At 68.9% G+C, this 54302-nt stretch carries 57 protein-coding genes (2 of these 57 cut by a window edge); 27 read left to right on the forward strand and 30 right to left on the reverse strand.

Annotation, left to right across the window (positions count from 1 at the left end; translation table 11 throughout):
* Window positions 1-1746 carry the 3' portion of a PilC/PilY family type IV pilus protein gene (locus PO605_RS08915; protein ID WP_156136112.1) on the forward strand. It extends 1590 nt beyond the left edge of the window, so only the last 1746 of its 3336 coding nucleotides appear in the window; the start codon falls outside the window, past its left edge; it ends in the stop codon at window positions 1744-1746.
* A 2-nt stretch (window positions 1747-1748) separates the two neighbouring features.
* Entirely contained in the window at window positions 1749-2198 is a 450-nt protein-coding gene (locus tag PO605_RS08920) for a type IV pilin protein (RefSeq protein WP_047473680.1), read from the forward strand.
* Between the two features lie 30 nt (window positions 2199-2228).
* On the opposite strand, the gene PO605_RS08925 is transcribed toward PO605_RS08920, so the two are convergent.
* Together PO605_RS08925 and PO605_RS08930 are read right to left on the reverse strand one after the other, a co-directional pair.
* The gene (locus tag PO605_RS08925) at window positions 2229-2768 is read right to left on the reverse strand and encodes a DUF2721 domain-containing protein (RefSeq protein WP_052195848.1); all 540 of its coding nucleotides are present in this window, start codon (window positions 2766-2768) and stop codon (window positions 2229-2231) included.
* Between the two features lie 108 nt (window positions 2769-2876).
* Window positions 2877-3866, reverse strand: a complete 990-nt coding sequence (locus PO605_RS08930) for a LysR family transcriptional regulator (protein WP_016453034.1) — start codon at window positions 3864-3866, stop codon at window positions 2877-2879.
* Between the two features lie 189 nt (window positions 3867-4055).
* Between PO605_RS08930 and PO605_RS08935 the strand changes: the two genes are divergently transcribed.
* The 3 genes from PO605_RS08935 (at window position 4056) to PO605_RS08945 (ending at window position 6861) form a co-directional block, all read left to right on the forward strand.
* Window positions 4056-5084, forward strand: a complete 1029-nt coding sequence (locus PO605_RS08935; protein WP_047472520.1) for a tripartite tricarboxylate transporter substrate binding protein BugE — start codon at window positions 4056-4058, stop codon at window positions 5082-5084.
* A complete protein-coding gene (locus tag PO605_RS08940) occupies window positions 5081-6508 on the forward strand; it encodes a M20 family metallopeptidase (protein ID WP_047472521.1) in 1428 nt (475 codons plus the stop codon). Before PO605_RS08935 ends, PO605_RS08940 begins: the two co-directional genes overlap by 4 nt.
* A 218-nt stretch (window positions 6509-6726) precedes the next feature.
* Window positions 6727-6861, forward strand: a complete 135-nt coding sequence (locus tag PO605_RS08945; RefSeq protein ID WP_016445252.1) for a DUF3149 domain-containing protein — start codon at window positions 6727-6729, stop codon at window positions 6859-6861.
* A gap of 52 nt (window positions 6862-6913) precedes the next feature.
* Here PO605_RS08945 and PO605_RS08950 read toward each other — a convergent pair whose 3' ends face one another.
* The 4 genes from PO605_RS08950 to PO605_RS08965 form a co-directional block, all read right to left on the reverse strand.
* Window positions 6914-7171 (reverse strand): SlyX family protein, encoded by a 258-nt coding sequence (locus PO605_RS08950; RefSeq protein ID WP_016445251.1) that lies wholly within the window; start codon window positions 7169-7171, stop codon window positions 6914-6916.
* Window positions 7168-8364 (reverse strand): aminotransferase-like domain-containing protein, encoded by a 1197-nt coding sequence (locus PO605_RS08955; protein WP_016445250.1) that lies wholly within the window; start codon window positions 8362-8364, stop codon window positions 7168-7170. Before PO605_RS08955 ends, PO605_RS08950 begins: the two co-directional genes overlap by 4 nt.
* A gap of 179 nt (window positions 8365-8543) precedes the next feature.
* Window positions 8544-9530, reverse strand: a complete 987-nt coding sequence (locus tag PO605_RS08960; RefSeq protein WP_272206301.1) for a Bug family tripartite tricarboxylate transporter substrate binding protein — start codon at window positions 9528-9530, stop codon at window positions 8544-8546.
* 73 nt (window positions 9531-9603) lie between these two features.
* Window positions 9604-11091, reverse strand: coding sequence for an amidase (locus PO605_RS08965; RefSeq protein ID WP_272206302.1), 1488 nt, complete (start codon window positions 11089-11091; stop codon window positions 9604-9606).
* Window positions 11092-11207: 116 nt separating this feature from the next.
* Between PO605_RS08965 and PO605_RS08970 the strand changes: the two genes are divergently transcribed.
* Window positions 11208-12116, forward strand: a complete 909-nt coding sequence (locus tag PO605_RS08970; protein ID WP_016445247.1) for a LysR family transcriptional regulator — start codon at window positions 11208-11210, stop codon at window positions 12114-12116.
* A 62-nt stretch (window positions 12117-12178) separates the two neighbouring features.
* On the opposite strand, the gene PO605_RS08975 is transcribed toward PO605_RS08970, so the two are convergent.
* On the reverse strand, window positions 12179-13249 hold the full coding sequence (locus PO605_RS08975; protein WP_016445246.1) for a PDDEXK nuclease domain-containing protein: 1071 nt from the start codon (window positions 13247-13249) through the stop codon (window positions 12179-12181).
* A gap of 210 nt (window positions 13250-13459) precedes the next feature.
* Between PO605_RS08975 and nth the strand changes: the two genes are divergently transcribed.
* Window positions 13460-14113 carry an endonuclease III gene (gene nth, locus PO605_RS08980; RefSeq protein WP_016445245.1) on the forward strand — a complete coding sequence of 218 codons (654 nt, stop codon included), beginning with the start codon at window positions 13460-13462 and terminating at the stop codon, window positions 14111-14113.
* A 3-nt stretch (window positions 14114-14116) separates the two neighbouring features.
* Here nth and PO605_RS08985 read toward each other — a convergent pair whose 3' ends face one another.
* On the reverse strand, window positions 14117-15124 hold the full coding sequence (locus PO605_RS08985) for a Bug family tripartite tricarboxylate transporter substrate binding protein (RefSeq protein WP_272206304.1): 1008 nt from the start codon (window positions 15122-15124) through the stop codon (window positions 14117-14119).
* Between the two features lie 47 nt (window positions 15125-15171).
* Window positions 15172-15660, reverse strand: a complete 489-nt coding sequence (locus PO605_RS08990; protein WP_272206305.1) for a DUF3237 domain-containing protein — start codon at window positions 15658-15660, stop codon at window positions 15172-15174.
* A 199-nt stretch (window positions 15661-15859) separates the two neighbouring features.
* Between PO605_RS08990 and PO605_RS08995 the strand changes: the two genes are divergently transcribed.
* Entirely contained in the window at window positions 15860-16630 is a 771-nt protein-coding gene (locus PO605_RS08995) for a helix-turn-helix transcriptional regulator (protein WP_272206358.1), read from the forward strand.
* A gap of 12 nt (window positions 16631-16642) precedes the next feature.
* Here PO605_RS08995 and PO605_RS09000 read toward each other — a convergent pair whose 3' ends face one another.
* The gene (locus PO605_RS09000; RefSeq protein ID WP_272206306.1) at window positions 16643-17650 is read right to left on the reverse strand and encodes a tripartite tricarboxylate transporter substrate binding protein; all 1008 of its coding nucleotides are present in this window, start codon (window positions 17648-17650) and stop codon (window positions 16643-16645) included.
* A gap of 143 nt (window positions 17651-17793) precedes the next feature.
* On the opposite strand from PO605_RS09000, the gene PO605_RS09005 reads away from it, so the two are divergent.
* On the forward strand, window positions 17794-18699 hold the full coding sequence (locus PO605_RS09005; protein ID WP_197065189.1) for a LysR family transcriptional regulator: 906 nt from the start codon (window positions 17794-17796) through the stop codon (window positions 18697-18699).
* Here the strand turns inward: PO605_RS09005 and PO605_RS09010 are convergent.
* Window positions 18675-19421, reverse strand: coding sequence for a GNAT family N-acetyltransferase (locus PO605_RS09010; RefSeq protein ID WP_272206307.1), 747 nt, complete (start codon window positions 19419-19421; stop codon window positions 18675-18677). The genes PO605_RS09005 and PO605_RS09010 overlap by 25 nt on opposite strands.
* 105 nt (window positions 19422-19526) lie before the next feature.
* On the opposite strand from PO605_RS09010, the gene pdxR reads away from it, so the two are divergent.
* Complete coding sequence (gene pdxR, locus PO605_RS09015; protein WP_272206308.1) at window positions 19527-20990, forward strand: MocR-like pyridoxine biosynthesis transcription factor PdxR; 1464 nt, start codon at window positions 19527-19529, stop codon at window positions 20988-20990.
* Window positions 20991-21010: 20 nt separating this feature from the next.
* Here the strand turns inward: pdxR and cobT are convergent, their stop codons facing one another.
* Window positions 21011-22264, reverse strand: a complete 1254-nt coding sequence (cobT, locus tag PO605_RS09020) for a nicotinate-nucleotide--dimethylbenzimidazole phosphoribosyltransferase (RefSeq protein WP_272206310.1) — start codon at window positions 22262-22264, stop codon at window positions 21011-21013.
* A 119-nt stretch (window positions 22265-22383) separates the two neighbouring features.
* Between cobT and PO605_RS09025 the strand changes: the two genes are divergently transcribed.
* From PO605_RS09025 to otnI, 7 genes are all read left to right on the forward strand, one after another.
* Window positions 22384-23151, forward strand: a complete 768-nt coding sequence (locus PO605_RS09025; RefSeq protein ID WP_126311813.1) for a FadR/GntR family transcriptional regulator — start codon at window positions 22384-22386, stop codon at window positions 23149-23151.
* 146 nt (window positions 23152-23297) lie between these two features.
* Window positions 23298-23936, forward strand: a complete 639-nt coding sequence (gene otnC / locus PO605_RS09030) for a 3-oxo-tetronate 4-phosphate decarboxylase (RefSeq protein WP_046988822.1) — start codon at window positions 23298-23300, stop codon at window positions 23934-23936.
* A gap of 114 nt (window positions 23937-24050) precedes the next feature.
* The gene (locus PO605_RS09035; protein WP_272206313.1) at window positions 24051-25382 is read left to right on the forward strand and encodes an MFS transporter; all 1332 of its coding nucleotides are present in this window, start codon (window positions 24051-24053) and stop codon (window positions 25380-25382) included.
* Window positions 25383-25425: 43 nt separating this feature from the next.
* A complete protein-coding gene (gene denD, locus PO605_RS09040; RefSeq protein ID WP_272206315.1) occupies window positions 25426-26409 on the forward strand; it encodes a D-erythronate dehydrogenase in 984 nt (327 codons plus the stop codon).
* Window positions 26406-27326, forward strand: coding sequence for an L-threonate dehydrogenase (gene ltnD, locus PO605_RS09045; protein WP_272206316.1), 921 nt, complete (start codon window positions 26406-26408; stop codon window positions 27324-27326). The genes denD and ltnD overlap by 4 nt, the downstream gene beginning before the upstream one ends.
* Window positions 27323-28606 (forward strand): 3-oxo-tetronate kinase, encoded by a 1284-nt coding sequence (gene otnK, locus PO605_RS09050; protein WP_272206317.1) that lies wholly within the window; start codon window positions 27323-27325, stop codon window positions 28604-28606. The genes ltnD and otnK overlap by 4 nt, the downstream gene beginning before the upstream one ends.
* Before the next feature lie 35 nt (window positions 28607-28641).
* On the forward strand, window positions 28642-29439 hold the full coding sequence (gene otnI / locus PO605_RS09055; RefSeq protein WP_272206318.1) for a 2-oxo-tetronate isomerase: 798 nt from the start codon (window positions 28642-28644) through the stop codon (window positions 29437-29439).
* On the opposite strand, the gene PO605_RS09060 is transcribed toward otnI, so the two are convergent.
* Window positions 29399-30310 (reverse strand): LysR family transcriptional regulator, encoded by a 912-nt coding sequence (locus PO605_RS09060; RefSeq protein WP_272206319.1) that lies wholly within the window; start codon window positions 30308-30310, stop codon window positions 29399-29401. The genes otnI and PO605_RS09060 overlap by 41 nt on opposite strands.
* 143 nt (window positions 30311-30453) lie before the next feature.
* Here PO605_RS09060 and PO605_RS09065 point away from each other — a divergent pair, with 143 nt between their 5' ends.
* From PO605_RS09065 to PO605_RS09095, 7 genes are all read left to right on the forward strand, one after another.
* Window positions 30454-31008, forward strand: coding sequence for a PCC domain-containing protein (locus PO605_RS09065; RefSeq protein WP_016453055.1), 555 nt, complete (start codon window positions 30454-30456; stop codon window positions 31006-31008).
* Entirely contained in the window at window positions 31001-31429 is a 429-nt protein-coding gene (locus PO605_RS09070; RefSeq protein ID WP_017406556.1) for a PPC domain-containing DNA-binding protein, read from the forward strand. The genes PO605_RS09065 and PO605_RS09070 overlap by 8 nt, the downstream gene beginning before the upstream one ends.
* On the forward strand, window positions 31426-32271 hold the full coding sequence (locus PO605_RS09075; protein WP_016453057.1) for an SDR family NAD(P)-dependent oxidoreductase: 846 nt from the start codon (window positions 31426-31428) through the stop codon (window positions 32269-32271). The genes PO605_RS09070 and PO605_RS09075 overlap by 4 nt, the downstream gene beginning before the upstream one ends.
* Window positions 32272-32299: 28 nt before the next feature.
* A complete protein-coding gene (locus PO605_RS09080) occupies window positions 32300-33466 on the forward strand; it encodes an acetyl-CoA acetyltransferase (protein ID WP_016453058.1) in 1167 nt (388 codons plus the stop codon).
* Window positions 33463-35139: an acyl-CoA synthetase gene (locus PO605_RS09085; RefSeq protein ID WP_272206322.1), complete on the forward strand. Its 1677-nt coding sequence runs from the start codon at window positions 33463-33465 to the stop codon at window positions 35137-35139. The genes PO605_RS09080 and PO605_RS09085 overlap by 4 nt, the downstream gene beginning before the upstream one ends.
* 61 nt (window positions 35140-35200) lie before the next feature.
* On the forward strand, window positions 35201-36217 hold the full coding sequence (locus PO605_RS09090) for a TRAP transporter substrate-binding protein (protein WP_047217644.1): 1017 nt from the start codon (window positions 35201-35203) through the stop codon (window positions 36215-36217).
* Window positions 36214-38091 carry a TRAP transporter large permease gene (locus PO605_RS09095; RefSeq protein ID WP_047474087.1) on the forward strand — a complete coding sequence of 626 codons (1878 nt, stop codon included), beginning with the start codon at window positions 36214-36216 and terminating at the stop codon, window positions 38089-38091. The genes PO605_RS09090 and PO605_RS09095 overlap by 4 nt, the downstream gene beginning before the upstream one ends.
* A gap of 18 nt (window positions 38092-38109) precedes the next feature.
* On the opposite strand, the gene PO605_RS09100 is transcribed toward PO605_RS09095, so the two are convergent.
* From PO605_RS09100 to PO605_RS09180, 17 genes are all read right to left on the reverse strand, one after another.
* Complete coding sequence (locus PO605_RS09100) at window positions 38110-38481, reverse strand: hypothetical protein (RefSeq protein WP_016445227.1); 372 nt, start codon at window positions 38479-38481, stop codon at window positions 38110-38112.
* 285 nt (window positions 38482-38766) lie between these two features.
* On the reverse strand, window positions 38767-39198 hold the full coding sequence (locus PO605_RS09105; RefSeq protein WP_016445226.1) for a hypothetical protein: 432 nt from the start codon (window positions 39196-39198) through the stop codon (window positions 38767-38769).
* A 142-nt stretch (window positions 39199-39340) separates the two neighbouring features.
* On the reverse strand, window positions 39341-40846 hold the full coding sequence (locus tag PO605_RS09110; protein ID WP_272206326.1) for a cobyric acid synthase: 1506 nt from the start codon (window positions 40844-40846) through the stop codon (window positions 39341-39343).
* Complete coding sequence (locus PO605_RS09115; protein ID WP_272206328.1) at window positions 40833-41876, reverse strand: aminotransferase class I/II-fold pyridoxal phosphate-dependent enzyme; 1044 nt, start codon at window positions 41874-41876, stop codon at window positions 40833-40835. The genes PO605_RS09110 and PO605_RS09115 overlap by 14 nt, the downstream gene beginning before the upstream one ends.
* Complete coding sequence (gene cbiB / locus PO605_RS09120; RefSeq protein WP_272206329.1) at window positions 41873-42967, reverse strand: adenosylcobinamide-phosphate synthase CbiB; 1095 nt, start codon at window positions 42965-42967, stop codon at window positions 41873-41875. Before cbiB ends, PO605_RS09115 begins: the two co-directional genes overlap by 4 nt.
* Window positions 42964-43671: a 5,6-dimethylbenzimidazole synthase gene (gene bluB, locus PO605_RS09125; protein ID WP_047472489.1), complete on the reverse strand. Its 708-nt coding sequence runs from the start codon at window positions 43669-43671 to the stop codon at window positions 42964-42966. Before bluB ends, cbiB begins: the two co-directional genes overlap by 4 nt.
* 39 nt (window positions 43672-43710) lie before the next feature.
* On the reverse strand, window positions 43711-44280 hold the full coding sequence (gene cobO / locus PO605_RS09130; protein ID WP_047472488.1) for a cob(I)yrinic acid a,c-diamide adenosyltransferase: 570 nt from the start codon (window positions 44278-44280) through the stop codon (window positions 43711-43713).
* Between the two features lie 63 nt (window positions 44281-44343).
* Entirely contained in the window at window positions 44344-45000 is a 657-nt protein-coding gene (locus tag PO605_RS09135; protein ID WP_047327134.1) for an aspartate/glutamate racemase family protein, read from the reverse strand.
* Between the two features lie 29 nt (window positions 45001-45029).
* Entirely contained in the window at window positions 45030-45467 is a 438-nt protein-coding gene (locus PO605_RS09140; RefSeq protein WP_016453067.1) for a TA system VapC family ribonuclease toxin, read from the reverse strand.
* On the reverse strand, window positions 45464-45709 hold the full coding sequence (locus tag PO605_RS09145; protein ID WP_016453068.1) for a DUF6364 family protein: 246 nt from the start codon (window positions 45707-45709) through the stop codon (window positions 45464-45466). The genes PO605_RS09140 and PO605_RS09145 overlap by 4 nt, the downstream gene beginning before the upstream one ends.
* Before the next feature lie 226 nt (window positions 45710-45935).
* Complete coding sequence (locus PO605_RS09150) at window positions 45936-46727, reverse strand: phytanoyl-CoA dioxygenase family protein (RefSeq protein WP_016445218.1); 792 nt, start codon at window positions 46725-46727, stop codon at window positions 45936-45938.
* 84 nt (window positions 46728-46811) lie between these two features.
* Entirely contained in the window at window positions 46812-47612 is an 801-nt protein-coding gene (locus PO605_RS09155) for an aminoglycoside phosphotransferase family protein (protein WP_272206330.1), read from the reverse strand.
* A gap of 16 nt (window positions 47613-47628) precedes the next feature.
* Window positions 47629-48426: an ABC transporter ATP-binding protein gene (locus PO605_RS09160; protein ID WP_272206331.1), complete on the reverse strand. Its 798-nt coding sequence runs from the start codon at window positions 48424-48426 to the stop codon at window positions 47629-47631.
* A complete protein-coding gene (locus PO605_RS09165) occupies window positions 48423-49406 on the reverse strand; it encodes a FecCD family ABC transporter permease (RefSeq protein WP_047217633.1) in 984 nt (327 codons plus the stop codon). Before PO605_RS09165 ends, PO605_RS09160 begins: the two co-directional genes overlap by 4 nt.
* A gap of 41 nt (window positions 49407-49447) precedes the next feature.
* A complete protein-coding gene (locus PO605_RS09170; RefSeq protein WP_052195808.1) occupies window positions 49448-50326 on the reverse strand; it encodes an ABC transporter substrate-binding protein in 879 nt (292 codons plus the stop codon).
* Window positions 50323-50916 carry a bifunctional adenosylcobinamide kinase/adenosylcobinamide-phosphate guanylyltransferase gene (locus tag PO605_RS09175; protein WP_047472482.1) on the reverse strand — a complete coding sequence of 198 codons (594 nt, stop codon included), beginning with the start codon at window positions 50914-50916 and terminating at the stop codon, window positions 50323-50325. The genes PO605_RS09170 and PO605_RS09175 overlap by 4 nt, the downstream gene beginning before the upstream one ends.
* The gene (locus PO605_RS09180) at window positions 50916-52313 is read right to left on the reverse strand and encodes a cobyrinate a,c-diamide synthase (RefSeq protein ID WP_047472481.1); all 1398 of its coding nucleotides are present in this window, start codon (window positions 52311-52313) and stop codon (window positions 50916-50918) included. The genes PO605_RS09175 and PO605_RS09180 overlap by 1 nt, the downstream gene beginning before the upstream one ends.
* Window positions 52314-52568: 255 nt before the next feature.
* Between PO605_RS09180 and PO605_RS09185 the strand changes: the two genes are divergently transcribed.
* From PO605_RS09185 to PO605_RS09195, 3 genes are all read left to right on the forward strand, one after another.
* The gene (locus PO605_RS09185) at window positions 52569-52778 is read left to right on the forward strand and encodes a hypothetical protein (RefSeq protein WP_012204637.1); all 210 of its coding nucleotides are present in this window, start codon (window positions 52569-52571) and stop codon (window positions 52776-52778) included.
* A 32-nt stretch (window positions 52779-52810) separates the two neighbouring features.
* Window positions 52811-53212, forward strand: a complete 402-nt coding sequence (locus PO605_RS09190; protein WP_016445211.1) for a cell division protein ZapA — start codon at window positions 52811-52813, stop codon at window positions 53210-53212.
* A 390-nt stretch (window positions 53213-53602) separates the two neighbouring features.
* On the forward strand, window positions 53603-54302 hold the 5' portion of the coding sequence (locus PO605_RS09195) for a sulfite exporter TauE/SafE family protein (protein ID WP_047471170.1). The gene runs 119 nt beyond the window's last position; 700 of the gene's 819 nt are visible here — the first part of the coding sequence; it begins with the start codon at window positions 53603-53605; its stop codon lies beyond the right edge, outside the window.

Genomic DNA, 54302 nt, shown 5'->3' on the forward strand with positions numbered 1-54302 from the left:
CGCAAAGGCGTGGCCTTTGCCTGGGATGCGCTGAACCCTGAGCAGCAGGGCCAGATCGGATCGCGCGACGTGCTGGCCTACCTGCGGGGCAGCCAGGCGCAGGAAGCGCCCCGTGGACCCCTGCGCAGGCGCACCAGCCTGCTGGGCGACATCGTCAACTCGGCCCCGGTGTATGTGGGCGCGCCCGAGATGCCCTACTCCGAGGCCTCCTACCGCGAGTTCCGCAAGGCACGGGCCAACCGCCGCAAAATGGTCTACGTGGGAGCCAACGACGGCATGCTGCATGCCTTCGACGCGGACACGGGCCAGGAGCGCTTCGCCTATGTCCCCTCGACCGTGATCCCCCAACTGCGCCAGCTGTCCGAGCCGGGCTACCGCCACCGCTTCTACGTGGACGGCTCGCCCATGGTGGCCGATGCCTTCATCGGCGGCCGGTGGCGGACCATCCTCGTGGGGGGACTGGGCGCAGGCGGCCAGGGCGTGTACGCGCTGGACATCACCGACCCCGATGCGATCACCGAAGCCACCGCTGCGAACACCGTGCTGTGGGAGTTCGGCGACCGCGACCGGCGCGCACCGGGCAGCAACCTGGCCGCCGGTTTCGATGGAGACATGGGCTACAGCTTCGCACAGCCTTCCATCGCCAGGACCCGGGCAGGCTGGATGGCCCTGTTCGGCAACGGCTACAACAATGTGGAGGCGGACGGCGCGGCCAGCACCAGCGGCAATGCCGTGCTGTACGCCCTCAACCTGGAGACCGGCGCGCTGCACAGTAAATGGGACACTCGCCGAGGCGTGCAAGACAGCCAGCGCAGGTGGCCCAATGGCCTGAGCACGCCGGCCGCCGTGGACCTGGACGACGACGGGCTGGTGGACCGCGTCTATGCGGGAGACCTGCAGGGCAACATGTGGCGCTTCGACCTCATGGCCGCGAGCGGGGACGGGGGCGGGATCGTGCCGTCGGTCAACGGCACTCCTGCACCGATGACCACCCCCTGGGGCGGCAGCTTCCACGGGCAGCCCATCACCACGCGGCCTGAGGCCAAGATCAGCCACGGCACGCTGCAATCCCACGTGCAGCTGCTGTACGGCACGGGCAAGAGCTTCGAGGTCGGCGACCATGACGCTGCGGCCCCGGCCTCCGCATCCCAGTACTTCTTCAGCCTGCTGGACGAAGGCACCGGGGGCTCCTCCGCAAGCCACAGCGTGCTGAAGGTCACCAGTGTCGACGCCGGCGCTGCCAACGGCGATGGCCGCACCACGCAGATGTCCCTGCGGCTGATCTCCGACGGCCGCCCCGGCAACAGGAACTGGCTCATGCCGCTGGCCGACGCGGGCGAGCGCTTGATCACCCATCCCATGCTGCGCCGCGACCGCATCATCTTCACCACGGCCGTGCCCAGCACGCAGATGTGTACGGCAGGCGGCCATAGCTGGCTGATGGAACTCTCGCTGGACGGCCAGGGCGCGGAGAAGTATGCCGACGGCCTGTTCGACATCAACGGCGACGGTACGGTGGACGGCAGCGACCGCTACGGCGACAACGACCGCGCCACCGGGGGCACGCGGCTGGACGGCATCAGCTCGCAGCCCGCCATCCTGAGCAACGGCAAGCAGGAAACCAAGGTCATGAACAGCACCGCTGGCCTGCAGTCGCTGGCCGAAAGCAAGGGATCACTGAGCAACAGGCGCATCTCCTGGCGCGAGGACACACCGGCCGACATCCATCCGCTGGGCCTGGACTGAGCATGAGAAGGCAGAACAACCCGTTCCCGACACCCGACCGCCGCCGCCGGGTGGCACGCGGCTTCACCCTGATCGAGCTGATGGTGGTGGTGGCCGTGATCGGCATCCTGTCGGCCATCGCCTATCCCAGCTATGCCGAATACCTGCGCAAGTCCCGCCGCACCGATGGCAGGCGCGCCTTGCTGGAGGCCGCAGGCGCCATGGAGAAGTACTTTTCCGCCAACCTGACCTACGAGGGTGCGACGCTGGGGGGCACCGGCGTCTATGCCAGCCGATCTCCCGACGGTTTCTACGAACTGTCGCTGAGTCCTGACCCCGCCGCATCGAGCTACACCCTCATTGCCTCACCGCTGCGAAGCCAGCTCAGCGACAAATGCCATACCTTCACCTACGACCACCTGGGCGTGGGTGGGGTCCGCAATGGCACCCTGCCTGCACGCGATTGCTGGTAGCAGCTGCGCAGCGTGGCCCGGCAGCCGCGCTCAGGGTTCGCTGCCCCGCCCAGGGCTGGGGGCCGGCGCCCCGGGTCCGGCAGGTTCCGGCCGCTGTATGGTGCGCACGGCCGCGCGCACGCGGGTCAGGGTGTGGAAGTCCAGCAGGCTGGTGGCCATGATGGTTTCCCAGAGAAAGCAGGCCAGGGCCGAGAGAAACATCAGCACGCCGAACAGAAAGCCCAGCACCGCATAGCCATGGCCGTTGATGCCGTAGGCCTCGCCCAGGAACAGCAGGGCAATGGTCAGGCCGATGCAAAAGCCGCAGACGGTCAGCAGCCCTATGCAGACATTGGCCAGCCGGCCGCGCTTGCGCAGAAAGTGCAGCTCGGTCAGGCTGCGCGCGATGAATTCCTCCTCCTGCGGCGTGCGCAGCAGTTCCTCCAGCTTGCGCGCGCGGTCGATGATGCGGGCCAGCCGCCCGGCAACGGCGCCTATCATGCCGGCCACGGCCGTCAGGAAGAACACCGGCGCCAGCGCCAGCTGGATGCTGTGGGTGACGGTATCGGCGTCTAGCGACCAATTGATCATGCGGTCCTCTGCGTGCTTTCTGTTGTCTGGTGCGGCCATGCTGCCGTGTTTTCGCGCGGACAGTATTGTGGCCGCAACCGGGGCCGCAAGAAGCCATGCCGCCCGCTTTCAGCGCGCCGGGGGTGCCGGCAGAACCTGCGCGCACAGCGAAAGCATCTGGTCCAGCAGGGCGGGCGCCCGGTCGCGGCGGCGGACCACGCCCAGCGGCGCCAGCCGGCCCGTCAGCTGCACGTCGAGCCGGCACACGCGCGCATGGGTCTGCAGGCCCGGCGCAATGCTCAGCGGCACCAGGGCCACGGCGCCGGGCTGGCTCAACAGGCCCTCCAGTATCGGCAGGGAAACGGTGGAGACGGGAAACCAGGGCGCATCGGGCAGCGCCTGGAGCACCTCGGCCTCGAAAATCCCGCGCACGGCGATGTTGGCCGTGGGCAGCACCCAGCGCGCGCCGGTCAAGGCCTGCAGCGGCACGCCACGGCGCCCGGCCAGTGCATGCGAGCGTGCGGCCACCACCACGGCCGTGTCGGCCAGCAGCGGCTCGAAGACGAAGGGGCCGGGCAGCAGCGCCGGCTCGCGGCAGAACACCGCGTCCAGCCCGCCGCCCAGCAGCTGGGACAGCAGCCGGGTACTGGCGTCTTCGTGCACATCGACATGCACCTCGGGGTGTTCGGCATAGAACCGCGCCAGCAGGGGCGAAAGAATGGCCAGGGCTGCCGCCGGAATGGCGCCCAGGCGCAGCGCGGCCGCGGCGCCCCGGCGAATGGCGGCCAGCGATTCCGCCACCTCCTCCAGCGCGGCCAGCACGCCGCGCACCGTGTCCACCAGGGTCTGGCCGGCCAGCGTGGGGCGTATGCCGCGCGCATGGCGCTCGAACAGGCGGATGTCCAGCACGCGCTCCATCTCGGCCAGCGCCTGGGTGGCGGCCGACTGGCTCATGTGCAGCGTGGCGGCGGCCTGCACCACCGAGCCGCATTGCTGCAGCGCCACCAGCAGCTGCAGCTGGCGCAGGCGCACATGCTTGGTCAGGCGCGAGAACAGCAGCCGGCCCTGGGGCGTGGCCGCATCGTCCAGGCCTTCGCGGTCGTCAAAATCGTGGCTCATGGGAATCTCGGTGTTTTCCCCAGGCAGGCCCTGGCACGCCACAGGCGGCGAAGGGCAAGCTATCGGAACGGCTTATAGCTTGGCACAAATACCGTGGCCTACGCGGGCGGCAGGATTTCTATAGTCGCCTGCATCGGGAGCCGGCACGGCCCAGGCTGCGGCTCCCTCCCCGTCGATGGAGTCCATGCCATGCAAGCCAAGCCCCTCTTACAGCCTCTCTCTCACCTGCCGCGCCGCACCCTGCTTTCCCTGGGCGCGGGCCTTTGCGCCGCGCTGTGCGGCCTCACCCTGGCCCGCACGGCCCATGCGGCCGACGCCTATCCGAGCAAGCCCGTCAAGCTCATCGTGCCCTTTGCGGCCGGCGGCTCCACCGACATCGTTGCGCGCGTGATCGCCGAAGGCCTGCGCAGCACGCTGGGCCAGCCCGTGGTGGTGGACAACAAGGCCGGCGCGGGCGGCCTGATCGGTACCGAAAGCATTGCCCAGGCCGCGCCAGACGGATACACCATCGGCATGGCCACGGTGAGCACGGCCACCATCAACCCCTCGCTGTACATGCGCGCCGCCAGGCTGGAAGGCAGGCTCCTGCCCGTGGCCAACCTGGTGACCATGCCATCGGTCTACATGGTCCATCCCAAGATGGGCGTCAAGGATTTCGCGGGGTTCCTGGCCAGGCTGCGCGCCCAGCCCGGCGCCTACAGTGCGGGCGTGCCGGGCCTGGGCACGCTGGGCCATCTGATGGTGGCGTCCTTCAACGAGACCATGAAGACCCAGATCCAGATCGTGCCCTATCGCGGCAACGGCCCGGCGCTCAACGACGCCCTGGCGGGCATGGTGCAGGTGATGACCGATCAGCTGCCTTCGGCCATGCCCCAGATCAAGGGTGGCAAGCTCATCCCCGTGGCACTGTCGGGCGACAGCCGCTCGCCCGATCTGCCCGATGTACCCACCTTCAAGGAGCTGGGCTATGCGCAGCTCAACGAGCTGGGCATCAGCTGGTTCGGCCTGGTCGTGCCGGCCGGCACGCCGCCCGCCATCGTCCGGCAGTTGCAGGAAGCGTCCACGAAGGCCGTGCGCCTGCCCGAGGTGCAAAAGCACCTGAAGCTGCTGGGCGCATCGGTCACCGAGATGGACCAGGGCCGCTTCCCTGCCCAGATCGCCAGCGAACTGCAGCGCAACAAGGCGCTGCTGGACAAGGCAGGAGTGAAGCCGGAATGAGCGCGGTCGATCATCTCCAGGATTTCTTCCAGCAGCAGTCCGCGCGCATGGCGGCCCTGGCCGACAGCATCTGGTCGCTGGCCGAGCTGCGCTATGCCGAGACGGCTTCGGCCCAGCTGCACATCGATGCGCTGGAGCAGGCCGGGTTTCGCATCACACGCGCCCTGGCCGGCATTCCCACCGCCTTTCTGGCCGAATGGGGCGACGAGGGCCCGGTGCTGGCGTTCCTGGGCGAGTACGACGCACTGTCGGGCCTGAACCAGCAAAGCGGCGCCCTGGTCTGCACGCCCTCCACCGACAGCCCGGGCCTGGCCGGCCACGGCTGCGGCCACCACCTGCTGGGCACCTCGGCACATTTCGCGGCCATCGCGCTGCAGGAGCACCTGCGCCGCAGCGGCGCCAAGGCGCGCGTGCGCTACTACGGCTGCCCGGCCGAGGAAGGCGGATCGGGCAAGACCTTCATGGCGCGCGCCGGGGTCTTCGACGATGTGGACACGGCGCTGACCTGGCACCCGGCCAGCTTCTCCGGCGTGTTCAGCCAGAGCACGCTGGCCAATATCCAGGCGAAGTTCGTCTTCCACGGCAAGGCCTCGCATGCCGCGCACTCCCCCCACCTGGGCCGCAGCGCGCTCGACGCCGTGGAGCTGATGAACGTGGGCGTGAACTACCTGCGCGAGCACATGCCCACCGATGCGCGCGTGCACTACGCCATCACCGACTCGGGCGGCCTGTCGCCCAACGTGGTGCAGGCGCGCGCCGAGGTGCTGTACCTGGTGAGGGCCGCACGCAACCACGAGGCGACCGCACTCTACGAGCGCGTGCAGAACGTGGCGCGCGGCGCCGCGCTGATGACGGATTGCCGGCTGGAGATCGTCTTCGACAAGGCCTGCTCCAACCTGCTGCAGAACCGCACGCTGAACCAGGTCATGTACGAACAGATGCAGGCCCTGGGCCCGCTGCGCGTGGACCCCGGACTGCACAGCCTGGCCGGCGACTTCCAGGCCACGCTGGACAGCAATGACGTGGACCAGGTCAGCCGCCCGCTGGCCAGCGTGCTGCGCGGCAAGGTGCCGGCCGTGTTCGAAGGCCTGGCGCCCTACGATCCTGCCGTGGAGGACACCCTGTTCGGCTCCACCGACGTGGCCGATGTGAGCTGGATCACGCCCACCGTCCAGGCCTGGGTGGCCTGCTACGCCTTCGGCACGCCGCTGCACTCCTGGCAGATGGTCTCGCAAGGCCAGTCCGGCCTGGCCCACGCCGGCATGGTGCGCGCCGCCCAGGTGATGGCGGCCACCGCCATCGCCCTGCTGCAGCGGCCCGAGCGCATGGCCGAGGCCAAGGCGGAGCTGCTCGAGCGCCGCGGCGGCCGACCCTATGCGTGCCCGATTCCTGCGGAGGTGCCCCTGCCGTTCATGCGGGGGTGATGGGCTTGGCTCGCCCTGGATGATCGACTCCTACCCCATGCCCAGTTCCCGGGCTTGCCCGGGCTTGCAGGGACTTGCAGGGGCTTGCTCCTTTGCGCTGCCGCAAACCCGCCCCGCCGCCGCGTTGACCCATCACAAGCCCTCCACGCCATGCCACGGCGATAGTCGGATCGGGACCCCACCGATACCTACAAACCACAGGAGGACTTGTGAAGCTGATGATCGATCTCTTTTCCACCGACTACGGGCTGATGAGCCTGGGCGTCATCGTCTTCATCCTGATCATGGCGGGCTTTTTCCTGCGCCTGTTCCTGGGCAAGATGAAGCACGTGGCCAACAAGCCGCTTGAATGAAAAGATGCCCAGGCAGGGCCTGGCCTGGGCATTCGCATGCAGCCCTGCGCACTCAATAGTGCGGGGGCAGCTCGTCGCGCAGATGGGTCGCACCGCCGGCAGGCCCGCCCTCCGGCACCCGTCGGCGCAGGTCGCGCAGCTCGTCCAGGAGCCGGTCGATCTGCTGCTGCTGGCGGTAGATGGTCAGGTTCAGCTGCTCCAGCAGGTCGTCGGTGTAGCTGGCCTTGATCTCCAGCTCCATCACGCGCGCCTGCAGGGCCTGGGCCTCGTCGCGTTCGCCGCTGCGCTCGTTGTCCCCAGCCACGCTCACGCCTTGAGCGCCTGGGCCAGGCGGGCGATGCCTTCGCGGATCTTGTCCTCGTCGGCCGTGGCGAACGAGAGGCGGAAGCTGGTGGCATCGGGGTTTTGCGCGAAGAACGGCGCGCCCGGCACAAAGGCCACGCCCTGGGCGATGGCCCGCTTGGCCAGCTCGCCGGCATCGGCCAGCGCGCCGCCCTTGCCGGTCAGGCGCACCCACAGGAACAGGCCGCCCTGGGGCTGCAGGAATTCCACGGCATCGCCGAGGTGCTCGCGCAGCGCATCGCCCATGGCCTTGGCGCGGCGCGCATAGACCTCGCGCACATGGGCCAGCGTGGCGGGCATGGCGCCGGACTTCAGGTACTGCGCGGCCGTGGCCTGGGCAAAGGTGCTGGTGTGGGCGTCGCTGAACTGCTTGCACATCACGGCGCGGGCCAGCAGCTCGGGCGGGGCCACCAGCCAGCCGATGCGCAGGCCGGGGCTGAGCACCTTGCTCAGCGAGCCGCAATGGGCCAGCCAGTCGCGGCTGCCGGGCACCTGGCTGGACAGGGCCAGCAGGCTGGGAGGTGGCGCCTCGCCAAAATACAGGTCGCCGTAGGGATCGTCTTCCACCACCAGGGTCTGGTACTTGACGGCCAGCTCCAGCACCTTCTTGCGGCGCTCCAGGCTCAGCATGGCGCCGCTGGGATTGCCGAAGGTGGGAATCAGGTAGACCAGCTTGGGGCGGTGCTCGGCAATGAGCTTTTCCAGCGCATCGACCTGGGCGCCTTCGGCATCGATGGGCGCGCTGATGACTTGCGCGCCGTACAGGCGAAAGCACTGGATGGTGGCCAGGAAGGTCGGGCCTTCCACGATGACCTTGTCGCCGGGGTTGATCATGGTCTTGCCCAGCAGGTCCAGCGCCTGCTGGCTGCCCGTGGTGACCACCAGTTGCTCGGGGGCCAGCTCACGCACGCCCTTGCCGGCCATGAAGGCGGCGATCTGCTCGCGCAGCGGCTGGTAGCCCTCGGTGGCGCCGTACTGCAGCGCGGCGCCCGGCTCCTGCTGCAGCGCTGCCTGGGAGGCGGCGCTGATGCCGGCCACGTCGAACATGGCGCTGTCCGGGAAACCACCCGCGAAGCTGATGATGCCGGGCTTGCCCAGCAGCTTGAACAGCTCGCGGATGGCGGAGGTTTCTACGTTGTTCAGACGGTCGGCGAATTGCATGGGCAGGATTCTCGTTGTCGATGCGATGAAAAGGCGAAGCCTGCATTGTCGCCAATCCTGCCGCAGCTTTCCTGCACGATGAGAAGTCCCCTGAGTCGCTTCGCGCCTTACCGTTGCACGGCGCCCCCCAAGGGGGACGACGCCATCTCTGCCCCCTCTCTCCCGGAAGGCAGCTGCGTTCAATCCACCTTGATGTCGGCCCTGGCGGCCACGGCGCGCATCTGCGGCAGTTCGCGCTCGATGCGCTCCTGCAGCGCGCTGCCCGGACCCCATGCGGGCGACAGGCCGATGTCCACCAGCTTCTTCTTCATGGCCGGCTCGGCCATGGTGTCAGCCAGCGCCTTTTCCAGCTTCTTCTGGATGGGAGCGGGCAGGCCGGCCGGTGCGAGGAAGGCAAACCAGGTGTCCATGGCAAAGCCGGGGTAGCCGCTTTCGGCCACGGTGGGCACCTGGGGCAGCAGGGGCAGGCGCTGCGGGCCCAGGGCCGCGATGGGGCGGATCTTGCCGGCCTTGATCAGCGGCGTAGTAGCCACCACCGTGTCCACGGCCACCTGCACCTGGCCGCCCATCAGCGCGGTCAGGCTGGGCGAGCTGCCGTTGAAGGGCACGTGCACCATGCGCATGCCCGTGGCGGTCTTGAGCATTTCGCCACCGAAGTGCACCGACGACCCCGTGCCGAAGGAGCCGTAGGACAGCTTGTCCGGATCGGCCTTGGCCAGGGCCACGAGTTCAGGCAGGGTGCGTGCAGGCGTTTCGTTGTGCGCCACCAGCACCAGCCCCATGTCGGCCACCAGGCCCAGCGGCGTGAAGCTGCGCAGCGGATCGTAGGGCAGCGGGTTGCGGATCATGGGGTTCAGCGTCAGCGTGGTGCTGGCGCCCAGCAGCAGCGTGTAGCCGTCGGGCGGCGCCTTGGCCACCAGCGCGCCCGCCACCACGGTGCCCGCGCCGGGACGGTTTTCCACCACCACGGGCTGGCCCAGACGCTCTCCCAGCGATGTGGCCAGCAGGCGGCCCAGGATGTCGGTGGCGCCGCCGGGCGCAAAGGGCACGACCAGCTTGATCGGGCGATCCGGGTAGGACTGGGCCTGGGCATGCGCCAAGGGCAAGGCAAGCACAGCGGCGCCGGCCATCAGGCACGACAGAAAACGGGAACGGGACAAGGCCATGGCACGGATCTCCTGGGGAACGAGGGAACGGGAACCTGGGAACAGCTCAATGCGGCAATTCAGTCGTCAGTCTTCAGTCGAGCAGCGGGCTGCGCACGCGCGACAAGCCGCTGGTCTGGTCATAGGCATGGCCGATCTGCAGCACGGCCAGGTCGGCCTGCGCCGGGCCGATGATCTGCAGCCCGGCAGGCAAGCCCTGCGGCCCGAAGCCCGCAGGCGCGGCCAGGGCCGGAAGGCCGGCCATGGTGGCAGGCACCACGGTCTGCATCCAGCGGTGGTAGGTGTCCATCTCGCGGCCGTCCACGGCGTGAGGCCAGTCCAGCGCTGCGTCGAAGGGAAAGACCTGGGCGGAGGGCAGTACCAGAAAGTCGTAGCTGTCGAACAGGCGGCGCAATGTTTCATACCAGGCCGAGCGCACGCGCGCCGCGTCATAGACGGCCATGGCCGGCAGCGCCAGGCCGCGCTCGATTTCCCAGACGGCCTCGGGCTTGAGCAGGGCGCGTTTGGCCGGATCGTTGTACAAGGCGGCGTTGGCGCCGGCCACGCTGAAGCTGCGCAGGTCGATCCAGGCGCGCCACAGGCGCTCGAAATCGAACTGCGGCACGGCCTCCTCCACCGTGCAGCCTGCGGCCGTGAAATGCTGCAGCGCCGCCCGGCAGGTCTGCAGCAGGCCAGGCTCGGTGGGCAGGTGCCCGCCCAGGTCCCCCAGCCAGCCGATGCGCAGGCCCTTGCAGTCGCGCTGCAGCTGCGCGGTCCAGTCCTGGGGCGGCTCGCTGCGGCGGGTCAGCGGCAGGCGCGCATCAAAGCCTGCCTGCACGGACAGCAGCAGAGCCAGGTCGGGGATGTCGCGCGCCATGGGACCGGCCACGCTGAACTGCTGGAAGAACACCTCTTCCGAGGGGCCATGCGGCACGCAGCCCACCGAGGTGCGCAGTCCGTAGACATGGTTGAAGGCGGCCGGCGTGCGCAGCGAGCCCATCATGTCCGAGCCATCGGCCACGGGCAGCATGCGCAGCGCCACGGCCACGCCCGCCCCGCCGCTGCTGCCGCCTGCCGATCGCGAAGGATCGAAGGCATTGCGCGTGGTCCCGTAGACCGGGTTGTAGGTATGCCCGCCCAGGCCGAACTCGGGCGAATTGCTGCGTGCCACGAAGAGCGCACCGCCTGCGCGCATGCGCTCGAACACCACGCAATCGGCCTGCGACAGCTGGTTCGCGAAGATCGGCGATCCCTTGGTCGTGACCATGCCTGCGGCCGGCATGATGTCCTTGGGCGCCTGCGGAAAGCCGTGCAGCGGCCCCAGGCTCTGGCCGCGCGCCAGCAGCGTATCCAGCTCGCGGGAGCGGCCGCGCAGCCAGTCCCGGTCCAGCGGAGCCACCAGCGCATTGACCACGGGGTTGAGCCGGTCGATCTGCGCGCAGTAGGCATCCAGCACTTCCAGGCAGGACAGCTCGCGGCCGTGGATGGCCTTGGACAGCGCGACGGCCGACATCTCCACCACGGCACCGCCCCCGGTGGCCAGACCCGGCTGCAGCGCAGCGGCGCTTGTGCTTGACTCCATGGATTTCCTCGTTTTTGTGACAGAACGAAGTCAGCATAAGCAGGCGCAAATATTTCGACAATCGCCATTTTCTCGGCTTATCGTTGCGTTTTCCGCAAACCATAAATGGGAGCCACATGCTTTCCAACCGCCTTCAGGACACGGCCCTGCGCTACTTTCTCGAAGTGGTGCGCAGCGGCTCGGTCAGCGATGCCGCCGCTCGGCTCAACGTCTCGCCCTCGGCCGTGAGCCGCCAGGTCGCCGGTCTGGAAGAGATGCTGGGCGTGCCGCTGTTCGAGCGCCGCCCGCGCGGCATGGCGCCCAGCCCGGCAGGCGAGCTGCTGGCCGCCCACGCGCGCCGCGGTGCGCTGGAGGCCGACCGCGTGGTCTCGGATATCGAGGCCCTGCAGGGCCTGCGCCGGGGCGTGGTGCGCGTGTGCAGCTCGGGCGGCTTTGCCATCGAATTCCTGCCGCGCGCCATGGCGCTTTTCCGCGAACAGTACCCGGGCATGCAGTTCCACCTGCGTGTGGAGGCGCCTGCCGCCGTGACCCAGGCCGTGCTGGGCGGCGAGGCCGATGTCGGCCTGACCTACAGCCGCGCGGCGGCACGTGACATCGAGGTCTGGCACCGCCAGGTCTCGCCCGTGGTCGCCATCATGCGGCCCGACCACGCACTGGCCCGGCATGCCAGCATCACCCTGGCCCAGATGCATCCCCATGCCATTGCCCTGCCCGAGGACGCCAACACCGCGCGCCAGCTGTTCGACATTGCCTGCAGCCACCGGCGCCTGGTGTTCGAGCCTGCCCTGGTCAGCGGCCAGTTCGAGACCCTGGTGCACTTCGTGCTGCATGGCGGCGGCCTGTCATTGGGTGGTGAGGTCACCATGCGCGAGCGTGTGCGCCGTGGCGAACTGCATGCGGTGCCCATACGCGAACGCGGCATGAATGCACGCGCCATCGAACTGCAGACCCTGGCAGGCCGCACGCTGTCCAAGGGAGTGCGGGCCTTCGTGGAGCATCTGCGGGAGCTGCTGCCTCCCGGGTAAGAAGACGAAGTAGAAGAAGCAGAGAAAGACGGAAGGGATGGACTGCAGGCCGGCGTCCGTGCTCAGCCCTGCCCGACTTCCAGGTGGCACTGTGCCCAGTGCCACTGCGCCCGGCGCGTGGCCTCCCGCAGCCGCTGGGCCAGCACATGGCGAGCAGGCAGGCCGGGCAGATACTCGGCCATCTGGACGCCGCCGCGGCCCAGCTCCAGCAGCTCGATCTGCTCCGAGCTGTTGCCCGAGCACAGCATGATGCCCAGCGGCGCATCCTCGCCCGGCTCATGCTCATGCCGATCCAGCCAGCGCAGGTAGTGCTCCATCCGATCCTTGTCCTCGGCCGCGAATTCGCCCACCTTCAGCTCCACCGCCACCAGCCGCCGCAGCCTGCGGTGGTAGAACAGCAGGTCAAGCTGGAAATCCTGGTCATCCATCTGCATGTGCCTTTGCCGCGCCACCAGGCTGAAGCCCATGCCCGACTTCAGGAAAAAGGCTTCCATCTCGCGGATGACGGCCGCCTGCAGGTCGCCCTCCTGCCAGGCATCGTGCAGCCCCAGGAAGTCGAGGATGTAGGGGTCTCGCATGAACAGCGCTGGCGACATGCGCTCGGTGGCTCGCTGCGTGGGCTCCTGCGCGACCAGCGTGTCCGCATCGAAGGACAGCACGGTGCGCTCGTACAGCCGGGAATCGATGCGGCTGCGCAGCGTGCGGGCGCTCCAGCGCTCAATGCTCGCCATGCTGGCGTAGTACTCGCGCTGCAGGGCGTCCTTGAGCGGAATCAGCGCGATGAAATGCGCCCAGCTCAACTGCCGCGTGGGCGAGATGACCAGGGGCTCATCAGGAAAGGTGGTGGAGAACTGCACCATGCGCCACAGGTTCTTTTCCGAGAAACTGCCGCCATAGCCCTGGACCAGATGCCCGGCCAGGGAGGGCAGGACCTTGTCGCTGCAGCCGGCCTGCCGCACCTCGGATTCGCAGTCATGGATGTGCTGGCCGATATGCCAGTACAGCAGGGTCATTTCGCTGTTGATGGTGGAAGCCACCCGAAGCCGCGCGGCCTCGATCAGGTCGCGGACATCACCCAGCAGGGTCTGCGCCGCCGCGATCGCGGGAGAAACGGATATCTTGCGAGTGGCCATGCGGTCGCCCCCTCCTGGTGGCGTGTTGTCTGTATGTGTGGTGTCGGCGGAATCGATCCGGCCCACTATTGCCATGCGGCCCCAGCACGTCAACGCCACAACGGCATAACCAGACGATCTGGCCCTCGCAGACATCAAAAACCAGAACAGTCCTAGAAATCACACTTGCACGACAATGCTCGCCACATCGATGGACACGCGCTTCCCACAATGAAAACCACCAGCATCGAACCCTTCTTCGCCACACTCAAGGCCGCCAACCCCTCGCCCCAGACCGAGCTGGAATACACCAACGTGTTCGAGCTGCTGTCTGCCGTGCTGCTCTCGGCCCAGGCCACGGACGTGGGCGTGAACAAGGCCACGCGCAAGCTGTTTCCCGTGGCCAATACGCCCCAGGCCATCCTGGACCTGGGACTTGAAGGGCTGGAGGGCTACATCAAGACCATCGGCCTGTACCGCAGCAAGGCCAAACACCTGATGCAGACCTGCCAGATCCTGGTCGAGCGCCACGGCGGCCAGGTGCCGCGCACGCGCGAGGAACTGGAAGCCCTGCCCGGCGTGGGCCGCAAGACGGCCAACGTGGTGCTGAACGTCGCCTTTGGCCAGCCCACCATGGCCGTGGACACGCACATCTTCCGCGTGGGCAACCGCACGGGCCTGGCGCCAGGCAAGACGCCGCTGGCCGTGGAGATGCAACTCATGAAGCGCGTGCCCCCGGCCTATGCCGTGGACTCGCACCACTGGCTCATCCTGCTGGGCCGCTACGTCTGCCAGGCCCGCAAGCCACGCTGCTGGGAGTGCGTGGTGGCGCCGTACTGCGACTACTCGCCCAAGACGCCTGCACCGGCTGCGGGCAAGCGCTGAGCCTCAATCGGCCTTGAACCCCGTGGCCGCCACGGCCTTGCCCCAGGTGACCGTGTCGGCGCGCATGATGCGGGCGAGCTCGTCGCCCGTGGTGCCCGTCACGCGGAAACCGGCTTCTTCCAGCCGGCTGCGGCTGCCCTCCTGCTGCAGGGCGCGCACGATGTCGGCCTGCAGCCTGGCCACGATCTCGGGCGGTGTCTTGGCGGGCGCGACCACGCCGAACCAGGAATTGAACTCCAGAGACGGATAGCCCTGCTCCCCGATGGTCGGCAGATCGGGCATGGACGGGGTGCGCGTGGCGCCCGTGCTGCCCAGGGCCGTGAGCTTGCCGGCCTTGACCTGGGGCGCGGCCAGGGCCGCCGTGGCAAAGACGGCCTGCACGTCGCCGCTGAACAGGCCGCCCAGGGCATCGTTGGTGTTCTTGTAGTGCACGGGCTCGGGCTTGAGCTGCACGGCATTGCCGAACATGAAGGCACCGAAGTGGCCGGGCGTGCCGGCGCCGAAGGTGGCGATGAACAGTTCCTTGCGCTGGCGCGCCCAGGCCACGAAATCGGGCACATTGCGGGCCGGCACCTTCTGCGGATTGACCAGCAGCACGAAGTCGGAGGTGACGACCTGACTGACGGGCACAAAGTCCTTTTGCGGGTCGTAGGGCAGGCGCTGGTAGGTGTTGGGCGCAATGCTGAGCTGGCCGGTCTCGCCCAGCATCAGCGTGTAGCCGTCAGGCACGGCGCGTGCCGCCTCGCTGGCGGCGATGAGGCCGCCAGCGCCCGGCTTGTTGTCCACGACCACGCCCAGGTTGCCCCATTGCTCGGAGAGTTTCTGCGCGAGCAGGCGCGCCACGATGTCCGGCCCCGTTCCCGCAGGAAAGCCGACGAGCAGGCGCACAGGCTTGCTCGGGAAGGCCGGCTGGGCGCCGACCACGGTCCAGGGAGCCAGCCCGGTGGCCAGCACGGCGGCAAGTGCGCAGGCCACGGCGTTGCGGCGCGACTTCGATGCCTGGTTTTTCATGTGTCTTGTCTCCTGCATTGTGGGTATCGAGAGGGGAAAGGCGCGGCTCAGAGCAGTTCGTGAAAGCGCATCTGCACGCGGTCGGGATGGCGCGCGCCGGTGCCGAAGAACAGGCGCTCGTTGATCCAGGCCAGCGCACGGCTGGCCGTCTCCATGCGGGGCGCGCAGCGGAAATAGATGTGCGCGGGGTCCACAGGCTCGCCGCGCGCCAGCTTTGCCATGTGCGCCGGGTCGCCGCTGCGCAGCGCCTGGTTGCAGACATAGATCAGGTCGCCGGCATCGGTCTCCAGCACATAGCGCGCATCGAGCTCGGCCAGCCCGGCGTGCACGATGCGCTGGAAGTCCGCGCCTCCGGGCAGCACGCGCGCGCTCCAGCCGTCGCCCCGGGCCGTGCCGCCCAGGATGGGGATCAGCCGGCGCCCGCCGTGCGCCGTGGCACCGACCTCCTGCGGCGGGCCTACCTGCACGCTCAGGTCGGCGAAGAAGCGAAAGCGCGGATCGGGCAGGGCCGCAAGCTGCGGCACGTTGTCTGGCATGGTTCTGGGGCTCCGGTGAATTGGATCGGGACCTAGCATAAGCACCATTGCCCGGGCCGGCCGTCATCCCGGAAGATGACAACGCCCTGCCCGCCCCTGCCATCCCTTGAGACACTGGACCGCCCCCTCCGACACCCCTGACGCCAGCGCCCTGGGCGCCCATGCGTCCGGCCACGCGCCCAGCCACGCCATCGGCCACATGGTCGCCAGCCTGGGCGAGCCCGGCTTCGCCCGGCAGGTGCTGGAGGTCATGAACCCGCTGCTGCCCGCCGCCTCCTGGTCGGTCTACCGCACGGGGCAGCGCAGCCGGCCGCAGCTGTTCCTGTCGGCCAGCAGCGAGGCGCGCGACACCACGCGCGAGTGCTGGCGCGCCTATCTCTCAGGCCCCCATCTGCGCGACAGCACGTGGAAGCACGGCGGCACAGCGCCGGCACGCAGCACGGCGCTGTGCCACATCACGGCCCAGGAGGTGGAAGGCGAGCACCGCGCCCTGGTCTACGACGCGCACGGCATGGCCGAGCGCGTGTCCATCGTCGAGCACCAGGACGACGGCGGTGTGTTTGCCGTCAATTTCTATCGCCACCAGCACCAGAGGGCACTGGGCGATGCGCAGATCGGCTGCTTCGAGAGCATGGCGCCCGTGCTGCTGGCCCTGGCGCACAAGCACATTGCGCTGACGCAGGCGCAGCCCGCCGTGGCTGCGGCATCGGCGTCCCCAGCCCTCCAGCCCAGACAGCGCCAGACATTGCCCGCCCTGCGCATGCGCCTGCTGCAGGCACAGCCCGGCCTGACGCCGCGCGAACTCGATGTGTGCGCCCGTTTGCTGCAGGGCATGACGCACGAGGGCATTGCCTGCGACCTGTCCCTGAGCCTGCCCACCGTCAAGACCTACCGTAACCGCGCATTTGCACGGCTGGGCATCCACTTTCGCAGCGAGCTGTTCGCGCTGGCCATGGAGCCGCAGGGCTGAAGGGGCCGGGGCTCAGTCCAGCGAGGCGCCGGAGTCCTTCACAATGCGCGCCCACTTGGCGATGTCCTCGCGCAGCAGGGCCGCCATCCGGTCCGGTGACACGGGCTTGTCGGCCGGGCCGGCCAGCTCCACGCCGGAGGCTTCGAGCTTGCCCCGCAGATCGCCGGCCGCCAGCGCGCGGGCCATGCCGTCCTGCAACTGCGCCAGCACCGGCGCGGGCACGCCTTCAGGAGCAAACAGCCCCACCCACAGCGTGCCGTTGTAGCCGGGCACCGTCTCGCCAATGGTGGGCACATCGGGCAGCAGCGGCGATCGCGCCGCGCCGCTCACGGCCAGCGCGCGCAGCCGGCCGGCCTGGATATGGGGCAGCGTTGACGGCAGGCTGCCGAACAGCAGCGGCACCTGCCCGCCCAGCACATCGTTGAGCGCGGGCGCCACGCCCTTGTAGGGCACGTGCTGCAGCTGGATGCCCGCCATGCTGTTGAGCATCTCGCCCAGCAGATGGTTGAGCGTGCCGTTGCCGGCCGAGGCATAGCGGAACTCGTCGGGCCGGCCCCGGGCCATGGCGATCAGCTCGGGCACGGATTTGGCCGCAGAGCCGGGATGGGTCAGCAGCACATTGGGCACGGAGCCGATCAGGCCGATGGGCCGGAAGTCCTTCACCGGATCGAAGCCCGGCTTGCGGTACAGCGCCGGGTTGATGGCCTGGCTGCTGCTGATGGTCATCAGCAGCGTATGCCCGTCGCGCGGCGCCTTGGCCACGGCCTGGGTGCCGATGTTGCCGCCCGCGCCGGGCCGGTTCTCGACCACCACGCTGGCGCCCAGCACCTCGGCCAGCTTCTGGCTCACCAGCCGGCCCACGATGTCGTTGGTGCCACCGGGCGCCTGCGGGACGATCATCACGATGGGCCGCGCAGGCCAGGCCTGGGCATGGCCCAGCAGGGGCAATGCGAGTGCGGCGGCCACCAGGCTTCGGCGGCGCAAAAGGCTCGACGGCAGGGGAAAGGAAGAATCCGGCATGGTCATGTCTCCATTTGTTCTTGTCGCAAGCCCGCATGGTTGCCCGTGCCGGGCCAGCGCACAATCGCGCATTTCCTGACCCGGCCTTCGGAATTGACAAAGCCTTGACCCCGCCCATGCCCTCTTCGCCTTTCATGCCCCTCATGCACTTCGACCTGACGGACCTGCGCCTGTTCGTGCATGCCGCCGAACTGGGCAGCCTCACGCGCGCCTCGCAAAGGCAGCACCTGTCCCTGGCCGCAGCCAGCCTGCGCATCAAGGCGCTGGAGGAGCAGGCGGGCATGCCCCTGCTGTACCGCGAGGCGCGTGGCGTGCGGCCCACGCCGGCCGGCGAAGCCTTCCTGCACCATGCGCGCGGCATGCTGCTGCAGTCCGAGCAGCTGCGCCACGACCTGCAGGAGTACGGCGCCGGCCTGCGCGGCCATGTGCGGGTGTTTGCCAACACCACGGCCGTGACCGACTTTCTTCCCGAGATCCTGCCCGCCTTTCTTGCCGACCACCCGCGCGTGAATGTGGACCTGCAGGAGCGGCCCAACGCCGAGATCGCGCGCGGCGTGCTCGATGGCCGGGCCGACCTGGGCATCGTGGCCGGCCAGGTGGACACGCTGGGCCTGCAGACCATCCACTTCAGCACCGACCGGCTGGTGCTGGCCACGCCGCGCGGCCACCGATTTGCGCGGCGCAAGCGCATTGCGTTTGCCGAGACGCTGGACGAGGACGCCATCGGCATGCAGCAGGGCAGCACGCTGCAGACCTTTCTGGCGGGTGTGACCGAGCGCCTGGGCAAGCCCATGAAGCTGCGCATACAGCTGTCCAGCTTCGACGCCATGTGCCGCATGATCGGCGCCGGCGTGGGAATCGGCATCGTTCCCGAGAGCGCTGCGCGGCGCAACCGCGAAAGCATGGGGCTGGCGCTGATCGATCTGACCGATGCCTGGAGCGTGCGCGAGCGCCGCATCCTCGTGCGCGACCAGGGCCGGCTGCCGCGCCATGCGCAGGCCCTGATCGAGGTGCTGCAGGCCTACTACGCCACGCCGGCAGGCTCCTGAGCCGGCTGCGCTCCCGGCTCCATCAGGCTGGACAGCGAACGCAGCTGCCCGCCCTGCGCATCGAAGTTGCCGGGCTCCAGCCAGCACTGGTAGGCCGCGCGCAGCGCCGGCCATTCGCTGTCGATGATGGAGAACCAGGCCGTGTCGCGGCTGCGGCCCTTGTAGACCACGGCCTGGCGGAACACCCCCTCGAACCGGAAGCCCAGGCGCGCCGCTGCGGCACGCGACGGCGCATTCAGGCTGTCGCACTTCCACTCGTAGCGGCGGTAGCCCAGCTCGTCGAAGGCGCGCTGCATCAGCAGGAACTGCGCCTCGGTGGCCGCACGCGTGCGCTTGAGCTGGCGCGAGTAGCAGACAAAGCCCACTTCCATCACGCCGCTGGCCGTGTCCACGCGCATCAGCGCCAGCGAGCCGATGGCACAGCCCGTGGCCAGGTCGATGACGGCGTGGTGCAGCGGGTCATCGCTGGCCTGGGCGGCCTCGGCAAAGCGCAGATAGGCCTGGGCATCCGCGAAGGGGCCCACCGACATGTAGGTCCAGTCGCTGGCGTCCGTCGCCTGGCTGAAGGCATCGAACAGATCGGCTGCATGGCGCGCGGCGGACAGCGGCTCCAGCCGGCAGTAGCGGCCTTGCATGGGCGTGCGCGGCGGGCGCTGGCGCGGGGTCCAGTTGGGAAGGTCGTGGCCTACGGGTTGGGAGTGGGCGTTGAGTGCGGGGGGCATGGGAGATTCCTGGTCAGGTCATTTGGCAGGGCCACGATAGCGCCCGCGTGGCATCATTGAAAGCGCCATATCCCCCTTATTTCATGGTGCCACGCCGTCCATTGCATGCACGCTTCCGACCTGCTGACCAGTCCCTTGCTCACCGCCGCCGGCGCGCCGCCGCGCCAGCGCCAGCTGATCCAGCGCCTGAAGCAGGCCATCCTGGCGGGCCGGCTGCCGGCCGGTGACCGCCTGCCGGCCTCGCGCTCGCTGTCGGAGGATCTGGGAGTCTCGCGCAACACCGTGCTCATCGCCTACGAGCAACTGGCGGCCGAAGGCTATGTGGTCGCCGACCGGCAGGGCACGCGCGTGGCGGCTGTGTCCACCCATTCCACGGCAGCCGCCGAGGCGGCCGCCGCGCCCCCCTGCGCACCCCGCACGGCACGGCGCCTGGACTGCATCGCGCCCACACGCCATGCCATCGACCGCAGCCTGCCCCTGACGCCGGGCACGCCCGCGCTGGACAGGTTTCCCCTGCCCGCCTGGCGCCGTTCGCAGGACCGCGCATTGCGCCTTCCCGCCAGCGCCACGCTGGACTATGGCGATCCTGCGGGCGAGCCTGCGCTGCGCCAGGCCATTGCGCAGCACCTGCGCATCTCGCGCGGCGTGCGCTGCGATGCCTCGCGCATCATCGTCACCGAAGGCGCCCAGGGTGCGCTGGACCTGTGCGTGCAACTGCTCACCAACCCGGGCGACCATGCCTGGCTGGAGGAGCCCGGCTACCGGGGCGCCAAGTCGGCCTTTGCGGGGGGAGACCTGTGCGTCAGCACACTGCGCGTGGATGCCGATGGCGCAGCCATCGCCCCCGGCCTGTGGGACAGCCATCCTCCACGGCTGATCCAGATCACGCCGTCGCACCAATATCCCACGGGCGCCGTGCTGTCGGTGGCGCGCCGGCTGGACCTGCTGGAGCGCGCGCGCCGCGCGGGCGCGTGGATCATCGAAGACGACTACGACAGCGAATTCCGCCACCAGGGCACGCCCATCGCAGCCATGCAGGGCCAGGTGCCGGACGCGCCCGTGCTCTATGTGGGCACCTTCAGCAAGACCATGTTCCCGGCACTGCGCCTGGGCTTTGTGGTGCTGCCGCAGGCCCTGGCCACCAGCGCGGCATCCGCCGTGCAGGAGATGCTGCGCGGCGGCCATCGACTGGAGCAGCTGGCCATGGCGGACTTCATGGAAAGCGGCCAGTTCTCGCGCCACCTGGGCCGCATGCGGCGCCTGTACCGCGAGCGCCAGGCGGCCCTGCGCGAGGCGCTTGCCACGCAACTGGGCGTGGAGCATGAGGTGCTGGGCGGCCACGGCGGCCTGCATCTGACCGTGCGGCTGCCGCCGGACCTGTCCGACCGCGCCATCGTGGAGCAGGCGCGGCGCGCCGGCATGAACCCGGGCGCCCTGTCGTCCTTCGCCCTGGCACCGCTGCCCCAGGACAACGGCCTGGTGATCGGCTATGGCAACACCGATGCCGCACGCTTCGGCGCGCTGGTCAGGCGGCTGGGCAAGCTGGCGGCAGCTGCATTGCAGCGCTAGCCGCAGCGCAGCCCCAGCGGCTATGCCTGTTCCGAGCGCGTGCTCACCCCGGCCTGCGCAAAGCTGGCCATCTCGCCCAGCATGGCGCAGGCCGACACCAGCAGCGGCCAGGCCAGGGCCGCGCCCGAGCCTTCGCCCAGGCGCAGTTGCCAGTCCAGAAGCGGCTCGGCACCCAGGTGGGCCAGCATGCGCACATGGCCGGGCTCGCCCGAGCGGTGCGAGAAAACGCAGCGCTCCAGCACGGCCGGCTGCAGGCGGCTGGCCACCAGCACGGCGGCCGTGGTGATGAAGCCATCGACCACGATGACGCGCCGCTCGGCAGCGGCCTGCAGCACGGCGCCCACCATGGTGGCAACCTCGAAGCCGCCCATGGCCGCCAGCGCGTCCAGCGGTTCCGTGGCCTGGGCGTGCAGCTGTAGCACCTCCTGCAGCACACCGATCTTGCGCGCCAGCCCGGCCGCATCCAGGCCCGTGCCCGCACCCGTGACCTCGGCCAGCGGTTCGCCGCACAGCCGCGCCAGCAGCAAGGATGCGCTGGAGGTATTGCCAATGCCCATCTCGCCCAGCAGCAGCGCATTGCCCGGCAACTGGCGCACCAGGGCCGCGCCGTTGCGCAGGGCCATGGCGCATTCGGTGGCCGTCATGGCCGGGCCCTGGCTGCAGTCGCGCGTGCCGTAGCCCAGCTTGCGGCGCCACAGGCGCGGCTGGCCGGGCTGGGGAAGCTTGTCGTCAGGGTCCTGCTCGCGCGCGGGAAAGTCGCGTGCCACGCCGCAGTCCACCACGTTCAGCGCCAGCCCATGCTGGCGCGCCAGCACGCTGACGGCGGCGCCGCCGGCCATGAAGTTCTCGACCATCTGCCAGGTCACATCCACCGGATAGGCCGACACGCCACGCGCCGCCAGCCCGTGGTCGGCCGCAAACACCAGCATCTGCGGCTGCTGCAGCACCGGCCTGTCCTGACCCAGGATGCAGGCAATGCGCAGCGCCAGCTGCTCCAGCCGCCCCAGCGCGCCCAAAGGCTTGGTCTTGTGGTCTATGGCGTGCTGCACGCGCTGGCTGAAGGCGGCATCGGCCAGCGAGGCGATGGCGGGAATAGCGGCTATAGCGGTAGTGGCGGCAATAGCGGAAATGGCGCCATCGTGCGAGTGTTCTGTGGGTGCAGCGGAATGCGGGGTGGGCGTTGACATGGCGAAGCGGCCTTGGCCCGGGGCGGGCGTGGCAGGCGGATTGCAAAGGCGCAAGTATGGCGCGCCGCGCAACTCCGGCAGAACCATCGGTCTCTTTCCTGCCGCCATGGATGGTCTGGGCGTCGATTGCCGCAGCAGGCCGTACAGGCAGCACCGTTCTGAGACAATCGCTGCCACACGTGTCTCCCCAGCCCCCCACTCCCTCCATGACGGTTTCCTTCTCTGCCATCCAGCCCGGTCTCAAGCTTGCGGACCAGGTTGCCCGGCAGCTGGAGGCGCGCATCCGCGCCGGCAACCTGCAGCCGGGGCAGAAGCTGCCGACCGAGGCCGAGCTCGTGCAGCAGCTCGAGGTCAGCCGCACCGTCGTGCGCGAGGCGGTGTCCCAGCTCAAGTCGCGCAACCTGGTGGAATCGCGCCAGGGCAGCGGCGTGTTCGTGAAGGCGGCAGGCATAGAGCCACTGGACTTCGAAGGCCTGCCGGCGGCTGGCAGGAATGCGCTGATCCAGATCACCGAGGTGCGCCGCGCACTGGAGACCGAGGTGGCCGAACTCGCGGCGCGGCGGCGCAGCGAAGAGGATATGCAGCGCATCCACGATGCGGAGAGCGCCCTGGCCGAGGCCGTGCGGCTGGGCCGTGACGGCGTGGAGGAAGACATGGCGTTTCACCGCGCCATTGCCCAGGCCTCGGGCAACCCGTTCCTCATCAGCACGCTGGACTACCTGTCGCAGTTCCTGCGCGGTGCCATGCGCATCACGCGCGCCAACGAGGCGCGGCGCGAGGACTTCGGCAAGGCCGTGGAACGCGAGCACCACAGCATCGTGCTGGCCATCGAGGCCGGCGACCCCAAGGCCGCGCGCAAGGCCGCCGCCACGCACATGGGCAACGCCATAGACCGCATCCACCGCGCCGACGCCAGCTTCTGGCAGCAGGACGGCGAACGCCTGGCCCGCGACATCCTGGCCGCCAAGCCCTGAACCTCCGAAACCACCCCTTGGCGCATGGCCAAGGGTTTTCACCTTGTTTGGGTTTTTGCGCAAAATTTGTATGATGACCTGATGACAATATCAGTCACATTTCTTTTTGCACCCCGCACACCCGGCCTTTGCCTGGGCGTTCACCCATGAGCGACGAATCCCGCATCCGCGAGCAGATCTGCGCCACCGGCGCCAGCCTCTACCAGCGCGGCTACACCGTCGGCGCTGCCGGCAATATCAGTGCGCGCCTGCATGACGGCTGGCTGATCACCCCCACCGACGCCTGCCTGGGCCGGCTCGACCCGGCCGAGCTGTCCAAGGTCGATGCCGGCGGGCAGTGGGTCAGCGGCGCCAAGCCCTCCAAGACCCTGGTCCTGCATCGGGGCATCTATGGCAATGACGGCGAGGCGCGCGCCGTCATCCACACGCATTCCACCCATCTCGTGGCGCTGACGCTGTCCGGCGTCTGGCGCGAGGACGAGGTGCTGCCGCCCATCACCCCCTACCAGGTCATGAAGGTGGGCCGCATCCCGCTGATCCGCTACCGCCGGCCCGGCGATCCGCAGGCCGCCGCCGAGGTGGCCGCGCTGGCCGGCCAGGTGCGCGGCGCCCTGTTCGAGCGCCTGGGCCCCGTGGTCTGGGAACGCTCGGTGGAGCAGGCCAGCCATGTGCTGGAAGAGCTGGAGGAAACCGCAAGGCTCTGGCTCATGACCCATCCCCGGCCGCAGCCCCTGGACGCGGCCGCCATCGACGAGCTGCGCACCACCTTCGGGGCGCGCTACTGATTTGCACAGCGGCGCCCACGGCCGCATTCCACCACCCAGCCCATCCACAGCCGCGCAGCCGCCAGGCGGCGCACCAAGCGGCGAATCAAGCGGCGAACCCAAGGGAGACTTGAAATGACGACAACGGATATCGCATCCGGCCAGGCCGGGGCCCACCCTGCCCAGGCCGACTCTCCGGAGACGGCGCGCGCCTACGCCAAGGTGTTCTGGCGCCTCGTGCCGTTCCTGATGCTGTGCTATGTGATCGCCTACCTGGACCGCGTGAACGTGGGCTTTGCCAAGCTGCAGATGTCCCAGGACCTGGGCTTCAGCGAGACCGTGTTCGGCCTGGGCGCAGGCGTGTTCTTCATCGGCTACTTCCTCTTCGAGGTGCCCAGCAACCTGCTCATGCACCGCCTGGGCGCGCGCGTCTGGATCGCCCGCATCATGATCACCTGGGGCATTCTGTCGGCCATGTTCATGTATGTGGAAACGCCCACGGGCTTCTACATCCTGCGCTTTCTGCTGGGCCTGGCCGAGGCGGGCTTCTACCCCGGCGTGATCCTGTACCTGACCTACTGGTACCCGGCCCACCGGCGCGCCAAGATCGTGGCGCTGTTCATGTCGGCCATCCCCGTGGCCGGCATCTTCGGCAACCCGCTATCGGGCTGGATCATGCAGGCCTTCCACGGCGACCATGGCCTGCACGGCTGGCAGTGGATGTTCCTGATCGAGGCCATCCCCGCCCTGGTGATCGGCGTGGTGACCATCTTCTATCTGGACAACGGCATCTCCAGCGCCAAGTGGCTGACGGCCTCCGAAAAGCAGCTGCTGGCGCGCGAGATCGAGCTGGACCAGCAGCACTCAGGTGCCCAGAAGCATTCGCTCAAGGCCGTTTTCGCCGACCGCCGCGTCTGGTGGATGTGCCTGATCTACTTCGCCTTCGTCGCCGGCCAGTACGGGCTGACCTTCTGGATGCCCACGCTGATCAAGTCCACGGGCGTCACGGGCGCGCTGAACATCGGCCTGCTCAGTGCCATCCCCTTCCTGTGCGCCATCGTGGTGATGAACCTCATGGGCCACAGCGCCGACAGGCGCCGCGAGCGCCGCTGGCACCTGATCGTTCCCGCGCTGATGGGCGCCGTGGGCTTTGCGATGACGGCCTTCTTCGCCGACAACACCGTTCTTTCCCTGATCTTCCTGTCGCTGGCCGCAGCCGGCGTGCTGACCTGCGCGCCGCTGTTCTGGTCGCTGCCCACGGCCTTCCTGTCGGGTACGGCGGCGGCGGCGGGCATTGCCATCGTCAACTCGGTCGGCAACCTCGCGGGCTTCGCCAGCCCTTACATGATCGGCTACCTCAAGGACCTGACCCAGTCCACGCAGGCCGGCATGTTCGTGCTGGCGGGAGTGCTCGTGGTGGGCGCCATCGCGGTCTGGCTCACCCCCGCAAAGATGGTCAACCGCTGACCGGCCCATCTTCCCATCCTTCAAGCTCCAAGCCCCAAGACACATGAAAGTACTGATCACCGGCGGCGCCGGATTCCTGGGCCAGCGCCTGGCCCGCAAACTGCTTGAACCAGGCTCGCTGACGCTGGCCGGCGCCCGCTGGCCCATCCACCAGATCGACCTGCTCGACGTGGTGGCCAACGACTCCATCGCGGATACGCGCGTGCGCTCCCTGGTGGGCGACATTGCCGACCCGCAGGTGCTGCGCGGCGCCATAGACCAGGACACGGCCGTGATCTTCCATCTGGCCGCCGTGGTCAGCGGCCAGGCCGAGGCCGACTTCGACCTGGGCATGCGCATCAACCTCGATGCCTCGCGCGCCCTGCTGGAGACCTGCCGCGCCGTGGGCCACATGCCGCGCGTGGTCTTCACCAGCTCGGTGGCCGTCTACGGGGGCGACCTGCCCGACACCGTGCTGGACGGCACGGCCCTGAACCCGCAGTCCTCCTACGGCACGCAAAAAGCCATTGCCGAGCTGCTGCTGGCCGACTACACGCGGCGCGGCTTTGTCGACGGCCGCGTGCTGCGCCTGCCCACGATCAGCGTGCGCCCGGGCCGTCCCAATGCGGCCGCCTCGTCGTTTGCCAGCGGCATCATCCGCGAGCCCCTCAACGGCGAAGCAGCCAACTGCCCCGTGGGTGCCACCACGCGCCTGTGGCTGCTGTCCCCGCGCCGCGCCGTCGAGGCCCTGGTCGCAGGCTGCGAACTCGATGCCAGCGCCGTCGCCGACCGACGGCCCATCAACCTGCCCGGCGTGTCCGTCAGCGCGGGCGACATGGTGCGCGCGCTGCGTGAAGTGGCTGGCGACGAAGTAGCCAACCGCGTGAGCTGGCAGCGCGACGACAAGGTCGAGCGCATCGTCGGCAGCTGGCCCGGCCGCTGGGATACCACGCGCGCCGATCGGCTGGGCCTGCGCGGCGACGAGAACTTTGCGGCCATCGTGCGCGCCTACATCGCCGATGACCTGACACCCCCACGCCAGCCATGAACCACACCACCGCCACACCCCGCGCCGTCGGCGTGATCGGCCTGGGCGCCATGGGCGCCGGCATGGCGCAAAGCCTGCGCCGCGCCGGCCACCACGTCCATGTCCACGACATCCGCCCCGAGGCCGCAGCCGCCTTCGCTGCCGAAGGTGGCACGGCCTGCGCCACGCTGGCCGACATGGCCGCCGCTTGCCGCATCATCGTCAGCGTGGTCGTCAACGCCCAGCAGACCGAGGCCGTGCTGTTCGGCGAAGGCGGCATCGCCTCTGCGCTGCAGCCCGGCTCCGTCGTCGTCATGTGCTCCACCGTGGACCCCAACTGGTCCGTGGCGCTGGAGGCCAGGCTGCAGGCGCAGGGCGTGCACTACATTGACGCGCCCATCTCCGGCGGCGCGGCCAAGGCCGCGTCCGGGCAGATGACCATGATGACGGCCGCCCACCCCGAGGCCTATGCCGCCTGCGAAGGCGTGCTCGACGCCATGGCCGCCAAGGTCTACCGCCTGGGCCACAGCGCGGGCGCGGGCAGCAAGGTCAAGATCATCAACCAGCTGCTGGCCGGCGTGCACATCGCGGCAGCGGCCGAGGCCATGGCCCTGGGCCTGCGCGAAGGCGTCGATGCCGCCGCGCTCTACGAGGTCATCACCCACAGCGCCGGCAACAGCTGGATGTTCGAGAACCGCATGGCCCACGTGCTGGCCGGCGACTACACCCCGCTGTCGGCCGTGGACATCTTCGTCAAGGACCTGGGCCTGGTGCTGGACACCGCGCGCCACAGCAAATTCCCGCTGCCCCTGGCCTCCACGGCCCACCAGATGTTCATGCAGGCATCCACCGCCGGCCATGGCCGCGAGGACGACAGCGCCGTCATCAAGATCTTCCCGGGCATCACCCTGCCACCGGCTTCATCGGAATCCCCATGACCCTTCTTCTGGGCTGCATAGCCGACGACTTCACGGGCGCCACCGATCTGGCGAACAACCTGGTGCGCGCAGGCATGCGCGTGGTGCAGAGCATTGGCGTGCCTGCCGGCCCGGTGGACGAGGGCGTGGACGCCGTCGTGGTCGCGCTCAAGTCGCGCACCATCGCACCGGCCGACGCCATTGCGCAATCGCTGCAGGCCCTCCAATGGCTGCAGGCCCAGGGCGCCAATGGCCGCGCGCCGCAGATCTACTTCAAGTACTGCTCCACCTTCGACAGCACGCCGCAGGGCAACATCGGCCCCGTGACCGATGCGCTGATGGACGCGCTGGGCTGTGGCTTCACCATTGCCACGCCGGCCTTCCCCGACAACCAGCGCACCGTCTTCAAGGGCCACCTGTTCGTGGGCGATGTGCTGCTCAGCGACAGCGGCATGCGCAACCACCCCCTCACCCCCATGACCGATGCCAACCTGGTGCGCGTGCTGCAGGCGCAGACACGGCGCAAGGTGGGCCTGATCGACCATGTGGCCGTCGCGCAGGGCGAAGCCGCCATCAGCGCGCGCATCGCCGCACTCCAGGCAGAGAGCACGGGCATGGCCATCGTCGATGCCGTCTCCAACGACGACCTGCTGCGCCTGGGTCCGGCACTGGCCGGCATGCCCCTGGTCACGGCCGGCTCGGGCGTGGCCATCGGCCTGCCCGCGAACTTCGGCATACAGCCCTCGGCACAGGCCGCTGCCCTGCCAACCGCCACCGGCCTGCAGGCGGTCGTCTCAGGCAGTTGCTCGGTGGCCACCAATGCACAGGTGGCGCACTTCATCGCCTCGGGGCGCCCTGCCCTGGCGCTGGAGCCCCTGCGCATCGCCGCCGGCGAGGACGAAGCCGGCAAGGCCCTGGCCTGGGCCCGCCAGCACATCGCCAGCGGCCCGGTGCTGATCTACTCCACCGCCGAATCCGCGGCCGTCAAGGCCGTGCAGGGCCGCCTGGGCGTGGAGCAGGCCGGCGCACTGGTCGAACAGACCATCGCCGCCATCGCCCGGGGGCTGGTCGAGATGGGCGTGCGCCAGCTCGTCGTGGCCGGCGGAGAAACCTCGGGCGCCTGCGTGCAGGCGCTGGGCATCGAGCAGATGCGCATAGGGCCGCAGATCGACCCTGGCGTACCCTGGTGCCATGCCGCCTCGCCCCTGGCGCCGCAGGGGCTGCACCTCACGCTCAAGTCCGGCAACTTCGGCACCACGGACTTCTTCACCAAGGCCTTCGGTGCGTTGCAGCGCGCCTGATGCCACACTCAGCCTCCGTTTTCAGGAAAGCCTTCATGCCCCGCTTCGCCGCCAACCTGTCCATGCTCTACAACGACCTGGACTTTCTTGACCGCTTCGAGGCCGCCGCGCGCGACGGCTTCCAGGCCGTCGAATACCTGTTCCCCTACGACTTCGCGCCCGAGCAACTGGCCCGGCGCCTGCAGGACCACGGCCTGCAGCAGGTGCTGTTCAACGCCCCGCCCGGCGACTGGAACGCGGGCGAGCGCGGCTTGGCCTGCATCCCCGGGCGCGAAGCGGAATTTGCCCAGGGCATGGAACGCGCCGTGGCCTACGCCCAGGCCCTGGGCTGCCCGCGCATCCACGTCATGGCCGGGCTCAAGCCCGAAGGCGCCAGCGATGACATCCTGCGCGCCACCTACATCGCCAACGTGAGCCACGCCGCACAGCTGGCCGCGCCCCACGGCATCGCCATCCTGCTGGAGCCCATCAACGGCCGCGACATGCCCGGCTTCTTCCTGAGCCGCCAGGACCAGGCCCATGCGCTGCTGGCCGACATTGCCGAGCCCAACGTCCAGGTCCAGATGGACCTCTACCACTGCCAGATCGTCGAAGGCGACCTCGCCATGAAGATCCGCCAGTACCTGCCCACGGGCCGCGTGGGCCACCTGCAGATCGCAGGCGTGCCCGAACGCCACGAACCCGACGTCGGCGAGGTCAACTACCCCTACCTGTTCCGCCTGCTGGACCAGCTTGGCTACGACGGCTGGATAGGCTGCGAATACCGCCCCGCGCGCGGCGCGGCCGCGCAGGCTACCAGCGAGGGGCTGGGGTGGGTGAAGGAGTGGCTGTAGATCCAGGCAGATACCCCCGCAGCGCACGCACCAGCGGCGAATCATCGGCACGCCGCCAGACGGCGACCGTCTCCACGGCCGTCCTTTCCCCCAGCAAGGGCCGGTAGACCACGCCTTCACGGTGCAGGGCCTGCACACAGGCGGGTACCAGCGCCACGCCCAAACCGCCAGAGACCAGGCTGACGATGGTGTGCATCTGCCGCGCCGCGAACAGCCGGGGGCTGAAGCCGTGGCGCATGCAGGTGGAGACGATGGCATCGAACATCAACGGCCCCTGGTGGCGCTCGAAGCCCAGGAAACGCTCCTGGGCCAGTTTCTCCAGCGCGATGCGCCGGTTGCGGGCCAGCGGGTGGGACTCGGGCAAGGCCACCACCAGCGGCTCGCTGCGCACCAGCACAGAGTCCAGTGACGCGGGCAGGTCCGGCGTGCGAAATACCAGGCCGATATCCAGCCGCCCGCTCTCGATGTCATGTGCAATCTGGTCGGTCGTGCCCTCCTGCAGCGATAGCCGGACCTGCGGATAGTCCTCGCCAAAGCGCCTCAGCGTTTCCGGCAGGAAGGAGTAGGCCGGCAGGCTGATGAACCCGATGGACATGGAGCCCATGAGCCCCTGCGAGGTCTCGCGTGCGCGACGCCGCATGGTGTCGGCAGCGGCCAGCACGGCACGGGCGTCGCGCAACGCATCCTCCCCGGCTTTCGTAAGCACGATGCGCCGCGACGTGCGCTCCAGCAGCGTCACGCCCAGCTCCTCCTCCAGCTCCTTGATGGCCAGGCTCACGGGGGGCTGGGTCAGGTGCAGGCGCTCGGCCGCGCGACCGAAGTGCATCTCCTCGACCACGGCCACGAAGCACCGCAGATGTCGCATGTCCATTCATAGCCTCCGCAAATCGATCCATATGAATTGCAAATTTCCTTGCATTGAACCAGATCCCTAGACTGCGCTGCAGGCCTGTACGCACCATCCCGCGCCCAGGACAACACAAGCTGAATACAAAGCAGCAGCAGGAGACAAACATGCCAGAGCGCCTCGCGGGCCTGCCCAGGCCACGCACCCTCATACATCCCGGCCCCTGCAGCGCCGTGCGACTGGATCACCGGCAAGCGCCCGCTGCGCGCCACATGCGGCTGGCCCTGGCGCCCGGGCTGACGCTGTTCGACGCCATCGTCGGCGCACTGTCATCGGCCAGCGTCGAGAGTGCCTCGCTGACCTTGCTGGAAGGCGATCTCGAAGACCTGGATTTCTGCGTGGCGCCACCCGATCGCAGCGGCCATGTCGTGGCCACCTACGGCCCGCCCGCGACACTGCAGTCCGCCAGGCTGCTGTTCGGCAACGCCACGCTCGGCTGCGCCGAAACAGGGCATCCGGCTGTGCACTGCCATGCCGTCTTCTCCAGCGCACAGGGCCACCTGCTCGGCGGCCATGTGCTCACGCAGCGCTGCCGCATCGTCAATGCGCCCGTCAGCGCCCTGGCGACCTCGCTGGACGGGTTCGGACTGCGCATCGCCTACGACCCTGAAACGCGCATGTCCCTGATGCGTCCGGCCGCCGCGCAGGTCTGCCATGGCTGAGGCCCGCATGGTCGAGTCAGGCCGCATGGGCCGCGTCGCCTACGCACGCATTGCCCCCAACGAAGATCTGGTGCTGAGCGTGGAAAAGCTCTGCGCGCTGCAGGGCTTTCGCAACGCCTTCGTGCGCGGCGCCCTGGGCAGCCTGGTCGATGCCTGCCTGGCGCGCGCCGACGGCGGTTGCCTGTTGCTGCGCGGGCCGGCCATCGAGGTGGTCAGCCTCGCCGGCGAGGTGCGCTGCCAGGACGACGGCTCGCTGCGTGCCTGCCTGAGCGGCGTGGTCGCCGACACCACCGGCCAGGTGCATGGCGGCCCCTTCGTGGCCGGAGCCAACCCCGTCTGCATCACCTTCGAGCTGACCCTCGAAGAGTGGCTTCCCCAAACCCCTTCTGCCTTGACCCCGGATCCAGGAGCCTGTCCATGAACCAACGAGATTCCCATCCATCCCCCGCACGCGTCGCCGTGGTCACTGGAGGGGCGCGCGGCATAGGCCGGTCCATCGGCGAATGGTTTCTACAGCGGGGCTGGCGCGTAGCGCTGCTGGACATCGACAGTGAAACGCTGGAGCGCACGGCGCAGGATATGGACTGCCCGGCCCGGCTGCTGTGCCAGCATTGCGACGTCTCGGACCCGCAGCGGGTGGACGAGGCCGCCACCGCCGTCATGGCGCGCTGGGGCCGCGTGGATGCGCTGGTCAACAACGCCGGCGTGGCGGTCTTCAAGCCCGTGCTGGAGACATCGTTCGAGGAATGGCGCACGGTCATGGCCACCAACCTCGACGGCGCCTTTCTCTGCACGCAGGCCTTCGGTGCCCGGATGGCTCGCAACGAAGGCCACGGCGGCAGCGGCGGAGCCATCGTCAACATCGCCTCCATCTCGGGCCTGCGGGCCAGCACGCTGCGCGTGGCCTATGGCACGAGCAAGGCCGCCCTCATCCACATGACGCGCCAGCATGCGGTGGAACTGGGCAATCTGGGCGTGCGCGTCAACGTGATCGCACCGGGGCCGGTGGAGACCGAGATGGCCAAGCTCGTGCACAGCGTCGCCATACGCTCCGACTACCACGACGCCATCCCGCTGGGCCGCTATGGCACACCACAGGAAATGGCAGAGGCCGTGGGCTTTCTGTGCAGCGATACGGCCAGCTTCATCAACGGCCAGGTGCTGGCCGTCGACGGCGGCTTCGATGCCGCAGGCGTGGGTCTGCCCACGCTGCGCCGCCGGCTGGCCGAGGCACCGGCAACCGTGCAGTCCGCGCAGTCCTGAACACCGCCCGCACCACAGGAGCCACGCCATGAACCCACCCCGCATCATCGGCTGGGGCCACACGCCCTTCGGAAAGCATGCCGCAGCCGATGCCGAGCAACTGCTGCGTGACGCCATCGACCCGGCACTGCAAACCGCCGGCCTGGAGCCCCGGGACATCGACGGCATCTTCGTCGGCCACTTCAATGGCGGCCTTCTGCCCCAGGATTTCAGCGCCAGCCTGGTGGCCCTGGCCGTGCCTGAACTGCGCCATGTGCCCGCCACGCGCAGCGAGAACGCCTGCGCCACCGGCTCGGCTGCCATCTGGGCTGCGCTCGACGCCGTGCAGTCCGGCCGCATACGTTGCGCGCTGGTGGTGGGCTTCGAGATCATGAACGCCCAGCCTGGGCAGAAAATTGCCGAGATCCTGCTGCGCTGCTCCTACGTGAAGGAGGAAGCTGCCACACCGGCGGGCTTCGCAGGCGTGTTCGGGCAGATCGCCACCCGCTATTTCGAACGCTTCGGCGACCAGAGCGATGCACTGGCAGCCATCGCGGCCAAGAACCATGCCAACGGCGTGCACAACCCCTTCGCCCACATGCGGCGTGACCTGGGCCTGGACTTCTGCCGCCACGCCTCGGACAGGAACCCCTTCGTCGCAGGCCCGCTCAAGCGCTCGGACTGCTCGCTGGTCTCCGACGGCGCGGCCGCCCTGGTCATCTCGCGCCAGGCCTGCGGCAATGCCAGCGTGGCGCCCGTGCGCTGGCGCTCGCGCACCCAGGTCAACGACCTCCTGCCCCTGTCGCGGCGGGACCCCACGCGCTTCGAAGGCGCCGCCCTGGCGTGGCAGCGCGGGCTGGCCGACGCAGGCGCCACGCTGGCCGACCTGGGCTTCGTGGAAACACATGACTGCTTCACCATGGCCGAACTGCTGGAATACGAGGCCATGGGCCTGGCGCCACATGGCCAAGGCGCGCGCGCCATCCTCGACGGCAGCACATGCCGCGACGGGTGGCTGCCGGTCAACCCGTCGGGAGGACTCAAGTCGCGCGGCCATCCCATAGGCGCGACAGGCGTTTCCCAGCATGTGATGGCGGCCATGCAGCTGTCAGGCTCGGCCGGGGCCATGCAACTGCCCGCGCCCCGGCTGGGCGCCGTCTTCAACATGGGTGGTGCGGCCGTGGCCAACTACCTGAGCGTGCTGGAGGCCGCATGAACAGGCTTGCACCTGCGGACATCGCTGCAGCCCCCGCGCCCCAGGCAGCCAACCTGTCGCTGCTGCTGTCGCAGACGGCCGCCCTGTTTCCCGACAGGCCCGGCCTGATCCAGGGCGACCGCCGCTGGACCTGGGTGCAGATCGATGCGCGCGTCAATGCGCTGGTCCAAGGCCTGCGCGCGCTGGGCATGCAGGCCGGTGACCGCCTGCTGGTGCAGTCTCGCAACGGCATTGCCCTGTTTGAAAGCTGCTGGGCCGCCTTCCGGCTCGGCGCCGTCTGGGTGCCGGTCAACTTCCGGCTTACACCATCCGAAGTGGCTTGGCTGGGCCACGCCAGCGGCGCCACCGCCATGCTGGCCGAAGAGGGCTTCGCCGGCCATGTGGACGCCGTGCGCGCCGCCTCGCCACGGCTGCGGCATGTGATCACCATCGGCCGGCCTCGCGAAAGCCAGGGCGAGCAGGACTACGAGCAATTGCTGCATGACAACGCAGGCGCTCCCGCATCTACAGCCCATGTGCATGCCGATACGCCGCTGTGGTTCTTCTACACCTCCGGCACCACAGGCCGGCCCAAGGCCGCGATGCTCACCCATGGACAGATGGCCTTCGTGGTGACCAACCACCTTGCCGACCTGATCCCGGGCACGGACGAGCGCGACTGCTCCATTGCCGTGGCACCGCTGTCGCACGGCGCAGGCATACATGCCCTGCTCAACGTGGCGCGCGGTGCGGCCACAGTGCTGCCCACCGCCGACCGGCTGGACCCTGCCGAGGTCTGGGAGCTGGTGCAGCGGCACCGGGTCACCAATCTCTTCACCGTGCCCACCATCGTCAAGCTGCTGGTGGAAGACCCCGCGGTGGACCGCTTCGACCACGGATCGCTGCGCTACGTGGTCTATGCGGGCGCGCCCATGTACCACGCCGACCAGCAGCGCGCATTGCACAAGCTGGGCCCGGTGCTGGTGCAGTACTTCGGCCTGGGCGAGGTGACGGGCTGCATCACCGTGCTGACGCCCTCCATGCACGCACTGGACGACGGGCACAGCGACGGCAGCACCGGCACCGCCGACACATTGATCGGAACCTGCGGGCGCCCGCGCACGGGCATGGAGGTCGCCATCCTCGACCACCGGTTGCAGCCCGTTCCAACGGGCGCCATCGGCGAGATCTGCTGCCGCGGCCCCGCCGTCTTTGCGGGCTACCACGACAACCCCGAGGCCACGGCCCAGGCCTTTCGGGGCGGCTGGTTCCACACGGGCGATCTCGGGCGGCTGGACGAGCGGGGCCTGCTCTACATCACGGGGCGGGAATCGGACATGTACATCTCGGGCGGCTCCAACGTCTATCCGCGCGAAATCGAGGAGGCGCTGCTGACCCATCCCGCCGTGGCCGAGGTCGCCGTGCTCGGCATGCCCGACGCCACCTGGGGCGAGATCGGCGTGGCCGTGGTGGTCGCGCGGGAGGGTGCCGATGCCACCGCTGGAGACCTCACGGCCGAGGCGCTGCTGGCGCACCTGGAGGGCCGCTGCGCGCGCTACCGCTGGCCGCGCCAGTTCCACTTCTGGGACGCCCTGCCCCGCTCGGGCTACGGCAAGGTGGTCAAGAAGGACATACGCGAACGCCTGCTGCAGAACATGACGCAGGGAAAGGAGCAGGCCGCCCCGACCCCGTGATGCGCCCCCCGCGCGCAGCTTGCGCCCGAACGACACAAAGACAACACTCAGGAGACAAGCCATGACCCTTTCCCGACGCCACGTGCTGCACGGTGCCGCAGCCTGCGCCCTTCCACTGGCCCTTTCACAGCGCAGCGCCTTCGCCAGCAAGGCCGAATTCCGCTACAAGTACGCCAACAACCTGCCCGCCACGCATCCCATGAACATCCGGGCCCTGCAGATGTCGCAGGCCATCCTGGCCGAGACCGGTGGACGGGTGGACATCCAGGTCTTCTCCAATGGGCAGCTCGGCTCGGACACCGATGTGCTGGGCCAGTTGCGCTCGGGCGGCGTGGAGTTCTTCACGCTGTCGGGCCTGATCCTGTCCACCCTGGTGCCGGCAGCCTCCATCAGCGGCGTGGGCTTTGCATTCGACGGCTATGACAGTGTCTGGAAGGCCATGGACGGCGAGCTGGGCGCCCATATCCGCGCACGCATCGCCCAGGCCAACCTGGTGGCCATGGAGCGCATCTGGGACAACGGTTTCCGGCAGATCACCTCCTCCACGCGCCCCATCGCGGGTCCCGCCGACCTGCAGGGCTTCAAGATCCGCGTGCCCGTCTCTCCGCTGTGGACCTCGATGTTCAAGGCGCTGGACAGCGCGCCCGCGTCCATCAACTTTGCCGAGGTCTATTCCTCGCTGCAGACGAAGATCGTGGACGGGCAGGAGAACCCGCTGGCCATCATCTCCACGGCCAAGCTCTACGAGGTGCAGAAGTACTGCTCGCTCACCAACCACATGTGGGACGGTTTCTGGTTCCTGGCCAACCGCCGCGCCTGGGAAAGGCTGCCCCCAGACCTGCGCGACATCGTGGCGCGACACATCAATGCCGCAGGCCTGCGCGAACGCGACGATGTCGCCGAGCTCAACGCTGGCCTGCAAAAGGAGCTGGCCGCCAAGGGCCTGGCCTTCAACACTGCCGACACCGCCGCCTTCCGTGAGCGGTTGCGCAAGGCCGGCTTCTACGCCGAATGGAAGCGCAAGCACGGTGACCAGGCCTGGGCCATCCTCGAGCGCAGCGTCGGGGCGCTGGCATGACTGCGCCCCAGGACAAGCCCGCCCATACCCCGCACGATGCCTGGACCGCGTGGGACCGCATCGACCGCTGGATGGGCGCGGCCGTGGCTTGCGCGGCGGGCCTGCTGGTGCTGGCCGATATCGGCGTGCTGTTTGCGGGAGTGGTGGCACGCTTTGTCTTCCACCAGCCACTGGTCTGGGCGGATGAACTGGCCTCCATGCTCTTCATCTGGCTGGCCATGCTGGGTGCCGTGATCGCACTGCGGCGCGCCGAGCACATGCGCATGACGGCCCTGCTCTCGCGCCTGTCGCCTGCGCGCCGGGCCCTGTTCGATGCCATCGGCACCTGTGCCACGCTGGCCTTTCTCGCCTTGGTTGCCTGGCCCGCATGGGAATGGGCAGCGGACGAGCGCTTCATCACCACGCCCGCGCTGGAAATCTCCAACATCTGGCGCGCTGCGGCACTGCCCGCCGGCATCGTGCTGATGGCTGTTTTCTCGGTGCTGCGCCTGGTGCGCAGCGGCGAAAAGGCGGCGGCCTGGAAGGCACTGGCCGTGGTGGCCGCCGTCATGGCGGCGTTCGTGCTGGCAAACGGCATCTTCGGCCTCTTCGAGGACCTGGGGCGCCTGAACCTGCTGGTCTTCTTCGTCGGCGTGGTCGCGGCCTGCGTGTTCGGCGGCGTGCCCATTGCCTTTGCCTTCGGCCTGGGCACGCTCGGCTATCTGGCCCTGGCCACGGACACCGCCCTGCCCGTGATCGTCGGGCGCATGGACGAAGGCATGTCCCACCTCATCCTGCTGGCCGTTCCGCTGTTCGTCTTCCTGGGGCTGCTGATCGAGATGACGGGCATGGCGCGCGCCATGGTGGCTTTTCTCGCGGGCCTGCTCGGCCATGTGCGCGGCGGCCTGTCCTATGTGCTTGTGGGGGCCATGTACCTGGTCTCGGGCATCTCGGGCTCCAAGGCGGCCGACATGGCGGCCGTGGCTCCGGCCCTGTTCCCCGAAATGCGCAAGCGCGGCGCGGACGAAGGCGATCTGGTGGCCCTGCTGTCAGCCACGGGCGCGCAGACGGAAACCGTGCCGCCCAGCCTGGTGCTGATCACCATCGGCTCGGTCACGGGTGTCTCCATCGCCGCGCTGTTCACGGGCGGGCTGCTGCCGGCCCTGGTGCTGGGCCTGTCGCTGTGCCTAGTCGTCTGGTGGCGCTCGCGCCATGACCAGCCGCCGCAGACACAGCGCCAGCCCTGGTCGCAGATCGCGCGGCTAGGCTTCATCGCCCTGCCGGCACTGGCGCTGCCCTTCGTGATCCGCGCGGCCGTGGTCGAGGGCGTGGCCACGGCCACCGAAGTCTCGACCCTGGGCATTGCCTACGCGGCCATTGCGGGTCTGCTGATCTACCGCCAGTTCGACTGGCGCCGCCTGGGGCCCATGCTCGTGGCCACGGCATCGCTGTCGGGCGCCATCCTGCTCATCATCGGCACTGCCACGGCCATGGCCTGGGGCCTGACCCAATCGGGCTTCTCGCGCTCGCTGGCGGAGGCGATGGCCGCCCTGCCCGGCGGGGCACCCGCGTTTCTCGCGGTCTCGCTACTGATCTTCGTCATCCTCGGATCGGTGTTGGAAGGCATACCCGCCATCGTGCTGTTCGGCCCGCTGCTGTTTCCCATCGCACGCGACCTGGGCATCCATGAAGTGCACTACGCCATCGTCGTCGTGCTCGCCATGGGCCTGGGCCTGTTCGCCCCACCACTGGGCGTGGGCTACTACGCAGCCTGCGCCATAGGCCAGATCCACCCGGACAAGGGCTTGCGGCCCATCGTGGGCTACCTGCTGGCGCTGTTGCTGGGTACGGTGGCGGTGGCGGCCGTGCCCTGGCTGTCGATCGGATTTCTGTAGAGGCGCGGCCGCCTGCGTTCAGGAATACTCCAGATCGCTGTGCTTGCTGGTCACCAGCCGGCCGGCCGACAGCGACATCATCAGCAGCGCAATCGCCTCATGCATGATCAGCGTGTGCGTGTTGCCGGTCTCCACCATCTTGCTGCGCAACGACTCGCGCACCTGGGGGGAGCCGGTCACGTCGATGATGATGTCCACCGCTGCATCCACCAGATCCATGAACCGTGTGGTGACCGGCACGCCACGCGCGCGCGCCAGTGCGATGCCGGGCTGGTCCAGGTCCAGGTCGGCCACCCCGAGCAACTGCACGAAGGGCGCGTCCAGCAACTGCTGCAGCAAGGGAGTGCCGGTCTGCCCCGCACCAATGACCACGATCCGGAAGGCTTGCATGGGATGAATCCTTTTTCCATATGGGAAGTACGGCGCCATCATAGAAATGCCTTGCCGGTGCGCGCCGGTCCGGGGCGGGTGGAATGGGTTTGTATGACCCAGGTCAAATCCGGTGGACAGAGGCGTGGTGGCGGGCCAGGTCTCTGCGGTCGAGGTTCGATACCGGCTGCCTGCAGCACGGACCACACCACAGGCTGCTGACGCGGGAGCCTGCATTCGCCCACAAAAAAACCCGCCGGCTTCGTGGCCCGGCGGGTTTTCTCAGGTGAATAACAGCAGACGCTGTTATTGCCTTACAGGAACCTGTTCCGTGTACTCGCGCAGCACGCCGCCGCCTTCGACGGAGCCGCTGACTTGGCCGTCCTTGACGCGCTCCACGCAGGAGCGGCGGTCGCCTTCGTTCTTGAAGACATCGCAGCGGGCCACGGCATTGCGCTGGAAGTTGTCGCCCGACTGGACGCCGCCTCGGCGCGATTGCTCCTGGACGGCGGCGGCCTCGTGCTGGGCAGGGTCGCGGCGGTCATAGCCGCGCTTGGCGGGCCCCTTGTGCTCGGCGTGCTTCTTGTGGTGGTGATGGGGCTTGGCCTTTTCCGCGGCGGGGGGCGGTGGCGGCGTGCCATCAGGCCCGGGGCCGGGCTGGGCGGTGGCCAGGCCGGCCATGCCCAGGACGGCAGCGCCAATACACAGCTGCAGGGGACGGATCCATGGATTCTTCATAGCTTCACTCCATTCCTCGTGAAAAAGTCAAGGCCCAAGCATGCGTGTTTTCCAGCTCCCCATTTATCGGTACAGCACGGCTGCGCATGCAGTCCATGGCCTACATGTTGCCGCGCAACGCGCAAGCGGTGGCCGACCTGGGTCAAGCCTGGGTGGCAAACCAGCGCTGAACGCCGTCGGCCATGCGCGCGAAGACGCTGTCCAGCGTGGGAACCTCGGCACCCCACAGGGCGCGCAGCACGTCCGCGTTCTCGAACAGGCCGTGCCAATAGCAGCCGGCGATGCGGCCGTCAGGGCTGTGCCACAGCAGGCCCGGCACGGGCTCGGCCACGGCACTGCCAGCGGCCACCATGTCGGGGCGCACGCTGGTCTGGCCATGGTGGATTTCATAGACCCGGGCCTGCACGCCGGACAGCGCCGCCAAAGCCCCTGGCAGCGGCGGCAGCTGCACGCTGGCAGGCAGCACGGTCTTGTCGGGCGCGAACAGGGTCGTCAGCGGCAGAAGGCCCAGGCCGGCTGCGTTGCCGTCCACGCCGTGCAGGTCGATCAGCGCCTCGCCCAGCATTTGCAGGCCGCCGCAGATGCCCAGCACCTGCCGGCCTGCCGCCGCATGGGCGGCGACGGCAGCATCCAGGCCCTGGGACCGCATCCAGGCCAGATCGGCAGCCGTGGCCTTGGAGCCCGGCAGGATGATCCAGTCCGCGCCGGCCAGCTGGGCCGGCGTGCGCGCCCAGGCCACGCGCAGGCCCGGCACCTGCAGCAGGGGCTGGAATTCGTCGAGGTTGCTGATGCGCGGGTAGGCGACGATGGCGATGGTGGTGTGCACGGCGCGTCCCGCCCCGCCTCCAGAGCCACGGTCGTCAAAGACGCCATCCTCCTCCGGCAGGCCATGCTGGAACTGCATGGGGATGGTGGCCACGGTGGGCACGCCGGTGCGCTCCTGCAGCATCTGCGGGGCGGGCGCCAGCAGGCTGGCGTCGCCCCGGAATTTGTTGAGCACGAAGCCGCGGATCAGCGCCTGTTCTTCCGGAGGCAGCAGGGCCCAGGTGCCGTAGAGGTGGGCGAAGGCGCCGCCGCGGTCGATGTCGGATACCAGCAGGCAATGCGCGCCGCAGTGGCGCGCCACGCGCATGTTGACGACGTCGCTGGCATGCAGGTTGATCTCGGCCGGCGAGCCTGCGCCCTCGATGACGACCACGTCGTTGTCGGCACGCAGGCTGTCCAGCGCCTCGGCGATCTGCGGCCACACGCGGGCGCTGCGGCCGCGCCAGGGCAAGGCCGAGAGTTCCTCGCTGACCCGGCCCAGCAGCACGACCTGGCTGCGCATGTCGGCCTCGGGCTTGAGCAGCAGCGGGTTCATGCGCACATCGGGCGCGCAGCCTGCGGCCAGGGCCTGCAGGTATTGTGCCGTGCCGATCTCGCCCCAGGCACCGCCCAGCGCGCAGACCACGCGCGCGTTGTTGCTCATGTTCTGCGCCTTGAAGGGCGCCACCTTGTAGCCCTGGGCGCGGTACCAGGCGCACAGCGCGGTGGCCACCCAGCTCTTGCCGGCACCGCTGCTGGTGCCCAGCACCATCACGCACAGCGCGGGGCGCTGGCCGGGCTCGGGCAAGGGCAGGTTCACGGCGGCGGGTTCACTCGATTGCATGGTGTTTCTCCATTGGCTGCCAGGCAGCCAGCAAGGCGTTCTGGGATGCAGGCGCCAGCACGCCCATGCGCACGCAGCCGGGCAAGCCGAAGCTGTCGCAGTCGCGCAGCTTGATGCCCTGCGCGCGCAGTTGGGCCAGACGCGTCTGCATGGCGTCGCCCTGCCGTGCCTGCGGCCAGCGCGCCACAAAGTAATTGGCCTGCGAGCCGGGCAGCACCTGCCAGCCCAGGCGCTGCACCAGATCGATCTGTTGCGCCTTCCAATCGCGCAGCCGTTGCAGGCTTTGCGCCAGCCATTGCCGGGTGGCCGGTGCGGTCCAGGCCGTGAGCATGGCCTCGCCATGGGCGCCCACGGGCCAGGAGGGTGACAGGGCACGCAAGGCGTCGATCTCGTCGTGCGGCACGGCTTCGGGCGCAATGGCGTAGGCCGCGCGCACGCCGGTCATGCCAAGGGCCTTGTTAGGAGTCCACATCTGCCAGGCATCGCGCACCGGGGAGGGCACGGCGGGTTCCATGCCCGGCTCCAGTCTGAGGGGCGCATAGGCGCAGTCGATCACGCGCCAGGTGCCGGGCGGTGCGGGCTCGCTCCACAGGGGCCAGACATCCTCGGGCCGCCCCAGGGGGCTCGATGGTGCACAGGCCCAATGCAGGCCTGGGCCAGCTTCGGTGATACCGTCGCGCACGGCCTGGCGCAGGCGCCAGACCTGGGCCGCGTGGGCGTAGTCGCCATAGTGGTGTGCCGGCAGGCTGGCGACGGCCGCGCCTTCGCGCGCTGCATGCATGGTGATGCGGTGGATGAAGTCGCTGGCGCTGGCCGCGATGACGATGCGCCCGGCCTGCACGCCATGAAGGTCCGCCAGCCGTGTGCGCAACGCCGTGTAGTGCGGGTCCGGGTACTGGGCTGCATGTGCCTGGGACAGCGCATCCAGCGCCTGCGGGCAAGGTCCGCAGGCATTGCGGTTGGTGGAGAAATCGTGCGCGGGCACGCCCAGCGCATCCGTGCCGCCATGGGTGACTGGGATCGGTTTCATGGTGTCTTTCCTGCCATCGCCCATGCAATGACCAGGGCGGCGGCCAGCCCTGCAGCCACCAGCATGGCGACCACGCGGCCCGCATGCGCCACGGCCTGTTGCAGCTCGGCCGCCTGCGGCACGCGGCCTGCGGGGTTGAGCACGTAGACGCCGGGCTTGCCCAGGCGCACACCCAGCAGCCTTGCCATGGCGCCCATGGGCCAGCCGCCGTTGGGCGACGGAGTGATGCGCGCGTCCTGGCGCAGCGCACCCCAGCCCGGACGTCGGCCAGCGGCCAGGCCGGACAAGGCCAGCAGCAAGGCGGTCAGGCGCGCCGGTATCCAGTTGAGCAGGTCATCGGCACGCGCCGTCCATTTGCCGGCCCATTGCCAGTGGCGCCGGTCATCGCCATGCCCGCGCCAGCCCGGATAGCCCCACATGGCATCGGCCGTGTTGGCAAAACGGTAGAGGGCCGCGCCCGGCAGGCCGGCCACGGCAAACCAGAACAGCGGCGCCAGCACGGAGTCGCTGAGGTTCTCGGCCAGGGTTTCGATGGCGCTTTCGCGCACCTGGCCTGCGTCGAGCTGCGCCGTGTCCCGGCTGACCAGCCAGGTCAGGCGCTCGCGGCCTGCGGGCAGGGATTGCTGCAGTGCAGCTTCCACGGTCAGCACCTCGTCGCGCAGCATGCGCCAGGACAAAAGCGGCTTGAGCAGCACGCCCAGCACCAGGGCGCCCAGCCACCAGGGCATGGGCGGCAGCAGCCACTGGATGAACGCGTAGATGGCGAAGAACAGCAGCGCCAGCAGGCACCAGGCGACGGCGCCCAGCGCAAAGCGTGGCCAGTCGCGCACATGTTCTTCGCGTGGGGCAATTCTTCGCCCAACCGCAGCCAGCAGCCGGCCCATGGCGACCACGGGGTGCATCCACACGGGCGGCTCGCCCCAGAGCCGGTCGATCAGCAGGGCCACGGGCACGGCCAGCGCGGCGGCCAGGGCGTGGCGGGCCCAGGGGTCGGCTTGGACCTGGGCCTGCGGCTGCGACAGCGCCTGCCAGCACCACCACAGCGGGCTGAGCGCGGCGCCCAGCAGTTGCCAGGAAGGGCTGTCGCTCATGCCTGCGGCGGCGCCCCGGCGGCGCGCTGGCCCCACAGGTCGTCGTAGAGCATGTCCTGCAGCGGCGCACGGCTGGCCCATTTCTGCTGCTGCAGCATGGGCTCGGCGTAATAGGCGGACACGGGGCCCAGGCACAGCACGGCCAGCGGCCGGCTGCCCACGGGCATTTGCAGCAGCGCGGCCAGCACCTCGGGATCGAACAGCGAGACCCAGCCCAGCCCCAGCCCCTCGGCACGCGCGGCCAGCCACAGGTTCTGGATGGCACAGGCGGCCGAGGCCACATCCATCTCGGGCAGGGTGCGGCGACCGAAGACATGGGCATCGCGCCCGGGCGGCATGGCCACGACCAGCACCTCGGCCGCATCCAGCACACCCTGGACCTTGAGCTGCATGAAGTCTTCCTCGCGCTCGCCCAGCGCACGCGCGGTCTGCAGGCGCTCCTGCTCGACCACGGCGTGTATGCCCTGGCGCAACTGCGCATCGCGCACGCGGATGAAGCGCCAGGGCTGCATGAAGCCGACGCTGGGCGCATGGTGGGCCGCGCGCAGCAGGCGCAGCAGCACCTCGGGCGCGACCTCGCCTCCGCAGAAATGGCGCATGTCGCGCCGCTCATGGATCGCGCGGTAGACGGCTGCCCGCTCGGCCTCGGCAAAGGGTTGGGCGGGAATGGTCTCTGGCGCCCGGGAATGCGTTTCGCTGCTCATGCCGCCATTGTCCGCCGCAGGCCGGGCCCGCAGGCGTCATCAGTCCTCAATACCACGCTGGGCGGGAATGCCGGCCTGGAAGGCGTGCTTGACCAGTTCCATGCGCGTGACCGTATCGGCCACGGCAATGATTTCCTCGGGGCAGCGCCGGCCCGTGAGCATGACGTGCACATGGCGCGGGCGGTCGGCCAGGGCCTGCAGCACGGGCCCCAGCGGCAGCCAGCCGTAGATCAGCGGATAGGTGATTTCGTCGAGCACGACCAGGAAGTGATCGCCCGAGAGAATGGCCGTGCGGGCGCGCTCCCAGCCTTCGCGTGCGATCTGGGCAGAGCGTTCATGGTCCTGGCTCTTCCAGCTGAAGCCGTCGCCCAGTCCCTCGATGGGCATGCCCAGCTGCTCGAACATGCGGTGCTCGCCAAAGCGCGCCGTGGGCACCTTCATGAACTGGAAGATCTTGACGGACTTGCCCCGGCCATGCGCGCGCAGGGCCAGGCCGAAGGCCGCCGTGCTCTTGCCCTTGCCGTCGCCGGTGTTCACCAGCACCAGGCCACGGCGTTCGCCTTCGGGCTTTTCATAGGGCTTTTCCGTCGGGGCCTGTTCGATCTGCATGGGTCTGTCGTCCTCAAAAGTTGCACGCGCTGCGGCGGGCATGCGCCGCAGCGGAGCGCCACTTTAACCGAGGCGCACGCCCAGCCGGCGCTGCAGGGCACGCACGGCGCTGTCCACCGTGGTGAGCACGGGCAGGCCCGTGGCGGCCTCGCAGGCGGCGCGGGCACGCGCCATGCTGAACTGGGCCAGCGCAATGCGCGTGCAGCCACGCGCAGCCAGGGCCCTGGCCTGCTCGACCACCAGGCGGTCATGCGTGGCGGTGTCGCCGCGGTTGAGCGCGTCCATGGCGCCATCGGCCAGGGCAGGCACCAATTCGATGCTGGCCGGGAACTCCGGCGGCATGGACTGCAGCGTGGGCGCGAAGCTGGAGATCAAACCCAAGGCCCCCTGCTGGCCCTGCACGGCCTCCTCGATCATGGCCTCGTTGGGCTTGAGCACGGGCAGCGGCGCGTGGCGCGCGGCCACGGCCTCGATGCAGGGGCCAAAGGCCGAGCAGGTGAACAAGATCCCCTGCGCGCCCGTGTCCACGGCGTACTGCGCCAGGCGCTGGAAGCGCTCGTGCATGGCGGCGTCCAGCCCGCGCCCGTTGCGCGCAAGGTCGGCCGAGAGGCTGTCGTCCAGCAGGTTCATGCGTACCGCCTCGGGCCAGTCGCGCGCAAAGGCTTCGTTGATGGGAGCGACGGAATGGCTGAGGGCGTGGATGAGGGCGATGCGGGTCATGGATTGGGGGAATCTGAAAAGGAAAGGAATTATTGGGGCGCCAGCCGGGTGAACTGGGAGCGCGGCAGCAGGCGCTTGAAATCGGCATCGAAGCTGACCACATGCTCGCCCTGGTGGATGGCGGCAGCGGCCAGCCAAGCGTCCGGTACGTCATTGGCGGAAAGCGCCTTGTCGGCGCACAGTTGCCTTAACGCCGGCCATTCGGCACCCAGCACGGCCTGCTCGACGCCGGGCGATGCCAGCAATGCGTCAACGAAGCGCAAAGCCTCGACCATGGGAGTCGGGTTGACGAAGATCTTCGGATGCGTGACCAGGCGCAGAAAGTTCGCCACCACCATGGGCTGCAATTTCAGCAGCACGCCCTGGCTGGCATCGGCCATGGCCTGCTCCAGCCAGTCGCGGGCCACCGAATGATGGGGGTGGTCGCTGCGCGATGCCGCAACCAGCAGGTTGACATCGGGCGTCATGGTTGATCCTGCTGACCGGCGGCATCCAGCAGCGCGCGGTTGCTCAGTGCGTCCAGCCCCGGTGCCAGTCCGCCCTTGCCGTGGTAGACGGGAAGGCGCACGCGCCGGGCAGGCGCCTGGGCCTTGCGCAAGCGCAATTGCAGGCCCTCCTCGATCAGGCGCGTCAGGCTGGTGTGCTGCTGTGCCGCATAGGTCTTTGCTTCGGTCAGCAATGCATCGTTGAGGTCAAGCGTGGTCTTCATGACGGCCCCCAAGAGCAGGAATTTCGTACAGATTTCTCGCACAGATCCTTTGCAAAGATCTTTCGTACAGATTTCTGTATGTTAGAAAAATTCCGCTGACAGGACAATCAGGCCGGCCTGCGCCCTTCAGATGCCCTTGGACGAGGGATGAGCGAAGGATGGGCGAAGGCATCATGCCCCTCACCACGCGGTCCACGATGGCCTTGGCCTCGTCCCCGATACGCCTTCAGCGATTCAGGTGTTCCCTGCAGCCTTTCGCGCCGATGACGATGCCGGTCAGAGATTCTTCGGCGTGTGTCATGGGCTCTGCACCCAGAGTGCCAATCTGCAGGATGACGTTGCGCCGCATTCCAGAGCCGGTATTCATGCCTCCGCCATGAAGCACCTTCGGGTGGATCGCCACGATCTGGCCTGGGTCACACTGCACGGTGACGGTGTCGGCCGGATCGGGAGTGGGCCAGGTGCCACTCACCTTTTGCTGCTGCGCCTCCTGGTCGGAGATGCGATGAGTGCCCGCATCAAAGCAGGTGGCACCGCTCTCCACCGACATGCCATCCAGGCAGATCATCAGACGAACAAAGCTGGAATCCCTGGTGCAGAAATACCCATTGGGATAATCGCGGTGCCAGGAGATTGACCGTCCGAATCCGGGATTCTTGATGGTCACGTTCATGAAATGGACCACTGCCTCGTCCACGCCAAGAAGCGTCGTTGCCGCCGAGACAAGCGCGGCATCGTGAAGTGTCTCTGCGAAGACTTCATCAAAGCGGGCGGGATCTCCAACAATGAAGATCGAGTTTCCGGTAAGGGCACCATCCAAGCCGGCGCGCTTGCTGGCCGGCAGATCTTTCTCGTACACCAACAGCTCGTCCAGCGCCGGATCCAGTGTCCTGGCCTGCGCATGGCGCTGGATGGCTTCAACAGATGCCACCAAGCTGTCGAGAAGGCCCTTCTCCATGGGTCTTGGCCAGATGACAAATCCCTGCTGTTCAAACATCCCCAGTGCATCGGCAAGCATCGAAAAATTCCTCCACCCTCTTTTTCTGTGAAGCGCCATTTCACCCTGTTGGGGAAGAAAAAGAGATGTATCGCAGTCTGAAAATCAGCATGCCAAGGCCGAAGCCGCCATTTGCGCCACAGCCATCGCAGCGCCAGGATCATCACCGTCTTCCATGCTCCAGACGGCAGACAGTCCCGACCAGGCCAGCACCCATCGCAACAGGCGCCTTTGCTCTATGCCCGAGACTTCGGCAATGGTGGCCATGCGGTGCGCAAAGCGCCCCGGTACCAGAGCGCTGGCGCGGTCGGGATTGCTCAGGATGTTGGCGTAGTCAAAGCCGCGCTCGCCATGCAGGCCCTTGGGGTCGATGGCCAGCCAGCCCAGGGGGCCAAAGTCCAGCACATTGCCGTGGTGAAGGTCACCATGCAGCACGGTCACGTCGCGCGGTGCGGCCAGCAGCTCGCGTGCCGTGGTGGCGCACAGGCCGAGCAGGCTGGCGGTTCCATGGCCTTGTGCAAGCAATGCATGGAACCACTGCGTCAGCGGCACCAGGGGTGGCAACGCCTTGGCGCGCGGCAGGTGCAGGCGCTTGGCAGCGGTGCACAGGATGCGCGTGGCCTCCTCATCGCGCCCGCCACGGGCCATCTCCACCAGCGATTCGGGTCCTGTGGCGCGCAGCATCAGCAAGGCCGGCCCTTCCTGGGCCAGCACAGGCGCGGCGCCGTCGCCATTCCACCAGGCCATCAGGCGGGCACCGGCCACTTCTTCGGGCTCCAGCGCAATCTTGAGCATGGCGGGCGTGCCGCCCTGGCGCACGGGCAGCAACACACCGCGCGGCGTGGACAGGGGCTGGCCATCGATGGTCAGAGCCCAGCGGCTCAGATACGGCGCATGAAGAGACATTTTTTCCGACAGGCAATCAGGGAGCTGCGGCTTGCCCCCGCAGCCGTGGCAGGGCCAGCCACTGCCCGTCGATGGCGCGGATGCGCAGCCGGTGCTCGAACACGGCCTCCAGCGCCGCATGCGTGGCCGCGTCGGCGCAGGCCCCCTGGTGCACCACTTGCCCCTTGTCGAGAATGACCAGGTCCTGGGCCTGCAAGGCCATCGATATCTCATGCAGCACGCTGACCACGGTGCGGCCCTGGGCGACCAGGGCCTGCACGCATTCCAGCCAGTCGGCCTGGTGCGGCGGGTCGAGGTTGGCCAGGGGTTCGTCCATAAGCAGCACATGGGCCTGCACGGCCAGGGCGCGCGCCAGCAGCACGCGCTGGCGCTCCCCGCCCGAGAGACTGCCCACGCTGCGCATGCGCCAGTCCCAGCCCTGGGTCTGGCACAGCGCCTGCTCCACGGCGGCATGGTCTGCCTGGCTGGGCGCAGCCAGCCAGCCCTGGTGCGGCAGGCGGCCCAGCATGACCACGTCATGGACCCGCATGTCGCCGGCCACGGGCTGGTTCTGCCCCAGCCAGGCCAGCGAGCAGGCCCGTTCGCGCGCACTCCATTGCCGCAGCGGGCGGCCCAGGAGCTCCACCTCGCCTTGCACGCCAGCGCCGCACTCCATGCCTGCCAGGGCGCGCAGCAGCGTGGATTTGCCTGCGCCATTGGGGCCGACGATGGCGGTCCAGCGGCCGGCGGGCAGGGCCAGGCTCAGGCCGCCCAGGACCTGTCGATCGCCCAGGCGAACCTTCAGGGCGCGCGCTTGCAGGGCGGGGGCCGTCATGCGCCCTCCCCGCCGCGCAGGGCGTGGCGGCGGTGCATGAGCCACAGCAGGTAGCTGCCGCCCAGCAAGGCCGTGAGCGCGCCCACGGGCAGCTCCTGCGGGGCGATGAGCCAGCGCGCCAGCAGGTCGGCGGCCAGCAGCAGCACGGCGCCCATGCCCGCGCTGAGCACCAGCAGCCAGCGGTGCATGGACCGCACCATGGAGCGCACCAGATGCGGCGCGGCCAGGCCGACGAAGGCGATGAGCCCGGTCTGCGCCACGGCCGTGCCCGTGGCCAGCGCCAGCAGCAAGATAAGCACCATGCGCAGCGGCGCCAGCGGCAGGCCCAGGCTGTGGGCCGTGGCCTCGCCCAGGGACAGGCCGTCGAGCACGCGGCCCAGGCACCAGGCGCCCAGGGCGGTGGCCAGCAGCACGGCCAGCATCAGCGCGCAGGCGCCCCAGCCGATGAAGGAGGTGCTGCCCAGCATGAAGGCCTGCATGGCCTGCATGATGTCCGGGTTCATCAACAGCACCAGGGACGCGGCTGCGCCCAGCACCACCCCCACCACCACCCCGGCCAGCAGCAGGCGCATGGTGTTGTGCACGCCCTGGGCCAGCACCAGGGTCAGCAGCACGGCCAGGGCCGCGCCCGCAAAGGCCGCACCCGTGACACCCAGGCGTGCCAGGCCCGCCAGTGCAAAGGGCGAGGCGCCCAGCGCCGCCATGCTCAGCGCCACGCCCAGCGAGGCGCCCGAGGCGCTGCCCAGCAGATAGGGATCGGCCAGCGGGTTGCGGAACACGCCCTGGGCAATGGCCCCGGCCAGCCCCAGCAGGCCGCCGGCCAGCCAGGCGCCCGCCGTGCGCGGCAGCCGGATCTCGGTGACGATCTGCCAGGACAGCGGATCGCTGCGCGCGGCCCACACGCTTTCCCAGCCCGTGCTGCCCACGCCCGCACCCAGCAGCATGAGCAGGGCACTCACGGCCAGCAGGGCCAGCGCCATCCAAGGCGCCGCCAAGCCGCTGTGGTGCCTGCGGGCCTGCCTCACCGTGCGGCCCCGTTCAGGCAGCGCGCCATCAGCGCAGCGCCCTCGGCCATGCGCGGGCCGGCGCGCACCAGCACGTCCAGCTCGGCCGGTTCAAAGCGGCAGACGCGCCCGGCCTGCATGGCGCGCATGCGGCCCCAGCCCGGATAGGGCTCGCCCGAAGTGCCCAGGCTGCGGTCGCCGCCCAGGATGAAGTCCGGGTCGGCGCGCACCACGAATTCAGGGTTGATGCGCGGGAACGGCCCCAGTTGCGCGCCCACGATGTTGCGCATGCCCAGGCGCGCCAGGGTCTCGCCGATGAACGAGGACTCGCCTGCGGCAAAGGGGCCACGGTTGACCTCGAAATACACGGTCTGCCCGCGCAGCGCGGGGGCCATGCTGCGCTCCACCTCCTGCATGCGCGCCTCGATGGCGGCCCAGACCCGGTCGACACCCTGCTCGGGCGGCAGGTCCAGCAACTGGCCCACGGTGCGCAGCACGGCCTGCGCATCGGCATGGGTGCGCGGCTCCAGCGCCACCACCTTGAGGCCCAATGCCTGCAGCCGCGCCACCGAGCGCGAGGCCATGGACACCAGCACCAGATCGGGCTTGAGCGCGACGATGGCCTCGATGTTGGGATCGATTCCGCCGCCCATCACGGGCAGGGTCTTCACATGGGCCGGCCAGTTCGAATAGCGGTCCACGCCGACCAGGCGCTGGCAGCCGCCCAGCGCGCACACGCTTTCGGTCAGCGAGGGCAGCAGGCTGACGATGCGCTGCGGCGGCTGTGGCAGCTCCACCGGAACGCCCCGCCCGTCCGTGACCCGGATGGCAGCCTGCGCCGCAGACAGCGCCAGTGCCAACGCCAGGCCCCACAGGGCGGGACGCCATGGCCTCACGGCTGCGGGCCCTTGAGCGCCAGCGGCAGGCCGGCGCACATCAGCGTGACGGTTTCGCAGCTTTGCGCCGCACGCTGGTTGAGCACACCCAGCGCATCCACAAAGGCCCTCACCTGCGATCCCAGCGGGATCACGCCCAGGCCGATCTCGTTGCCGACCAGGATCACCGGACCGGGCGCGCCCTGCAAGGCGTCAAGAAAGGCCGCGCATTGGCCCGACCATCCACGCGCCAGTTCCTCGGAAGGCTGGGCCGGCATCATCCAGTTGGTCAGCCACAGCGTCAGGCAGTCCACCACCAGCAGGCGCTGCGGCGTGCTGTGCCGCGCAAGCATGGCGGCCAGGTCCAGCGGCTCCTCAAGCGTGGCCATGCCGGGCACGCGCTCGGCGCGGTCGCGCCGGTGGCGGGCGATGCGCTCGCGCATTTCGTCGTCCCAGGGCTGGCCGGTGGCGATCAGCGCGGCCTCGCGGTCCAGGGCGCCATCGAGCCAGGCGCGGGCCAGCAATTCGGCACGGCGCGACTTGCCGCTTTTCTGGCCGCCCACAATGAGCTGGCTGCGGGGAAGCGAAACGGTGGAGATGGGCTCGGTCATCACGCGGTCCCCGGATGAATGTCGGCGCCCAGCAGCGCGGCCACGGCACGCGGCTGCGAGGCAAACCAGGCATGGAAATAGCTGGCATGCACGCTGCCGTGGCGGTACAGCGCCTCGCCCCGGTCGGGATGGGCGTCCTGTCCCGGACGGCTGCTGCGCCCGGCCTCGGTCATGGAAGTCTCCAGCCGGCTGTAGTGAAAGGTGTGGCCGCGCAGCAGGCCCCAGGGCGTGGGCAGCTGCAGCATGCCCAGTCCCGCCAGGCGCGGCTGCATGCAGGCATGGCCGGGCAACAGGCCCCAGAGGTCCGTGGTCCGGCCCGCGGTGTCGGTCAGTCGCTCGCACAGCGCCAGCATACCGCCGCACTCAGCCCAGACCGGGCGGCCGGCAGCCACGTGGCCGGCGATGTCGCCGCGCAGCGCGGCATGGGCGGCCAGAGCATCCAGGTGCAGCTCGGGATAGCCGCCGGGCAGCCACAGCGCATCGCAATCCGGCAGGCGCTCGCCGGCCAGCGGCGAGAAAAACGCCAGCCGCGCGCCCATGGCACGCAGGCAGTCGAGGTTGGCCGCATAGATGAAGCTGAAGGCCGCGTCGCGCGCCACGGCCACGGTGCGGCCCGCCAGCCAGGGCTGCACCTGCTCGGCGCGTTCGGCAGGCAGCTCAAAATCCACGGACCAGTCCTGCCAGCTGGCGCCCTGCCCCGGCCCGGCCTGCCAGGGCAACTGGCCCAGCGGCGTAGCCTGCAGCGCATCGGCGGCCACGTCCAGGCGTACCAGCGCATCGTCCAGTTCATGTGCGGCGACCAGGCCCAGGTGTCTTTCGGGCAGCAGCGAGGCGGCGCCTTTGCCCTGCACGCGCGCCAGCGCGCCCAGCCACAGCGAGGGATCGCGCAGGCCGGCACGCAGCAGATCGGCATGGTGGGCGCTGCCCACGCGGTTGGCCAGCAGGCCGGCCCAGCGCAGGCCCGGCCGATAGTGCTGCAGGCCATGGGCCAGCGCGCCAAAGGTGCCGGCCATGCCCGAGGCGTCGATGACGGCCAGTACCGCCAGGCCCAGCCGCTCGGCCACATCGGCCGCGCAGGGCGTGCCGTCGAACAGCCCCATGACGCCTTCCACCAGGATGAGATCGGCCTCGCAGGCGGCTGCGTGCAGGCGTGCACGCATGTCGGACTCGCCCGTCATCCACAGGTCTACGCTGTGCACGGGCGCGCCGCTGGCCAGTTCATGCCAGTGCGGATCCAGGAAGTCGGGGCCGCACTTGAACACGCGCACGCGCCGGCCCTGGCGCGCATGCAGCCGCGCCAGCGCAGCCGTCAGCGTGGTCTTGCCCTGGCCCGAAGCCGTGGAAGTGATCAGCAGCGCCGGGCAGCGTGCCCCGCCCTGGCCAAGGTCAATGTTCATGTGTTCGCTCCGCGCGGCGCATTGTAGTGCGCGCCCGCACTGCGGCCGCAACCAATGCTTACGCAATACATCCCGCCGAAGCAGACGAGTCCTACAGATGGCGCTACGATTTTGTGAGACAGTCTGGCGCTCGCTCTCCAATACCCGAGCAAGGCGCTGACGTCAAGCCGTGTACGCCTGCCTGTTACCAGGTTTCCTCGGATACTTCCACGGAATGTGCTCACTTCGTTCGCACGTCCTACAATCTCAGCGTCTATGACCTCCCAGACTTCCCTCGACCACATTGCAGAGCGCGTGGAGCGCCTGCTGGTTCGCCACGAGGAACTGCAACGCACCAATGCGCTGCTCGCCGAGCAGGTGGCGGCCCTGACCCAGGAGCGTGATTCGCTGCGCTCGCGGCTCAACGCCGCCCGGGCCCGCGTCGATGCCCTGATCGAGCGCCTGCCCTCCAACCAGGGGGCCTGACCCCTTCGCAACCGCCGACGCCCCGAACGCCCATGAAGCAGATCGAAGTGCAAATCCTGCAGCAAAGCTATGTGCTGACCTGCCCCGATGGCCAGGAAGAGCGTCTGCTCGAAGCCGTGCGCCGTGTGGACACGGCCATGACCCGCATCCGCGACAGCGGCAAGGTCCGCTCCCGCGAGCGCGTGGCCGTGCTGTCCGCGCTGAACATGGCCTTCGACGTGCTGGACCGCGAAGCCCAGGAAAGCGCCATGGCCACGGCCCAGGCCGAGATGCAGTCCCTGCATGACGAGGCCGCTTCCCAGCACAACGCCCCATCCCAGCCGCCCGAGCCCAGCCCCGAGGAGCTGGCCGAGCGTGCGCGCCAGCAGGCCCTTGCCGAGCAACTGGTGCTGCGCCTGGACCAGGCCCTGGAGGGCGATGCACGGCTGATCTGAGCCTGGGCCGCCGCTGCCTTTCCTTGCCCCGCACGACAGCCTCTTCGGAGGCTGTTTTCATTGCATCGCCCATGTCAATGAAAAGCCCATGCCGTTCAAAGAACTTGATCGCGGGCCTGATCAACGGCCTTAGAATGGAGGCGTCTGCAAACCCGCCGGGCTTTATAGTTCCTTGGACCAATGCTCTATGAGCCCGGGCTTGGTACATTGCCATTCGAGCGTGATCGTCTCGCGTCAGATGAACCCAACGTCTGGCTGCCCTTGCCCCCCTGAACCCCGGTTCAGGATGACGGCCCGGTGGTCTTTGCAGACACCTGATTCCAACCCGGCGCACCTCACGGTGCGCCGGGTTTTTTGTTGCCCGCCCCTTCACTACCGATCTGCCGCCGCATGCCTGATCTGCTGTTTCTCGAACTGGCCCTGCTGGGCCTGTGCTCCGGTTTCCTGGCCGGCCTGCTGGGAGTGGGCGGCGGCATGGTGCTTGTGCCGTTTCTGACCTACTTTCTCGACAAGCGCGGGGTCGGCCCGGACCTGTCCGTGAAGATGGCGATCGCCACGGCCATGGCCACCATCGTGTTCACCTCGATCTCCAGCCTGCGCGCCCACCACGGTCGCGGCGCCGTGCGCTGGGACATCGTGCGCAGCCTGGCGCCGGGCATCATCACGGGCGGGCTGCTGGCCAGCCTGGGAGTCTTCGCACTGCTGCGTGGCAAGTACCTGGCGCTGTTCTTTGGCGTGTTCATCGGCTACATGGCGCTGCGCATGCTGCGCAGCAACAGCCAGCCCACGGCCACGCGCGCCCTGCCGGGGCCGCTGGGGCTGTACGGTGCCGGCACGGGCCTGGGCTTCATCTCGGGGCTGGTGGGTGCGGGCGGGGCCTTCATCAGCGTGCCCTTCATGATGCGCTGCTCGGTGCCCATGCACATGGCCGTGGGCACCAGCGCGGCGCTGGGCTTTCCGATTGCCGTGGTGAATGCGGCAGGCCTGATCTTCACCGGCGCGGGTGATGCGGGACGCCCCGAATATTCGCTGGGCTACCTGTGGCTGCCGGCCCTGCTGACACTGGCCTGCTGCAGCGTGCTGACCGCGC

Source organism: Delftia sp. DT-2, from assembly GCF_028401915.1.
Taxonomy (GTDB): domain Bacteria; phylum Pseudomonadota; class Gammaproteobacteria; order Burkholderiales; family Burkholderiaceae_C; genus Comamonas; species Comamonas tsuruhatensis.

Excerpts from the sequence above, each read along its gene's own strand:
- otnC (WP_046988822.1), top strand. The coding sequence starts at position 23,298 with ATGAGCGACGAATCCCGCATCCGCGAGCAGATCTGCGCCACCGGCGCC.
- PO605_RS09085 (WP_272206322.1), top strand. The coding sequence starts at position 33,463 with ATGAACAGGCTTGCACCTGCGGACATCGCTGCAGCCCCCGCGCCCCAG.
- PO605_RS08945 (WP_016445252.1), top strand. The coding sequence starts at position 6,727 with ATGATCGATCTCTTTTCCACCGACTACGGGCTGATGAGCCTGGGCGTC.
- PO605_RS09180 (WP_047472481.1), bottom strand. The coding sequence starts at position 52,313 with ATGAACATTGACCTTGGCCAGGGCGGGGCACGCTGCCCGGCGCTGCTG.
- cbiB (WP_272206329.1), bottom strand. The coding sequence starts at position 42,967 with ATGAGCGACAGCCCTTCCTGGCAACTGCTGGGCGCCGCGCTCAGCCCG.
- PO605_RS09100 (WP_016445227.1), bottom strand. The coding sequence starts at position 38,481 with ATGCAAGCCTTCCGGATCGTGGTCATTGGTGCGGGGCAGACCGGCACT.
- PO605_RS08975 (WP_016445246.1), bottom strand. The coding sequence starts at position 13,249 with ATGGCCACTCGCAAGATATCCGTTTCTCCCGCGATCGCGGCGGCGCAG.
- PO605_RS08940 (WP_047472521.1), top strand. The coding sequence starts at position 5,081 with ATGAGCGCGGTCGATCATCTCCAGGATTTCTTCCAGCAGCAGTCCGCG.
- PO605_RS09070 (WP_017406556.1), top strand. The coding sequence starts at position 31,001 with ATGGCTGAGGCCCGCATGGTCGAGTCAGGCCGCATGGGCCGCGTCGCC.
- cobO (WP_047472488.1), bottom strand. The coding sequence starts at position 44,280 with ATGCAGATCGAACAGGCCCCGACGGAAAAGCCCTATGAAAAGCCCGAA.
- PO605_RS09110 (WP_272206326.1), bottom strand. The coding sequence starts at position 40,846 with ATGCAATCGAGTGAACCCGCCGCCGTGAACCTGCCCTTGCCCGAGCCC.
- PO605_RS09175 (WP_047472482.1), bottom strand. The coding sequence starts at position 50,916 with ATGACCGAGCCCATCTCCACCGTTTCGCTTCCCCGCAGCCAGCTCATT.
- PO605_RS08970 (WP_016445247.1), top strand. The coding sequence starts at position 11,208 with ATGCTTTCCAACCGCCTTCAGGACACGGCCCTGCGCTACTTTCTCGAA.
- pdxR (WP_272206308.1), top strand. The coding sequence starts at position 19,527 with ATGCACGCTTCCGACCTGCTGACCAGTCCCTTGCTCACCGCCGCCGGC.
- PO605_RS09150 (WP_016445218.1), bottom strand. The coding sequence starts at position 46,727 with ATGCTTGCCGATGCACTGGGGATGTTTGAACAGCAGGGATTTGTCATC.
- PO605_RS08985 (WP_272206304.1), bottom strand. The coding sequence starts at position 15,124 with ATGAAAAACCAGGCATCGAAGTCGCGCCGCAACGCCGTGGCCTGCGCA.
- PO605_RS09025 (WP_126311813.1), top strand. The coding sequence starts at position 22,384 with ATGACGGTTTCCTTCTCTGCCATCCAGCCCGGTCTCAAGCTTGCGGAC.
- PO605_RS09165 (WP_047217633.1), bottom strand. The coding sequence starts at position 49,406 with ATGGCGCTGGCCCTGCTGGCCGTGAGTGCCCTGCTCATGCTGCTGGGT.
- PO605_RS09005 (WP_197065189.1), top strand. The coding sequence starts at position 17,794 with ATGCACTTCGACCTGACGGACCTGCGCCTGTTCGTGCATGCCGCCGAA.
- PO605_RS09060 (WP_272206319.1), bottom strand. The coding sequence starts at position 30,310 with ATGGACATGCGACATCTGCGGTGCTTCGTGGCCGTGGTCGAGGAGATG.
- PO605_RS09135 (WP_047327134.1), bottom strand. The coding sequence starts at position 45,000 with ATGACCCGCATCGCCCTCATCCACGCCCTCAGCCATTCCGTCGCTCCC.
- PO605_RS09065 (WP_016453055.1), top strand. The coding sequence starts at position 30,454 with ATGCCAGAGCGCCTCGCGGGCCTGCCCAGGCCACGCACCCTCATACAT.
- PO605_RS09115 (WP_272206328.1), bottom strand. The coding sequence starts at position 41,876 with ATGAAACCGATCCCAGTCACCCATGGCGGCACGGATGCGCTGGGCGTG.
- PO605_RS09185 (WP_012204637.1), top strand. The coding sequence starts at position 52,569 with ATGACCTCCCAGACTTCCCTCGACCACATTGCAGAGCGCGTGGAGCGC.
- PO605_RS09035 (WP_272206313.1), top strand. The coding sequence starts at position 24,051 with ATGACGACAACGGATATCGCATCCGGCCAGGCCGGGGCCCACCCTGCC.
- PO605_RS09190 (WP_016445211.1), top strand. The coding sequence starts at position 52,811 with ATGAAGCAGATCGAAGTGCAAATCCTGCAGCAAAGCTATGTGCTGACC.
- cobT (WP_272206310.1), bottom strand. The coding sequence starts at position 22,264 with ATGGTTCTGCCGGAGTTGCGCGGCGCGCCATACTTGCGCCTTTGCAAT.
- PO605_RS09000 (WP_272206306.1), bottom strand. The coding sequence starts at position 17,650 with ATGCCGGATTCTTCCTTTCCCCTGCCGTCGAGCCTTTTGCGCCGCCGA.
- PO605_RS08955 (WP_016445250.1), bottom strand. The coding sequence starts at position 8,364 with ATGCAATTCGCCGACCGTCTGAACAACGTAGAAACCTCCGCCATCCGC.
- PO605_RS09095 (WP_047474087.1), top strand. The coding sequence starts at position 36,214 with ATGACTGCGCCCCAGGACAAGCCCGCCCATACCCCGCACGATGCCTGG.
- PO605_RS08965 (WP_272206302.1), bottom strand. The coding sequence starts at position 11,091 with ATGGAGTCAAGCACAAGCGCCGCTGCGCTGCAGCCGGGTCTGGCCACC.
- PO605_RS09145 (WP_016453068.1), bottom strand. The coding sequence starts at position 45,709 with ATGAAGACCACGCTTGACCTCAACGATGCATTGCTGACCGAAGCAAAG.
- PO605_RS08925 (WP_052195848.1), bottom strand. The coding sequence starts at position 2,768 with ATGATCAATTGGTCGCTAGACGCCGATACCGTCACCCACAGCATCCAG.
- PO605_RS09080 (WP_016453058.1), top strand. The coding sequence starts at position 32,300 with ATGAACCCACCCCGCATCATCGGCTGGGGCCACACGCCCTTCGGAAAG.
- nth (WP_016445245.1), top strand. The coding sequence starts at position 13,460 with ATGAAAACCACCAGCATCGAACCCTTCTTCGCCACACTCAAGGCCGCC.
- PO605_RS09160 (WP_272206331.1), bottom strand. The coding sequence starts at position 48,426 with ATGACGGCCCCCGCCCTGCAAGCGCGCGCCCTGAAGGTTCGCCTGGGC.
- denD (WP_272206315.1), top strand. The coding sequence starts at position 25,426 with ATGAAAGTACTGATCACCGGCGGCGCCGGATTCCTGGGCCAGCGCCTG.
- PO605_RS09075 (WP_016453057.1), top strand. The coding sequence starts at position 31,426 with ATGAACCAACGAGATTCCCATCCATCCCCCGCACGCGTCGCCGTGGTC.
- PO605_RS08930 (WP_016453034.1), bottom strand. The coding sequence starts at position 3,866 with ATGAGCCACGATTTTGACGACCGCGAAGGCCTGGACGATGCGGCCACG.
- PO605_RS08990 (WP_272206305.1), bottom strand. The coding sequence starts at position 15,660 with ATGCCAGACAACGTGCCGCAGCTTGCGGCCCTGCCCGATCCGCGCTTT.
- PO605_RS08920 (WP_047473680.1), top strand. The coding sequence starts at position 1,749 with ATGAGAAGGCAGAACAACCCGTTCCCGACACCCGACCGCCGCCGCCGG.
- PO605_RS09140 (WP_016453067.1), bottom strand. The coding sequence starts at position 45,467 with ATGACGCCCGATGTCAACCTGCTGGTTGCGGCATCGCGCAGCGACCAC.
- bluB (WP_047472489.1), bottom strand. The coding sequence starts at position 43,671 with ATGAGCAGCGAAACGCATTCCCGGGCGCCAGAGACCATTCCCGCCCAA.
- PO605_RS09010 (WP_272206307.1), bottom strand. The coding sequence starts at position 19,421 with ATGCCCCCCGCACTCAACGCCCACTCCCAACCCGTAGGCCACGACCTT.
- PO605_RS08960 (WP_272206301.1), bottom strand. The coding sequence starts at position 9,530 with ATGGCCTTGTCCCGTTCCCGTTTTCTGTCGTGCCTGATGGCCGGCGCC.
- PO605_RS08995 (WP_272206358.1), top strand. The coding sequence starts at position 15,860 with ATGGTCGCCAGCCTGGGCGAGCCCGGCTTCGCCCGGCAGGTGCTGGAG.
- otnK (WP_272206317.1), top strand. The coding sequence starts at position 27,323 with ATGACCCTTCTTCTGGGCTGCATAGCCGACGACTTCACGGGCGCCACC.
- PO605_RS09090 (WP_047217644.1), top strand. The coding sequence starts at position 35,201 with ATGACCCTTTCCCGACGCCACGTGCTGCACGGTGCCGCAGCCTGCGCC.
- otnI (WP_272206318.1), top strand. The coding sequence starts at position 28,642 with ATGCCCCGCTTCGCCGCCAACCTGTCCATGCTCTACAACGACCTGGAC.
- PO605_RS08935 (WP_047472520.1), top strand. The coding sequence starts at position 4,056 with ATGCAAGCCAAGCCCCTCTTACAGCCTCTCTCTCACCTGCCGCGCCGC.
- ltnD (WP_272206316.1), top strand. The coding sequence starts at position 26,406 with ATGAACCACACCACCGCCACACCCCGCGCCGTCGGCGTGATCGGCCTG.
- PO605_RS09105 (WP_016445226.1), bottom strand. The coding sequence starts at position 39,198 with ATGAAGAATCCATGGATCCGTCCCCTGCAGCTGTGTATTGGCGCTGCC.
- PO605_RS09155 (WP_272206330.1), bottom strand. The coding sequence starts at position 47,612 with ATGTCTCTTCATGCGCCGTATCTGAGCCGCTGGGCTCTGACCATCGAT.